Below are 49,284 nucleotides of genomic sequence, written 5' to 3' on the forward strand. Positions count from 1 at the left end.
TTCCGGTGTACTAGGATCTACTTTTGCCAAGGGACGTTCTACTTTTAAAGCGATATTCTCTAATACTTACAACCGGTTCAAATTACTTATCTTAATTTTGCCCACCTTATTTATTAATATAAATCTCCATTCAATATTCCTTCGCTTTAACTTCATTTCACTTGTTCCTCCCTCTCTCCCCACTCTCCTCTGTTTCCCCACAAAAAAGCCTTTGTAAAAGCTGCGATTCCTCGCTGCAGCTTTACAAAGGCTCTCGAATATTTATTGCTGTGTGATTGTGCGGTATAAGAATAAACTGAAGTGCATACGTGATACTTCTACACCCGGTTTGAATGTATTGTCTTCATAACCCGTTGTAATCTCATTTGCCGCTAAAGTGTGAATATAATCATACGCCCAATGCTTTGTGCTTACATCTTTGAATTTGGCAGCAGTTGTACCTGTTAAGCCATATGCTTCAACAAGAATTTTTGACATTTGTGCACGAGTCAAAGGTTTACCTGGCTCGAACTTGCCATAACCTGTACCACTCATAATACCTGCTTGGACAATAGCAGCAACTGCACCATAATATGTGTTGTTCGTTGATAAATCGCTAAATCCAGGGTTCGCAACATCTTTTGTTGATAAACCTAATGCACGCGTTAACAGAACAGCCGCCTGACCACGATTTAAAGCTAATTCCGGTTTAAATGTTCCATCCGGATAACCACTGATTAATTTATTTTCAACTAAATATGATATTTCAGTTTTATATCGATTGTTTACTGAAATATCTTTAAACAATGCCTTTTCTGCTGCCTTTACAACGATTTCCTTAGAAACAGATTTCGTCCCTAATGTTGCCGTTACACGGGCAGTACCTTCTTTACCATTTGATTTGAATACACCCGAACTAAATACTGAACCAATATCTCCATCTATTGACCATTGAATTTGTGAATCATTATAAATTAACGGTTCATTATTTGCCCCAGTAACATTTGCTTTTAACTGAATTGATGCATTTGGTTCAACCGGTCCTGTTATACCTGAAATGGAAAGTCCGGCTGGTGCATCCACTACATTAAAGCTAATCGATTGAACAGCACCTTGATTCGATACAGTTAATCGTTCAGATCCTGGAGAAACTGCTGTATAGCTTAAGCCATTTACTGAAACTGTATTATTTTGTGGCGTAATCGTAAAATCACTTGCATTCATCGGTAGTGGATTGTAATACTCATCCAACACATAATTTGGTGTAAGTTTTACTGTTGCTCCCACTAATAATGTGCCAACTTTATCACGAGTTACTTGGATATGTTTTGGAGCATTTGTTGTTGGTGCTGTACTAATCGCTTCAATGATTGCAGAAACGCGACGTTGTGTGCCTCCAGACGGTGTATTCGCTAATACTACTGTATTACTTCCATATTTACGTATACCCATCGTTGTTGAGCCACCACCATCTAAATTGATGGCACGATCAAATCCAAGACTTACTAAATAATCTGCAAACTGCGTTAATGTCATCCCAGCACTTGAACTAACACGTCCATCTACTGTAATTAAGTGTACCTTCTTCTTGTCTTTACTAATTGCAATCGCTGTACGTGGCGCAGTTTCTCTCGCACGTGAACTTGATTCGTTCATTGTTACATTTTTCTTGCCGTCTAGTACTAGTAATGGACCACTCGCCATCATAAACTGAGCATCCATCCAGCGGTTATCGATTGAGAAATTTACTGAAATTTCATCACCAATCTTAATACCTCTGTATTTATCGCCCCAATTCGAGCCATTAAATGAAAGTACAAAACCGTTACGGGGAATTTTTGCCTTCGCTTCATCATCATAGCCGCGAATTGCTGTTACTTTCCCAGTTAACGTTTGACCGAATTTTGTAGAGCCAATTGTATTCCCGGTTTCCACAATAAATTCCATACCTTTTCCACCATTTGGCGTCATTGAACTATGGTTTTGTGGTGTATAAATAACCGCTTCATTATCTCCGCGCTTTACGTTCAGACCATTTACTTCATTTGTCTCACCATTGTATGTAACGTTAATTTTGCTGTTGTAGTATGCAATTTCACCATTACCATCCTTCGTAATACCGAAAGCAATCGGCTGACTTACATAATTGGAGCTTGAGCTAGATATAACGCTTGGTGTTACGATTGTGTTATATTGAGAAATCAAATATAAAGGATAGCCATCACCCATATTATAGAAGTTGGAATTGATAGCACCAACTACTCTGTTCCCTTCCTTTGAACGATTATTCGCATGTTGCGTTGTCGTCATCAGAGTATTAATAGGGTTTGGTAAACCTAAACCAATTTTAGTAAAAGAATTAGCTAAATCTACTTCTAAGTGATTTACTATATTCGTTTTTGATCCTTTATGTGTATAGTTTGAATATTTTACCCCTGGCGATAGCGGATACGAGTCATTTGTCGATTGTGCTGCACTAGCAAATTGTGGTGTACTGAAAATTAATGCAAACACCATTAACATTGCTAAAATTAAGGATTTTTTTGTTTTCATAATATGTGCTTCCTGTGTAATTTGAAGCAAGTCACCTTCCTCTCTTTTTACCTATATCTTACCTTAACAAATTTTTGCCAAAGAAACTATTAATCTTTTGTTACATTTTACAAAAAATCATACTTTTCAACATAAAATTACATGTTTTAAGAAAAATTAGTAGAAATCAAAAAAGAACTACCTTACAAGAGGTAGTTCCATTCATATTATTCTGCTTTTTGTTTTTCATAATCGCTAAGTTTGAGCATTGGGTACATCGTGCGCGTGCTTGCAAATATACCAAAGAGAATAAAGTAAAAGAGCACATATACTTTTAATTCCCAAATATTATAGAAGAAACCTGCTACACCTGTTGCAAACCATAACCCAAATAAATATTGGCCGAATACAGTTTTGCGTTCCTTCCAGTACATCCATACCATTGCCAATAGGAAGCCTGCAAATAGAAGCACACCTACCGCGCCAGTTTCTGCAATAACTTGGATGTATTGGTTATCAGAGTAGAAGTTCTTACCACCGTAAATATCTGAACGAATTCCGTACTCCTCATAAATTGGTGAATCATATGATAACGTTGCAGAACCACCGAATGTACCAAAGCCCGCACCTGTAATAGGGTAATCTTTTAATACTTCAATTCCCTTTTTAATATAGAACATTCGACCGCTTTCCTGCATTAACTCCAGTGTGTCATCTGAAAATGTTTCAGTGAAGCGGTTACTGATTCCGCCTGAAATTTCATCTGGTGCTACTGTGTTTTCTACACCTAAGTTCTGTAAAAATGTAACGCCCCAGTTGACTGGTAAATAAATTAATACAATGGATACGATCAACGTAACGCCTATCTTCTTCAATAGCTGCCAATTGCGTGCTAATAGCATAAAGAAAAGGACGAATACGAACGCTGCGATCCAAGTACCACGAGATAATGTCAGTAACAGCATACCAAAGAATGCCACTTGCGCGATACGTAGACTCCATTTAAATTCAGTATCTTTATATACCCAACGCAGGAAAAATACCGCGCTGATTGCAAAGAACATGACTAAAGCCAATGAGTTTGGATTGTTAAGCATTCCATATATACGCACAAAGTTAGTAGATGAAAGGATCTTTTGAGTCCAAACTTCTGGCATTAATAATTGGCGCATCGATAATTTTTCGACGATACCTTGCACAAAAATGATGGCACCTGAAAATACAGTCACCCAAGCAAGTTTTACAAGGAAATTTTTCGGCAATTCACTTCGGCTAATAATATAATACAACAAATACATTACGCCGAATGTACGTAATTGGAACACAATCGCTCCAAGTGATACACCGTTTTTATAACCGATAACCGCCCCAAAAATTAAAAAGGCAAAAAAGAAATATTCAAATGGTTTAAAGTGGAACCATGTTTTAAATTTCTTTGTATTCAACAGGAACATTCGTAACAATACTACGATCGTTATTAAATCTCCTATTAGTTTAAGTCCAGGGTTTAGTTCAATAAAAAGTGTACGGAAAATTACGTACGGTACTAAGATCACTAAACTTTGAAATGGCTTAAAAAATGCAAACAGCACAAAGAATATTGCCGTACTAATTTGTGCTATAGCTGGTGGTAGCAGTGTTGCCGCACAAAGTACAATCAGTGCTCCCAAGATTTCGAGCCACTCATTTTTATTCATTTTGACAGAAATGTCCTTCATAGATGTCCCAAACCCTTTCTTATATGTAGTTCCCTATTTAGATGAGTTTTGCTCATGTGGATTAAGACGAACTTAAGTATAATATGGTTACAATTATAATACAATGTTCATACAAAACACATATTAATATTATAGGAATGCCGTTTTAAAAGAATAAAGTTTAATAGAAGCTTGCTGATATATTCGGTATTTTTGTGAAGGCGCCACCACGAGGAGCTTGCGCTATTGTTAAACTAAGTTATTCACCAAATTTCTGATCAATATTCATATTTGCTCATTATCTCCATAAGATGTATATAACACTAGTTTGGAGGTCATAGCATTGCAAAATAATAACCGCAAAAAAAATACTGAAGCAATTCCGGAGAACTCACCAGTCCTTCAGGCAGCTTCACTTGAGGTTATAGCAGGTTTATTAGCTACGCTTTCTGAAGGGATTTCTACGTTTGCGACTGCACTTGCTATACAAGAAGCACAGCAACTGACAATTAATAATACGAACAATAACGTGGATATAAAAGGTATTCAAGAACAGCTAAATTATTTAACTAAAGAAGTAAAAAAAATTTCCAAGGCTTTAAATATATAAAGTTTCTTGTTTCATATGTAAGTCACCAGTTATTTGAATCGTATCCTCCACACTTTGTCTCCAAATCTCCCATTTACTTCTACACACCTTTTATTGTTAAGCTTAATCTCCTTCATTTACCAAGTAGGTTTAGCATATAGCTTCATATTGTTAAATCTACTTCATTTTTCTCTATCACACTTCCGTAAAACCATTTTTTTACAATTATATTACAAACGGATAAAGAATTACTATTTTTCTATTATTCACTCACATAAATTGTTAAAATAACCAATAGGGAAAGGAGCGTGAATATGTGTTTAAAAAAATAATTGGACTAGCACTCGCTTTTGTCGTAGCTTTGTCTTTTACAACACAGTCAACATCTCATGCAAATGATATAAAAGGCCACCAAATGGTGAATGAATTAACATATTGGTCAAATCTAGGTGTTATACGACCTGACAGTAAAGGTAACTATAACCCGAACCGCGCTGTTACGCGTGGCGAATTCGCTTCATATATAACTCGTGCACTTCAGTTACCAGCTTCTTCTACATATACTTTTAAAGATTTAAAAGCTGGCAATGAACTTACACTTGATATTCAGGCTGCTGCAGGGGCAAATATTTTAAGTGGCTATCCGGATGGCACATTCCGTCCAAATGAAAAGATTACACGTCAGCATATGGCAGGCTTTTTACAAAAAGCGCTTCGCTATTCTAACGTGCCGCTTGATGGACAACCTTTAACGTTTAAAGACAATAACAAAATCAGCAACCAATTTAAGCCTGCTGTCGCTACAAATGTTTATTACAATATTATCCGTGGATCACATACAAACAAAGGTGTGTTTTTTGATCCACAAGGAAATGCAACAATCGGTCATGCAGCTGCGTTTTTATTCCGAATGAACAGTACTATTCAAAATTTTGCTGTAAAAGAGGATGACAATAATTCAGATCAAGTTGTAACACCACCTGCTCCAAATCCTAATGTTTATTATGTAGGTAAAATTTCAAAGGGTGTCATTGATAAAAATCCTACTGTTTACTTTAACTATGAGCAAGCAGAAGCAGCGTTAAATAGTTCTGGTTCAAACCTTATATTAAAAGGCGACAAAATTATTAAAATGTCTGCAGGTATTGCTTCTGCAACTGCAACTACCGTAACGGTTTATTCAGATCAAAAATTTACGAAGTCGTTATCATATGCTACGAAAGGGTCTCAATTTAAATACTTTGGAAGCAATGATCAATATGCAATCGTTCAATTAGCTGATACAAAGGGCTATGTGAAAATCGATGAAGTAGCATTAACACCGACAAGCTTAATTAAAGGACAAGATTTCTATTTTGTTGAAGGCGGTTACTTAACACATCGTACGTATAATCATATTTCGCAAAAATATAATTGGGATTATGTTATTAGTGAAGCACCTGCGTTTATGCAGCGTGGCACACAATATTACAGCCAAGATGGTGTAAACTTCTATTCAGATGTATTCTTAACGAAAAAAGTAGGGACACATTATCCTTACTTCCAATTCCAATCAATTCGTCAGCCTTCTAACTATACTGCTGAAGAGTTAGATAATATAATTATGACATTATTATTGGAACGTCAGGCGATTCCAACTTCTCCTCAATACGCCAAAGCACCGATAGAATCTCGTTTAATCGGTATGGGGAAATTGTTGAAACAGGTAGAAGCACAATATAATGTTAATGCTTTATTTATTTTAGCGGCATCAATGCACGAAGGTGATTACGGGGTAAGTAAAAATGCCTTAACGAAAAATAATATTTTCGGTATAAAAGTTTTTGATACTGATCCTACATTAGGTGAAACTTATGCATCACGTGATGATAGTGTAATGGCCTTTATTAATCGCTATGTGAACTTAAATTATGCACCGCAGTCAGGCGGCTATGCAAAAGGAGCAGCACCAGGCAATAAAACGTCGGGTATGAATGTTCACTACGCATCTGATCCTTTCTGGGGCAGTAAGATTGCCGGTCATATGTACCGTATGGACAACCGATTCGGCAAAAAGGATTACAAACAAGCTAAATTAGCGTTTGTGTCATATGAAAACGGTCATTTAGTAAATGTCCGTACAGAACCATCAACAAATTCACCAGTTCACTTCACTTATAAAGCAAAATATGTAGGTGAAACAGGCGTGTTTGGTTACCCAGTTGCAATCGTCGAAGAAACAAAGGGTACAGACGGCTATGTATGGTACAAGATTCTTTCAGATAATAACCCCCCTGCTAAACACGGTTGGGTACGCTCCGATTTAGTTCAGCTTATTCCAGAAAATTAACTTAAAAATCCAGCACCTCGGTTTTAATCGGGGTGCTGGATTTTTTGTATATAAACTGATATTCGCCACTTCACAACCTTTAATAGACAAAAATTAAAAGATAATCGCCATTTACCTTCACTTAATATCCACTTTCAAACACATATTAGACATTTTCAGGGAGATATTCGCCACTTTTATTTTATAATGTCCACTTACCAAATTTAATCGCCACTTCAACATAAAAAAATCCAAGCTCCTTCAAAAAGAAGAAACTTGGATTTTAAAAACTATTTCGTATAATACTCGACAATGCCATTATAAATAGATTGAGCAAAAATTTCGATGTAGTCATCAGATACTAATTTATTGTAATCTTCACTATTTGTTAAGAAACCGAGCTCTACTAATACAGCGGGCATAACTTGTCCTTTAATAACGACATAATCGGCACGCTTCACACCGCGATTATACATTTTAGCATTTTTGACAATTTCATTATTAATAGCTGTTGCTAATGCAAAATCTTCTTTTTCATTTGCATTAGACGTCACACTGTAAAATGTTTCTGTCCCTTTTGCCGTTTCTTTTGAAGCTGCATTTGCATGTAGACTGATGAAAATCTCACCGTTTTCATTTTTCGCATATTTAACACGCTCTTCCAAGCTCGGGAACGTATCACCTATACGAGTCATTTTTACCGTTGCACCGTCTTTTTCAAGCTTTTGCTTAACTAAGTTGGCAACTTTTAAAACGATTTCCTTTTCACGTGCATTCTTTTTAACTGCTCCAGGGTCTTTTCCGCCATGTCCAGGGTCAAGCACGATAATGCGATCCTTCACAGCCGTACCCGTTTGGTTAAGTAGCTGTAAATATGTTTTATTAATATAACCATTAATACCGTTATACGTTATTTCAGCCCAATTTCCTGATAATGAATGTACTTCCACAAGTGTGCCTCGTTTAATTTGACCAAGCGAACGAGATGTACCTAACGCTGACTCCCGAATATGTAATGCATCAACTGTCGCTTTGCCAATTGTATTCGTTAATAGCTGTTGTGGAGGTGTCAGTGGCTTTTCCGGCTGACTATTTTCTGCTCCACCTTCAGCAGGTGGTTCAGGCGTATTTTGTTCCTCTTCCACTACTGTAGTTGGAGGTTCCACTGTCGGATTGTCTTCTACTACAGGTGGTGTCACCACTTCTTCTACCGGCAAAGTATCCTGTGTTTGTGAAATGCGGACATAACCTGGTAATCCATTGACTAATGTGACATACCAATTGCCTACTGTGCCATAAACGGCAATTACTTCTTTATCTGCTATTGAACTTACAATATCTGAACTAACATCACGCTTTTGGTAGACTTGAATATCATTTAGTGCGTAAACATTTTTTTGCACTTTATTTATTAGCTGTCCTGATTCATCAGTAAAATCAACATAATCTTTATAAACATAGGCATAACGCCCCTCATATGAAACTTTCAGCCAACCATCCTGTTGTACTTCAAAAACTTTAAATGGTGTGCCTGTGTTTACTTTTGTTAAAACGTTTGAGGCATTTGCAGTAGAAGCGGATAATCGTACATTCAGATTATCAACCTTAGCTTTAGCAGAAGCAATTGCAGCCGAAGCATCAGGTACGCTAACTCCTTGAACAGGCAAAGGTAAACGATACTGCTCTGACGATGCGCGCGCGATAAATGATGCAAACTGCGAACGTTTTACTGAATCTTTAGGATTATACTTTTCTGCGTCCACTGTAATTCCATTAAAGTAAATAGCCGCTATATATGGATAATAGCTGTATGTCGGACTAATATCTTTAAATGGCACTTCCAGCTTACCTGTTTCGTTAGTATTTAAGTTAAAGGCAATCGCTAAAACTTTACTCATTTCTTCACGTGTTAAAGGTGTATTCGGTGCAAATTTCCCTTTTGATTGCTCTGAGAAAAATCCTAATTTTACTGCACTTTCTACATATCCTGAAAGCTCCGTTCCTATTGTCACATCAGAAAACGAAGAATTTTGTACAGTTAGTGGTTTGTTCTTCGTTGCAACAACGACCATTTTTGCCGCTTGTCCACGCGTTACATGTGCATTTGGCTTGTACAGTGTTTTCCCATTTTCAGTGTACCCCTTGATGACACCTGCATTTACTAAATAAGAAATCTCTCCGTATGCCCCGTTTGTAGAAGGGACATCGGCAAAGCTTGTGCTGGCATTTGCCATATTTAATGGGAACATTGACATGAAGATGATTGTCACCGTCATGATGAAACTGCGCATAGACAATGTATAAATCCTCCCTTCTATTAGATAATTATCATTTTACCAAATAATTCATAAAATTAATATGCAGTAAAGTTAGTAAATTGATATTTTTCTATTTTATAGGAATTAATTAGAGGTGAGTACTTCTACTTTGGAATGAGAGGTTCTACATTTCGAGTGGATGGGTATACTTTCTAATCAAATTTTCTACTTTAGTCAAAATAGTCTTTCTACTCGAGAAGTTCTAATAAAGTACACGCCTTCTATTTTTGTCGCAAACTGTTCCACATTAGCAACAAAAAATTCTACTTACACAGCGTCCTGTTCTACTTTGCTTGCGCATGCTTCCACTTTTCCCATCAAACATTCTACTTCCCACACAATAAAAAGGAAGCACAAACAGTTTCTGTTTGTGCTTCTCATAAGTAGTACTTCCCTGCAAGTTATATCTATTGATATATGTAGAAGTTACTGAATCTTATTATTTAATTATTGTAAACGGTTAATGAAAGCCGTTAAATGTTTAAGCATTACATTGTCGTTCGTACCGAAAGTGCCATCACCTTTACCATTTGTGATGCCGTTTGATGCTAAAATCGAAATGTCGTTATGTGCCCAATGTGATGCTGGGACATCTGTAAACTTTAAATTGTCTGATGCCATTTTTAGATCAAATGCTTTTACTAATACTTTTGCCATTTGAGCACGTGTTAATGGTGAACCTGCATTGAATTTGCCGTTTTCGTCACCTGTGAAAATGCCTAGTTTATAAAGTGCTGTTGCTGCACCTGCATATTTTGAAGATGATTTAATATCCGTAAACGGTGAATTTGTATCAGATGTATCTAAACCTAAAGTTTCTGCCAATTGAATCGCTACTTCACCACGTGAAGCATAAACAGTGAAATCGATTGCTGAGTTCTTTACTTCCTCTTTTTCAATTGAAGATGCTGCTGCAACTACTTTTTCACTTTCGCCAAAGCTTGCTACACGTTTAGCGCCTACATATCTTTTCGCCCAATAAGAAGAAGTTATATTAGCTTCTGTTACGCCTGTGCTTGTACCAGCATGGATAAATTTGTTACCGCCTAATGAAATACCTACGTGAGATACTCCGCCGCTAGTATTGAAAAATACTAAATCGCCTGGTTGTAAATCTGATTTTGAAACGGCTTTCCCTTGTTTATATTGAGCAGCTGCTGTACGGCTTAAATCATATCCTAATTGACTGAACACTAATTTAGTGAAACCAGAACAATCTAACCCACGAGCTGTAGTCCCTCCATAAACGTATGGTACACCGATATATTTAGAAGCTGTTGCTGTTAATTCTGAAGCTGATGATGCTTGTGCTGTATTTGTACCCGTCCCTACACCTGAAAAAATCATGAAAGTTGCAAAGATCGGTAATAAAATTTTCTTTTTCACTTGAATTGAAACTCCCTTCAAATAGGCCTCAAATACTATATTCGAGGTATAACATAACAGAAAACTTGTTTGTTCATGTTTATTTAACCTATTAACAGGGTAACATATAATGTTGTGATGTTATTTTTCACTTGTGTAACAGTTATAGTATTTTTAATATAAAAACAAAAAACACGGAATCCCTGCGTTTAAGCGGGGATTCCGTGTTTTAAATAGAAATTAACTTATCATTAAACTCTCGTTGTAATATTACTGTAATGTAGAACACTAGAATTTACCATATTATTTACTAGAAAAATGCTGAACTACATAATATTTACCATTTTTATCTTTTTCAATACCGATTCCCATATGAGTATACGTACTTTTTAAAATATTTTCCCGATGTTTCGGTGAAGCCATCCATGCAGCAACGGTCGTTTCAGGTGTTTTGAAATTACGGGCTATATTTTCACCATAGCTTGTATATTCATAGTCAAACAATGTTGCCAAATCCCATGGATTCCCGTAAAACTTTGAATAATGTTCGAAGTAGTTACGTTTTACCATGTCCTTTGCCTTTATAATGGCAAGTTGTGTCAACTTCAAATCTTGATTGACTGCTGAATATCCCTCATTTTTACGTTCCTTATTAACTAAATCCAGTATTTTCTTCTCCCATTGCTTATGGTGATTAACTGTATCGATATAGTCTTTCTGTAAAAGGTCATAAACTATTTCTAAGTTTTGGACCTTTTGTCTAAATTCCATACCGCGCTTTGTTAATGCAGCTACATGTGCGCGGGTTACAAATTCATTTGGCTCAAATTTGGTAGCTGTCTTCCCCTTTACAATCTCTACATCCGCCAATGATTCAATATAGTCCTTTGCCCAATAGCCTTTAGGTAAATCTTTGAATTTCGTTTTATTTTTTGAATCAACTTCAACTGCATAGGCAAGGGCAATCATTTTTGAAATATGTGCGCGCTTTAACGGTTCTTCAGGATTAAATTTGCTTTCATTTTGAATGATCCCTAATTCGGCCAATTTAGTAATTTCCTTATAATATAAATGATTGCTTGGTACGTCGCTAAAGTTTGGGACAAAATCAGTTGTCAAATCTATCCCCATAGTTCGCGCTATTATACTAGCCGCTTCTGCACGAGTGGTCATACTATTCGGCTTGAAGGTGCCATCTGCAAATCCTTCCATAAAGCCTTTTCCTGCTAGTTCATAAATTATCGGTGCTGCCCAATAACTACTTTTTACATCAGTAAATTTTGGAGCCGTTTGTGCATAAGACGTTGGAGTTTGCATTTGAAATAGACAAGCAATAATAAACCCCGTTGCTAAAAATCGTTTCAACCCAAAAAAGCCCCCTTAATCTGTCATTTCTTACTATTATACTATGATAAATTTGCAAGCTTCACAATTATTCGCACTGCCATTATCTTTTACTTTCTTACTTTTCTTCCTTAAAGAACAAAAAAATATACCTTTTACGAATAACGCAAAAGGTATTGTAACACTTTTTTATATTATCAATTTTTCAAAAGATTACAAGTAAAAAATTCCATCTATTAAGCTAATTCTCTTACAGTCCTAAATCAAAAATAGCCGCCTGTAGTTTGTTGTAATTTTTCACTAATGCTTTTTGATTTACTGTTAAGCGTTCGTAAGCTGTTTTTGCTGATTTTGCTCTTGAAGCATATGTTCTTAACGTTGAATCCAAATCATCTATTTGCTTTATGACACGTTGTGCTGCCTTTAAATCTCTTTCAGCTTGCTGCAGATCCGAATAGTTTAATACTTGACGCTTCGATCCAGAAGGAAGAGCTTTATATGCAGCCAATGCTTCCGTTACATCTGTTTCGAAGTTACTTGATGTTGAATTTAATGACGCAATAATTGTCGTCACTTTTTGTACTTCAGTCATATCAAGTACGGCCTGCTGTAATTTATAGTAATTTGTAACTTTTAGTTTTTCTTCTTCCGATAATCGGTCATACGCCAGCTTTGCCGCTTCCATATTTCCTTGGAAGTACTTATCATTCGGCTTCAAGCCTGCAATTAATGTGTATACGTGAATGACATTAGATAAATTTGAATACTGGTCCATGTTAGTAACGTATTGCTTTTGTTTGTCATCCAATTTTTTTAAAGCATTATTAACCGTGTTGAATTGACGGCTTAAATCATTTCTTGGATTGCTTAAACCATCAATTGCCTTAATTGCCGCTTCAATCGGCTTAATATACTTCTCTTGCTCTTTTAGTTCGGATTCTAGAGTAACACCTTTTTTGTTTGCAGAATTTAACGATTTAAAGGCTTCGCGCGCTTCTTTTATTTTCGAAATAAATTCATTTGGTGGTACTGTATTCAAAGCTCGAATCATCGCATCTACTTTAGCGCCACCTTCTACATTTAGTTCATGCTCCTGCAATGTCGCTAAATTTGATATTTTTGCCACTAAGTTCGCTGGCAATGCATTAAATAAAGCTCTTGCCGCTTGTGTTTCCTCAACAAATGTTTTGCTTGACGGTTTAATCGAGTTAATCGCATTCATTACTTTAAATATTGAAGTGAAATCGCCTAAAAACTGCTCTGTATTTAATAACAATGCACGCTCAGATATCGACAATTTTTCATAAGCTTTACCAGCCGCATTATATTTTGATATAAAGGTACGCGCATTAGATGGGTCTAAAGCTAAAATATCTGAATCCAATTTTAAAACAGGCTTCACTGCACGTTCGCGAGTTGTTAAATCTTTATAGTTCATAACGAGCTTTTGATCTGATTTTGATAAACTGTCATAACCATTGCGCGCATCGATTAACTTTTGAATATAGTTTTCTGCTGTTGGAATTGCGATATCGATTAAAGCCATTACTTCTTTTGCATTTGAAACACCCAATTCAGCTGTCGCAAGTTTTGTTATATTGTGTACTAACTCTTGCTCTGTTGGTGACAATAAAGCATATTCTGCGCGTATCGCGGCTACATCTATTTCATATGTTTTAGAGCCTACACGTAATTTTTCAATACGGTCAATTAAGTTTGCTGCTTTTAAAATATTTTTCAGCTTTGAATCATAGTTAAATACATCTCTCTTTTGCTTGTCCGTTAAACGATCATAAGCTTTTTGAGCAGCCGAAACCTTATTTGAGTATGAGCGATCTGTGTGAACAGGAAGTTTATTGATTTGCTCAATCACTCGTAAGGACGCTTTATAATCACGCTCTAAGTCTGTTAGCAGCTTTGCATTACTTACATTGCGTTTTGCTGTCGAATCAAGCCCCTTATACAAAGTAGATACTTCTGCTAAATCTGTTATAAATCCTTCCCCAGACTTCGTTTGTAAAGCATCAATTCTTTGCTCAATTGTAGAAGCAGATGTGACTACCGCTTGGAATTCTGTTAGTTTCTGACCATAGTCAGTATGAAGCTTTGTTTTAATGATATCTAAATTCGTTGTTGGATCTGTAGGTACTATATATCCTTTCAATAATTCATCGAATTTATTTTTAGCAGTTGATAATTTTTCTTTGAAATCTTTTGCTGTTGGACGGATTGCATCGATTTCTTGCATTAATTTTGCTATTGGTAATAACTCTTCTAGTTTTGCATAGTTGTAGACAATCGCTTTCATCGGTGCTGTTAATTTATTGTAAGACGTTTCAACTGTAGTTGTTTTACGAGCAAAGTCTTTGGCTTTTACATCAATTGCATCGATTGCCTTAATAGTATCTAGGGCAGACTTGTTTGCTCGCTCTAAATCAGTTAATGTTTTTATATTTTTTACTAAGCGTTTGCCGTTTGATGATAGAGAATTATATGTTTCACGTATTGTAAAAATTTGTTGTAAATCAATAGAAGTCGCATTTTTTAACGTTAGAATATCGGCATCCAATTTAACAGCTAATGCTTGCTCATCTTTTAGTGCTTGTAAGTGAGTCTTCAAAAAACCGTGAAGCTTTTCGATATATTTTGCATCATCTAATGGAATTGCACTTTTAATTGTATCCCAATCGTTCAATGTATTTTGTGCTGTAAGTAAATCATCCGCATATGTTGCGCTTGTTACTTTTAATTTTGCTACCTGATCAGCAATATTAGCAATTGGCATTAACGCTTCGAGACGTGCTCGGTTTGTGATAAGTTTTTGTTCGTTTGTTTCAGGTTTTCCGTGTTCTGCTATAACTTTCGAATATGATGACTCAGCAGAACGTACTTTCGTTACAAAGCTTGTTACACTCGATAACTTCTTCGTATCCGCTAAATTTTTGTCATCCAGATTCAGGAGGATATCTGTTTTAATACCCTCAATTAATTTTATAACGTTTGCTGCAGTTGAAGAAGATTTTTCCCATGAAGTGAGTAATTCCAATGCTTCTTTTAATACATATTTCCGCTCGGTTGGAGATAAATCGTTGTAAGCTTTTCTAGCATCAGTGACAGCCGTTGTTGCATTTTCTACTTTTATAGCAGTAATTTTCCCTTCTACTGCTATTGCTTTTTCTATTGACGTTTGCATTTCTATTATTTTATCAGCATTCGTAATAAAATCTTTTTCAACAGTCGAAAGCTCTTCATAAACCTTCACCACGTTTGGTAAATCCAAGCGTAGTATATCTGAGTTTGCTGCAAGTTTAGATAAACGTGTGATTTCAGTGACTATTTTTAGAGCATTGTTGTAACTCTCCATGTCATCATAGTTGGTAACTAACGCTTTTTGGAGTGCAGACAATTTCTCATATTCCGTAACAATCGCAGTTACTTTTGAGTTAAATGTTGTCACAGTTGGAGGATTTACTTTAATAGCCTCTATTTTATCTTCTACAGATTTGGCTTTTGTAATATCTAATTCTGCATCCTTAATAAACTGCTCGATTCCTACTGTGTCCTTAACTATTTGAATTTTTAAGGTTTCTTTAAACATATCTGTATCCAGTATGTCACCAAATGCTTCTCGTGCAACTTCAACAGCGCTCACATACGTATCCTTTATTAGAATGTCTGCTTGTGAAGCAATAATTATTGGCGTAATTGATTCCTTGATAAAGGAATCGATCTTTTCTACCTCTTCTTTTTTATCATCTAATTTTTCAATCAATTCTCGAGTAACAAATTGTTCAATAAATTTGCCCTCTCCATTACCATCGTAATATTTAAGGGTAGAAAGAAAATCAGTAGAAGTAAGAACAGCTTCAGAGGCTGCCGTACTTAAATCTGTTGATAATTTATTTAATTTATCCTTTAAATCTTGAAGTTCTACTAAAGCTTGATTTGTATCTGAAACTAAATTCTTGTTTTTTGTTGTTAATCTGCCTACTAAATTAGATAAAGATACGGCATCTTTTCTAGCCTCTATAAAACCTTCTAAATACTTAATTTTAGTATCAATTAATTTAACATTAGAATCACCTAAAATAGTTCTTTCGTCATCAGACATCGTATTAAATTTAGTTCTCTCCACTTTAATACCCTGTTCAATCTGTTCAATATTGTCACTTGGTAATCCTTCATTTGCTACCTTAAAACTATTTAATAAATCTTCTGCAGTAATAGAAGCTACAACATTAAATGGTGTTGAAGTTTCACTTGCCTGTACTTCCCCAGCTTGTGCGACGATTGCCGGTGTGATTAGTAGACCTGCCATTAATCCCATTTTCAAATTTTTTTTCATCGTGTAATCCCTTCCTTTTCAGGTATTTCTCCGATACTCGTTCATAATCCTAGTATAACTATCGGCAAATTTTCACATTTTTTTAGTTAATATTGATGGAACGAGGGGGTGAGGAAAAGGGTCTTTTGGTAAGAAATTATAAGATGATATTATATTCGACATTTGGTTTGCTTTATTCGCCAAAGGTACACACTTAATAGTCAACTTGACTTACATATTCGTCAATCCGGCTTTCTTAATCGCCACTCTGCATGATATAATCGTCAATTTACCATTTAATAGACAAATTTAATTTTTATTCGCCACTTCCTCAAGTATAATCGCCACTTTTAGCGAATAACGTCTTCCAGATTTTAATTTATAAACCAAAAAACACCTATCCAATTAAGAATAGGTGTTCCTTCATTATAATGCGTCTGTATATAATTGGCCTGCTGGTAGATAGTCGGACATTCCGATTTCCTCAAGACCATTTTTGATTTTCATCGTATAGCCATATTGATTAACCGATAAATAATTTGCTTTTGAAATAATCATTTCTTCATATAATGGTAATTGCGATGGATCCACATCTTTCCAGTATTTATATGAGTTAATTAAGTCTTCAAGCGTTAAATGTTGATAATCATCGCCTGCAAATTCGCCTTTCGCATTGACACGGTACCAAATATCACCATTTGCACGGATCCATTTATTTTTCTCGATCTGTAATGCACGGCTAACTGCTGTTGCGGCTTCTAAATATTTTGTATCTTGGAATTCCTGATAAGCTAATAATAAAATATTCATTCCACCAAGTAAATGGTTCATGGAAGCATGTGTTGTTACTTGCTGATTAACCGGGAAGTAATCCGAAATATAATAGGCATTGCTATTAATATTTATAACATGTCCTGCCGCTTTACGAGATGCTAAAAGGTCAGCGTAATTGCGTAACGGTTCTTTATAATTAGGGATATTAAACTCTGCACCAGAATTATAATAGAATAACGCAATTTGCTCATTAAAGCGTGTATCAATAAATGGTGCTGTTATATCGTACAAGTTCTTTAAATACGTACTTGTTACTTCTGTCTTCCAATAAGGTGCATCACCTTTAAATTTATCTAAGCTGATAAATGAGTTTTTCACTACGTTCGCAAAATAACGATCGCCTTGTTCTTTAAATAATACAAGGGCTCGATCCTCTTTAACTAGTAGTAGATTACGTCCAAAACCTTGATATGATTTTGGCATTGGCTCTGTTGTTGTAGCCATTTTATTGAATGGACCTTCTGCAGTATACCAGCTGTTACGCTTTTTATAGTTTAGAGCTGTTTCAAGCATCCAACCATTCATATTTTCATCCGTTTTAAATAATCGTTCGTTTGAATCCATATACCACGTATCAACAATATCATTTCCATTTGATGTTAACGTATAGAAGCTAAATAGCTCTTCACCTAACAACGCGTAAGAATATGCCTCATATTCTGATTGCAGGTCACGCATATAGCTTGTACCGCCTGTATCTTTATAGCTTTGTGTCAACTGTTTTGAGCGATAAGCTTGTCCTACCATTCGATCTGTTGCCAGCTTTTCATTCGACATAATCCGCATAAGACCTGTAGGGTATGATGATGAATCATAGCCAAATACATCATTTGCATTTTTCGAAATCGGGAAACGATCATAACGGTATAAACGATAATTCGTTACATTTGACGCTTTATGGAATAAATCCACTGTTAATTTTGAGCTGCCTTTATTAGTTAAAGTAGTAAATACAAAGTCATCACCGTTTTCCAGTGCACGGATTGTCACCTTTACAGTTGCGCCTTGATTGCCGACTGCATAATTATAAATCGTATCTTTCGCAACACCGTAAGTTTCAGTCGTTGTTCCTTTAAATGCAATCGGTGCTGTTGAACGAAGATAAAGAGGATTTGTATCAGATGTTACTTGCACAAAATTCATTTCTGTACGATTGATTTTAAAAGTCTTTGAAACATCCGCTGCTTGTACTGTATATTCATTTTTAGTAATTTTATTAGTTGCAACTAGTGCCCGGTGAAGCATCACAGAAAATGTCACACGATTTACAGTCGCTTTCGGATCATACGTACCGTCTTCACGACCTGTAGTAATACCATGCTGAGCAAGGATTTTTACATTTTCACGATGTGATTCACTAATTTTGTTCCAGTCTTTGAATGTTAATGTTGCTCCAGTATCTTTTAAGTCAAATGCCCGTACTAAAGTAGTTGCCATCTGTTCACGAGTTAATGCATCTGATACACCGAAGCGACCATCCGGTTTACCACCGAAAATACCTGCATTATATGTAGAGAATACCCCTTGTAAAAAACTCGATTTATTACTAACATCCGAAAACTTATTTTGATATTTTGCGTCAGGAAGCTTTAGTGCGCCTTTAAAAAGATTTGCTGCCTGGCCACGGTTAATATTTAAGTTTGGACGGAATTCTGCATCCGGATAACCGCCGATAACACCCATTTCAACAAGTTGCATTACTTCATTTTTTGCCCAAAAGCTATTTGGAACGTCTGCAAGTTTTTGCTTAACCGTTAAATGAGAGCCTGCTTGTTGCGCTTTAGCTGGTTGCTCTGTTGTATTGTTTTGCTCTGTATCTGCTGTTGATTGCTCTGTACTTTCAGAAGCGTCCTGTTCTTCCGTTATTGCTGGTTTTTCAGGTGTTGTTGCTTCAGGCTGAGCCAGTGTAGGACTGTTCAATTGTTCAGGCTGTACTTCAGTGGAACTTGATGTCGCATCTTTTTCAGCCGTCACTGTATCCTGTTGCTCGACAGTATTTTCAACGGAGCTTGTCGTTTGATTTGTAGTAGTTTGTGGAATTTGTACTGTTGGATTTTCAGCTTCGACTGTTCCTTCTACGTTTGCATAAGTTGCACCTGGTAATGCAGTAGAGAAAAATAACAGCGAGGCTAACAGTGCTGATTTAATTTTTGACATTAGAACGAATTCCCTCCTTTTTTTTCAATAACGTTATAAATTATACCGAATATTCCCTGTTATTTCATTGAATAATACAATTTTTAATAGAATAGTAATATTTCATTTAAAGTGTAGCATGAAGGCTAGTATAGTGCGATGGTAATAGTTGAATCTGTTTCTATCTTTTGCTTAGTTTGAAAAGAGCGGTGACTAATAACCGAGGTAATTTCTACTTTTCGAAGTAATGATTCTACTTTCCTCTTTAATGTGTCACCTTTTCTCCGTTAAAGTTCCACTTTGTACACGTAACTTTCTACTTCTCATCAAAGAGTTTCTACTTTTGCCCGGCTTTATTGATAATATTCATCAAAAATACACTTGAGTCTACTTTCTCTCAAGTGTATATTTTCAAAATCTATTCCACACTAATAACCGTTAAGTCATCTGATTTAGCCTCAATTGCGTTATATAAAAATGTTGCCAATTGCCCGCGCGTCAGTTTCATATTCGGGCTAAAAGTAGTGGCTGTCGTACCTTTTGTAATTCCGTAATCTACTAACGTTTGAATATACTGTTTTGTTGCTTCATCAGTAAGTTTATTGACATCCATAAATTTCGTTTTCGTCTGAGTAGATTGTAGTAATTCAAAACCTATTGTTAACATTTTTGCTAACTGAGCACGTGTTAAAGTCGCATTCGGTCTAAATTCATCACCATATCCATTGACGATCCCTACATTTGATAATGCTGTTACTGCATCATAGTATTTGCTTGATGAAGGGACATCTTTGAACAAAGTTTTCTGATCAGCAATTCCCCTTAGCCCTAGCGCATTTGCTAAAAATAGGGCTGCTTCTCCACGCGTCGCCGGTTTTCCCGGTTCATAGGTAGTTGCTGTCGTCCCCGTAATAATTCCATTATTATATAAGTTTAAAATAGCTTTTGCATGTGAATTGGATTCTTTCACATCAGTAAAGGGATTTTTAGTAGACGCTTCAACAGACAATCCCGTTAACGGAATAATTGTAGCAACTATGAGAGCCAGAGTAATAATGGTTGTGTAAAATATTCTTTTCATCTCTATAATTTCCTTTCTATTAAAGCATTAGCGCAATTATACAATACATTTCCCTATAAATGTATATTGTACTTTCTATACTTATCCCGATGTAGTAACAAATTGGCTGGTACAAAAAAGAAAAGAGCCTGGGACAAAACGAAAAATATCCATTTTTCCAAAGAAAAAATGGATATTTTTCTGCTTCTACTAAAATTGATTTCCGTTCCGGGGACGCTTTCCGGGGGCACGGCCTGAGCCTGTAGTCTCAGGCGTCGTGCTATTCCCCCAGGAGTCGCCCCTTCACTCCAATCAATTCATATAGTATCAGCTTTATTCGATTCTCTATAAATATTAATTACTTACTAAAGATGTTGGTATATTAAAAGTATCCACTACCGGATTACCCGCTTCATCTTTTACAGTTCCTATCCCAGCACCTTTTTTAACAGTTACGGTTGTACCTGCTGTAAGGTTATCTGTTAATGTTACTGTTACTTTGTTGCCTGTTGTTGATGAAGCTACTGATGCAATGCCGAGCGCTGTACCTGAAGCATTTTCAACTACAAATGAATCCGTACCCAGTCCGCTTACATTTTCGCTAAATGTCAGTTCAATTTGGTTGGCTGATAGGAATGCTGCTGCATTTAGTACTGGGCGAATATTTTCTTTTAAACTCACTTCTGCTGTTAAATTTGGTTGTGATGCAACTGAATCTTTCGCCTTCACACCACTAATAAGTAAATTACGTGGACCTGTTGACGTTGTTTCATTAGGTGCCAGTGTTAAAGTGACTGTATTTAATGCCCCACTTGATATTTGAGCATGCGTTACTCTAGCATTTGGGATAGAATAATTGCTTGCTATAGCTGCTGTATTCGCGTCAAGATCGTGATTAAACACTAATCTTACTTGATCGTTAGTTAATGTTGGATCTGTCGTTGATGTTGTGACAGCTGGTGTTTCTAATACATTATTATTGTTTGCATAATCTGTTGTACGTTGGAAAGTCACAGCCTTATTTCCAGCATTGACACCATATGCACTTTTCAATTCTGTAAATGATAATGTTACATTATAAGTAGCATTATCGGCATCGCCATCGCCTAATAAATCGTCTAACTTCACACGTAATACTGAACGATTATTATTGTCTCTATATGCAAGGTTTGTTGCTGTTCCGTTGAAGGTATGTGTAACGCCGCCTTTTACGTAGTTACCTGAAGCGGTTACACGTGATGCCGCAACTAAGCTTACATCCTTATTCAAAGTAATATCTAGATATTCGAAGTTTCCATCTCGCGTTACTGTTGTAGCTGTTACTTCCGGTGCAGCACTATCGATTGTGAATGAATGTGTATTGGCAAATGTATTCGTTTCCCCTGAAATATCTGTAATTGTTCTGCCAGGAGCTGTTCCAATATTGTATACGCCATTCAAATCAGATGTAGCAGTAATCGTAAATGATTGATTGTCACCAGGAACCTCATCAATAGCAGTAATAGGATTAATAGAAGTACCTAACCGTAATTCTAAATCTGCAATTGCCGGCTTACGGATGCGTTCTGAAAATGTCAGTTTGAACGTTCTAGGTCCTGTTTGTGAAATGCTTGCAAGCGTTGGCTTCACACCATCAGCTCCACCCATTGTAAAACTAGTAGTTAATGGATTCGGTGAACTAAAATTCCCTGCAATATCGCGTAAACCTGCAAATGTTACAGTAATCGGCGTATTAGCAGCCAGTGGTTGTCCATTTACCATAGCATTTGATAAATCAAAATCTGCATACCAGTTTCCTGTTCCAATGTCTCCAGTAATACCTGTTACATTCGTTCCATTTGCCAGTCTAAATGTAATACTACTATTACTAAATGAACGTAATGGTTCCGAGAATGTGACGCGGACTGTTTTGGCATCTCTATTGACTGTGCTTATCAATGTAGGTGCAACAGTATCTGTTCCGAAGTTGATAATTTCATCATACGGTGTTACCGATGTACCTGCTGTATTTTTTACATCTTTTACTTTTACGACATAGCGACCTGATAATGGTGCGATTCCATTTGTTGAAATGGTTAAGGTACGACCATCCTCACTTAATTGTCCCTGTGTAAATGAGATTGGATTTGAATTATCCACACCCGTTATAGTGATGTAGTTCGCTATTTGTGCTTGTGTTAAGTTAGCTGGGAGATTTACTCTTTGGTTAAATTTAATTTCTACTTGACCGCCATTTAGCGCTTTTGCTGAAGCCACTTTCACTTCTGTCACGGTATACGTAACTTTTGCTGTATAATCTTTCCCATCAATTTTAAACGAAACAGTTGTTTCCTCATTTTCAGGAAGGTTATTTTCCAACGTAACGTTATGCTCAGAATTATCACTTAATGTTACTTTTAATGTATTGGCTCCTGTTACTTCCGCAGTTTTCACTGTCAAGTTTGCTTTGTAAGTTACAGTGGCTGTATATTTTTTTCCTGCAATATCAAAAGTAACGATTGTCTCCTTACCTTCCTCTAGAGTCGTATCCAATTTCACTGTATGAACAGTATCATCTTCAAGCGTAACTCTTAATGTCGAGGCATCTACTACTTCTACTGCTTTGAAATTTGACTCTGGTGCTTCTACTTGCAGCAATTTAAATAAGAATGATGAAAACTGACCGCGTGTAGTGGAGCCTTTTGGATTAAAGTTTGGTACCCCTGTCACATTATAGTAATCCAATACTCTTATGGCTGAGCGAGCCTCTGCTTTCGCTGCATTATAATCGACAACATCTTCTTTGAAATTTTGCTTCTGTACATGACCTACATAGTCAAAACCATTAATGTTTGTATAGGCACGCACTAAAACAACTGCCATATTTTCACGTGTAATAGAATCGTTTGGTAGTAATCTGCCGTTACTTCCATTGAATACACCATTATCTTTCACTAATGCAGCGTACTGTAAAAGCTCATCCTGTGATGTGCTGCGTAAATCGGTAAAACGCATATTTGTTTTATAGTCAGCGGGTACCTTATAACCTTGTGATACTAAGTATTTACCTAATAATTTCACCACGTCTGATCTAGTTAATGTACGATTAGGCTTAAATGTCCCGTCCGGGTATCCTGAAATAATTCCTTGACTGACAAGGGACTCAATGGCTAATTCATGTGTATTTCCTGCTGTATCGGAAAAACTGGCAGCACTTACTGCAGGAACAATTGCTGAGGCAACTAAAGTGGCCGTTGCGGCTGATGCTACAAATTTTCGGTACTTTTTCTTCATAGTAATTAACCTCCTAGTAATCTAACACAGTAAAATTACTGTAATTTTCCTAAAACGCTTACAAAGTATGCGATTCCACTAATTGTTAGAAAATAAACTATTTTTAAATAAGTTAATTCAAAAGTATTATAAAGCAAGAAAAAGAGCATATCTATTGAAATAGATATGCTCCAAATATTAGAAGTTTATATTTTGAGGAACCGTAAACTGTATTGGTGAGAGATTTAATTTATTATTCGAAATGTCACTGATAGTCGATGTTGCTGTTTGCGTAACTTCTACTATTTGATTTGCTGTTAAGGCCTGTGCTAGACGTATGGAAACCTGATTGCTTGACTGTCCTGTCATATATACTTGCGCTATTGGGGCTACAGTTCCATTTACCTTCACTTCAAACGAGTTATTTAATGCATTTTTCACTGCTTCATTAAATGTCAGTGTAATTGTATCAAAGCCCGAAACATTTGTATTTAAATATTGCGGTGCGATATTTTCCTTCAAGTAAACAAGTACTGTTTGCGGATCCATCGACACAATAGAATTTAAAGCCCGTAAGTTACTAACCGTTAAATTTGTACCGCGGTCATAAATAATATCGCCCTCTTTAAGTGTTAAATACACTTTATATGGCTCATTATGATTGACGATTGCTCGCTGAATCGTCACACCGTCTAACGCATAGTTTTGTAGATTTGATGCTGATACACCATCCACATGTGTAGAAAATGTAAGGACAATGGTTTTATTGTCAATACTTGATCCCTGTCTTGCATTATACGCAGTTTCAACACTTAATAAAGAAAGTTTTTCTTCTGTTTGTGCAAAGTCCGCGCCTCGCGTAAAGTTTACTTGGTATGCAGGGTTTACCGCCTGCCCATACTCACTCATCACACCTGTAAATGTAGCGCCTACCGAATATGTGTATCCTGCATTTGTTGTAACTCCCGTTAGCGTACTTAAACGTACACGGACAACTTTATCATTAGTAGCTGATTTTTCCAGCTGTCCTACTAAAGGCGCAGCGAGCGGATACGTATAGCCATTCAAAATATAGCTGCCTGTTAGATTTACTTGAGCGAATGCCGCTGTCTCTACATTTCTGTCAAATGCAAATTCCAAATACTCAATACCTTTATCTTTCACTACATTTGTACTTACAATAGAAGGAACTGTCGTATCCGCTACAAAGTTATATGCCGTTGAAAATACATTCACTTCACCGGACAAATCTGTAATATAACGTCCAGGTGTTGTCGAAATAGTTGTATAGCCATTTAAAGAGCCATTTGTAGTTACAATAAATGATTTGGAATCTTCTTTATCTATAACGACACTTGAAATCCCTGGAGAATACGTATTTTGGACAATTGAAATATCTGCAGGTACGATTGTACGGATCTCTTCTGAGAAAGTCAGCTTAAATTTTTTTGCTCCTAATTGTGTAACATTCACTAAATTCGGTACAACGCCGTCTTTATCCCCTTTTGAGATGTACGTTGTTAATGGATTTGGCGAAGATAAATTATTCGCAATATCAACGATTGTCCCAAATGTAACCGTAATTGAAGTACCTGGTGCCAAAAGCTGACCGCGGGCTGTAGCTGCAGATAAATCATAAATAACTTCCGTTGCATTTTTTTCAATTGTACCCTGAATTCCGGAAACAACTGAGCCATCCGCTAATTTAAACTGTGTAACGCCAATCGGATTTGTAACCGGCTCTGTAAAAATTACTTTTACTTTAGTTGCAGCGACATTTTCCACTTTCAATACTGCTGGAGCTGTTTTATCCGCTACAAATGTCGCAATATCATCATATTTATTGAGCTTTTTCGCTGTTGCTGATTCTATCCCATCAACTACTACACGATAGCGACCTTCCATCCCTGTTGTCGCATTAATTGTTACTGTTAATGTACGCTTATCTTCACTTAGTTGTCCTTTTAATAATTGTACTTGTCCAAGGCGATCAATACCTGTTACTGCTACAAGCTTATTAATAGCCGCTGTATTTAACTCTGTCCCTAGCTTTACCGGCTGATTAAACGCTATAGCAATTTGCCCACCGTTCGGATTTGTAACAGAAGAGATTTTTAAATCCGGTACTTCAAATTTTACCTTTGTCGTAAAACTTTGTTCCCCTACTTCAAAAGTTACTTCAGTTTCAACATTTTCTACTAATGGCGTTTTTAACGTTACAATATAAGCTTTGTCATCTGATAATACAACACGCAGTTTATCCGCTGCCTGTACCTCTACTGTCTTAATCGTTAATACCGGCTTTTCTGGCTCTGGTTGAGGTACTTCTACTAACAACATGTTATATAGGAAAGAAGCAAACTGACCACGCTTTGTCGGGTCTTTCGGGTTATATGTTGATTGTTTCGTGACACCATGATAAGCAAGCGTTTTGATCGACTCCTGATGCTCATCTGATGTACGTGATAAATCACTAATATTTGATCTATATTCCGAATCAAGCATTGGCGTTACATAGTCATATTCATTAATAACTTTAAAAGCACGCACTAAAACAGTTGCCATTTGGTCACGACGCAACTGATCACGGTGCATAAGCGCACCATTACTCCCCTGGAATACACCGACATCCTTTACTAATGCCGCATACTGTAGAAGTTCATCCTGAGATTTTGCCGTTAAGTCGGTAAAGCGCATTTTCGTTTTGTAATCTTCCGGTACCTTATGACCTAATGAAACTAAATATTTCCCTAAAAGCTTTACCACATCTGAACGCGTTAAATTTTGATTAGGCTTAAACGTACCATCCGGATAGCCACCAATGATCCCTTGTTCCGCCAATGAAGTAATCGCATTTTCATGACCGCTTCCTTTAATATCTGAAAATGATGCTGCACTAGCTACTGGAACAATTGCAGTAGATGCTAGAACAACAGCTGTTGCTGATGCTAGAAATCTAGTATTTTTTTTCATATGTAATTCCTCCAATTTTATAAGTTTATAGTTTTATATATGTAATAACTTTATTTGATTATGACTAACTTCAGATATTACTAGATTTGAATTATCCAAATAAACTGTTTGATCTTTATCGATTAAAGCAAACTCTACGACAACTACTTCTTCATATTTCCAATTTTTAAAGAGTGATATTACTTCTTTACAATGAATTTCTAGAACATTCATTTTTGATTGAAAATAACCTTGAACTTCCAGTAAGAGCCCATTTATTTTCAATTGACTAAAAAAATGCATACTAATCCCTCCATAGTAAATATTGTATAGAATTATACTATATTTTACAAATTTTCTCACAAAAAAAAAGCTCCCTCTATTAAAAATAGAGGAAGCCGAAAATCGAAACTGCTAATATTACTTAGCTTTTACTTCGATATTTAATTTTTGAGCGTTAGCGCGTGCGCCTTTATCTGTAACAGATGCGTTACCGATAACTTTTACAGCTACAGTATCTACTAATGAGAAGTTAATTGCATCAGATAAAGTTACACGGATTGTGTTTTCTTTACCAGCTACTGGAGTTGCATTTGCTAATGTAGTACGAGAAGCTTGACCATCAACGATTAATGAGAAGTCAGAAGCGAATGTACCGCCGAATTGAACAGCTTCATTATATGTTAATTCGATTGTTTGGTTATCTACGATTACTGCAGAAGTTAATTCTGGAGCTTTTGTATCTTGTACAGCAATTGTTTGCTCATAAGCTTTAACTGTTTTAGTGCCAGCTAAGTTTTGAACGTTTGATACTTTCATTACAGCTGTGTTGTTATCAGCAGTAATTGTACCTTCAGCTAATGTGATTGTCGCTACACGGTTGTTGTCAGAAATTGTAATTGTAGCACCAGTTAATGCTTTACCATCTAATGTGTAGTTAGCTAAATCAGTTGCAGAACCTGCTACTGCGCCACCTTTTACTGCTTCTGGGAAAGTAACTTTAATTGTGTCAGCAGAAGTTGTATCGAATGAGCCTGCAGCCATTACAAATTCAGTTGAAGTTTTAGCAGTACCAAAGTCAAATGTCATGTTGAATGCATCTGATTTGTTAGCAGCTAAAGCTAAATCAGTTACTAAGTCTTTGTTGAATGTTACAGCTAGTTTACCTTCAACTAATACTGGAGTAGCAAATTTGAATGATACTTTCTTAGAACCTTTTTCAACTGAACCAGTTAAAGAGTTTAATGTAGAATCTACTTTACCTTCAGCGTTAACAACAGTTGCAATTGTACCGAAGTTAATACCAGATTTAGCAGCTAATGCTTCGTTGAATTCTACAACGATTTCTTCTACTTTACCATCTTCATCAACAATGATGTCATAGCCAGTTGCTACTGGTTTAACAGCGTCTTTTGTTAATGTAACAGATTTTGTAGTAGCAGCAAATTTGTTACCTAAAGCATCAGTCATTGTACCGCCTAATACTACAGTGAAAGTACGTGAATCTTTGTTAGCAAAGATTGTGTTGTCGTCTAATTCTACTAAGAATTGTTTGTTGTCAGATTTTTCTACAACTGTTGCAGTATCACTTGTTACAGCACCTAATAATTCGTCTTTAACAATACCGTTAACTAATGCAGCTTTTACAGAATCAACGTTCATTGCTTTGTCGAAAGTTACTAAAATAGCGTTGTCGCCAGCAGCTTCGATTGTTGCTGTTGGAGCTACAGTATCTACAGTTACTTCAAATGCTTTTGAAGCTTTAACTGATTTGTTACCAGCAGTATCTACTACATTGAATAATTCAACAGTGTGAGATTTACCAGCTTCAACTGTAACGCCTTCTAAAGTAACAGTTTTGCCTTCAACAGTAATTTTGTTAGAAGCTACATCAGTACCATTGATTTTCGCAGCACCGATTGAAGCTTTTTCAGATAAAGTTACTACTACAGTTTCTGTAGCTTTACCTTTTGTTACAGCTTTAACTGAAACGATTGATGGAGCTACTTCATCTTTGTAAGTTACTACAGATACGTATTTAGCAGTTTTTACTAAACGATCTTTAGCAGTACGGATAGGTTCTACTACTACAGCAGCATCTTTAACATTAATTGCTGATTGAGAAGTTAATGTTAATGTTTTACCGTCTTCAGATAAATTAGCTGTATCTAAAGTTGTACCTTGGATAGATACTTTGTTGTTAATATCAGATTTTAATACTGCTTCGCTGAATTTAACTTCAACAGTTACGCCGTCAACGATGTTAACTGACATTACTTTTGGAGCTTCAACTTTGAAAGTTACTGTAGCAGTATATTCTTTACCGTCGATTGTGAAAGTTACTTTAGTTGCTTCGTTAGCTTCTAAAGCTTTTTCTAATGCAACTACATGAGTAGAATCATCAGATAAAGTAACGTTTAAAGTTTTAGCATCTACTGCTACTGCTTCTTTAACAGTTAACTCAACAGAAGTGTTGATTGTTTTGTTTAAGAATGATGCGAATTGGCCACGAGTTACTGTATTTTTAGGGTTGAAGTTTTCAACTACAGAAATACCTAAGTCACGTAATGATTGGATAGCTTCACGAGCTTCTGCTTTAGCAGTAGCTAAGTCAGCAACTTTAACGTCTTCGATTTTAGTAGCTAATTCTACTAAAGAAGTTTCGTTGATTGCTTTGAAAGCGCGGTCTAAAACTAGAGCCATATTTTCACGAGTGATTTTGCCACCTGCATTTAATGCACCGTTAGAACCGTTGAATACGCCAGTGTCAGCTACTAATGCAGCATACTTTACTAATTCTTGGTCTTTAGCATCTACAGCTACGTCAGTGAAACGAGCTTTAGTTGCGAAGTCAGCTGGGATTTCAAAACCTTGTTTTTCTACCCATTTACCTAACATTTTAACAACTTGGCCACGAGTTAATTCTTGACCAGGCTTGAATGTACCATCTTCAAATCCTTTAATGATACCCGCTTCAACTAATGCTTCAATGTTTACAGCGTGTGAGTTAGTTTCAGCAACGTCCTTGAATGATGCAGCAGAAGCTACAGGAACGATTGCAGATGCTACTAGAGTAGCTGTAGCAGCAGCTGCTACGAATTTAGTATATTTCTTTGGTTGGTTAGCCATAGAATGATTTCCTCCAATAAAAACAAATTTTTATCATTTACTTACTTTGTGTCTCGTATATTACGATAACATTTTTAAGTATATTAGTAAGAAAATTTAATGTCAATGCTATTTTGTTAAATATCAACAAAACCTTACAAACACTGTTAAATTCAATGTTTAATTATCTGAACTTTCTAGTATTATTATTTACCAATAATTATTTTACATGGGAATAATTAGTTTTATAATATAATATCTATCCCTTTAAAATTTCGTTCCACATTATATTATTGACATTTTTTTGACTTTATAAAGTATTTAATTGGTAAAACTGGTATATATGTTTCCTATTAAAAAGCGAAAAAGCCGCCTCTATGTAAGAGACCGCTTCACCATAAAACAAACCATTAACTTTTAATTTTTCTTTTGTAAAATAAATATGCCCCACCAAATACGCTTAATACTAATGCTAATACAATTAGAATCATACTCCATGATACAGCGTTTTCTTCCTTAGTCATCTCCGCATTTACTCCCTTAGTAGCTGCTGATGCAATGAGCGGTTCTTCAGTTTGATCTACCTCAACTTCCCCTGCATTTTGCTGCTCAGCGATTAAGCTTTGCAATAGCGGTAATGTATTTTCATAAACTTGATACTTTTTAGTATCGATTAAATCAAGATTTGAAATAGTATCAATATATACCCATTCCATTCCGGATTTAAATGGAAGGCGCTTGAACACGACATAACCTTCCTGCAATTGTTCACCTGCAATTAACATTTGTTCGTTTGATTCTGTTACGGTTACATCAATAGGCATTTGATAATCAGCAAATCCAAGTACATCATATGCATTTTCGAACTGATCTACACTTAATAACTGTCGGTAAACATATGTGTCAGATGGTCCCTCATCCCCCTCTACAGGAAACTGGTACACCTTTTCATTGAGAAATCTATCCTTATCCAAAGCCAATGCATTAAATTCATCGGTATTAATAGTTGCTCCATAAAAATCCCCAATAATATTTTCGATTAGTGACCGATCAATATATTGTATATTTGGCTGTAGAGAGTCCACGTTACCTTTAGTGAATTGGCTAGCTCCATAACCTGGCAAACCATATTTCATTCCTTCTTCTACATTTTTTATCATTGTATATGCATTGCGCGAAACAGCCTTTTCATAAGGCATTTCTAGGAATACTGATTGGGCAAGCTTTAATTTCAGCGTTTCTATTTCTCCGGATAGCATTTCGGTCTTCTTCAATGAAGTCGCATTAGATGCTAAATTCAGCAATTCATTTTTTGCCCGGTTTAAATCAAACGTATATTTATCCGAAAGCGATGCTGAATTATAATCATCACTGTAGATTATTTTTGTACCCTTAGCCTTTTCGTACTTCGCAAAAAATTCCTTATACTCTTTTTCTGAAACTTCCACTGTTTTAACACCATTTGATAAGTGGAATTTTTCTAAATAGACCGTTTCATCATATTCATTCTTTTTTTCTCCGCCATAGAAATCTTTTGAGGTTACCTGTTCATGTGTAAAGGTAAGCTCTGAAAGTTTTCCATTGCTTGATTGCACGACAAAATAAGTATGCATATATGTATTAGCAACTATTTCGTATGAACTTTCCCCTTCACTAGCTTCATAATAATCCGTTTTTGCCTGATCATTTAATTCCGATAATTTAAGTTTCTTTTCGGAGTTTGTCTGTGCATGATGAAATAAATAATAATCTGTCGTATCTTTCAATACGGTTAAACCATGTTTTAAGTTTTTTTGATATATGACTGAATTGCCACTGTATATCTTTTCAATATATTGTCCTTTTGAAGGATCCGCATCAACAATGATATATAAATCTTCTATACCATCTTGTGTAAAATCATTCACTAATGCATAAACGAGATTCTCTGTCCCCTCAAGCAATTTATAATATATCGAGTAAATGGAAAGTAAGTCTTCTGCAAATGGCGTTATGGCTTCATTCCGCACCCAGCCAATCCGACCATTATATTCAACTTTCGCCCAACTATCCTCCTGACGTATTAGCTTCACTCGACCGCCCTGTTTCAATACCGCTACCTTCATACCATCCGGATTTGCTGTAGCTGTCATGTTGGTCCCTTGCTCAGCAGAAATAATGGCAAACTTCACTTCCTCTGCACCTACATCGCCTGCAAACCCAATCCCACTGAATAAAACTATAATAAATAGCATAAAGCTTTTTTTCATTAAAATTTACCACTCATTCCTTTAATATCCTTACGAAGTAATTTTAACAAAAATAGGGTTACTAAATGTGGATAATTTATGTTTATTTATAAATCGGCAGTGATAATTGCCTACAGGTATAATTTTGTATATACATATTAATTCATTTTCTTAACTAGAAAGTCTTATAATGGATTTAGCCCTCTAGGGACTGTAAATAAATGTGTTATTTCCTTTAACTTAGGGTACTTATCATATGTTATTAAAATTATTGAGGTGAATTTATGTACGAGTTCAAATTTTGGCAGCAGCTTTCTCACCCCTCACAACTAATACATAACCTGGAAAGCAGCGAAGATCATAAACTTAAAGGGTATTTAACAAGTGTTTGGGTAATTTTTGGCTTTACGTTACTTTTCTTTATTGTACGTAACTTTTGGGGGATGAACACTGCGGATGTAACCGCTCTACTTGTAAATGGTGAAGGTCATTTATATAGTTTTGCCCGCATGATGTCTTTATTTGGGGCCATTTTAGCAGGCGTTTTATTTTTTGTTTTCCATTATTATGTCATTACATACGTGATTTACTTACTTACGAAAATTCCTTTTCGTTGGATTCAAAAGGTACAACTTTATACGTTATTTTTCATTGTACTTGAGAAAGCTCTGACAATCATCATTTTTGCAGTTGCAGGTTTTTCCACTCCATTCACATTGTTCTCATTAGCTCCGGCTATGGCATACGTGTATTATCAAGAATATTTATTGTTTTTCCTAAACCAATTAACAATCGCAACAATCATTACAGTATGGATACAATACATATTTTTATCGAATTGGGTTGAGCGTCCAAAAGCATTGGTTATAAAATTAATATTGATTCAAGTTATATTTGCATTGTTTGTTGCGTTATATAGCATTCTTCCTGTTTTAACTTGGATTGAAGGGTGGCTTGGTCTGTAATGCTTATTACAAAAAAAGTAAAATTCTTTAGTATACTCGCCCTGTTCATTGTATCGATCAATGGCTATTTACTATTAAAGGACAACGATATTATTTTAAAGAAATACTATATTAATAATGTGCAATTTGCCGTAGCGGAAAATCATGAAAAAGTTTTTGAAACCGAGGCAGTAGTATCATCTAAATATGAACATTTCATCGCAGCACCTGTCCAGTCTATTAGCGAAGTGCTAGTATCAGAAGGGCAAAGCATTAGTGCACTGAGTGAACTCGCGATTTATAAGCCCGAAGAAGCCGAACGTGAAGTAGCGCGACTTCAAACTGACCGGGAAGCTTATGCAAATGAATTAGCTGAATTAGAGAGAATTGTTTCCGATTTACAGTATGAAAGCGGTAGTTCTACACCAAGTACAGCTACAGATTCAACAACACTTGGTGATAATGAAAACTGGAATATTAATTTAACACTAGAGCTTGGAATCGAGCAGAATACACCAACTGCAGAAGGCATCGCAGTTATTCAGCGCTCCATTGCAGAAACCGAGCGCCAGCTTAGTATATTAGATAGTATGATTTCCCAATTAAGCAGTAATAACTCTCTTACCTCTCCAGTTGACGGTGTTGTAAAAGAAATTGTACTCGAGGGCGATTCTATAACCTTTAAAATTCAGTCACAAGAAAAGAAAGTTGTGGCCTATGTAACATATAAAGACTGGCAGGAAATCGAAATTGGACAATCTGCTACAATTTCTTTTGATGGTAAGGAAGAGACTAACGTTGAAGGTCATATATTGGAAAAGCAGCAAATCCCAGCACGGAATTCAATAGCATTTGACGAAATGATCAAAAAGAAAAAGATCAATCGTGATGAGACGGTCTATGAAGTTAGTATTGAACCTACTGATTTGTTATTAGAAAAGCCTATAGGTACTCTAGCTACAGCAAAAATTACAACAATAGAAGCTAATGATAGTTTCCAAGTACGAGATCATTGGCTTGTCCGATATAAGGGGGACAATACAGAAAATCTGATCTATGCAGTTGGGGACGATGGAAGAACGAAGCTTGAGCCTGTCGATGTCATATTTAAGCATAAAGCAGAAATCAAGCAAAAGGATTTTATGTATGAAGAATCGGTTGAGGAAAACTCTGAAGAGACTAAGATACCTGCTGAACCGCGTATTCAAACTGTTCAACTAAAAGATCCAGACGAAAAAGAAGATGAGCCTACTAATCACGATTTGGAAGATACAGCCGTCTTCACAGCACCTATTGCTTCAAATCAGATTTTTATAGACGGAGATGAAAAAAACCTGTTTGCTCCGACATTCAGACCATATCCATTGCAGAAATTTGACTGGGACTATGTAGATGTCACGTGGAGAGAAACGTTATGGTATTTAATAAAATAGCGAGTGTTTGAGAATAAAGCAAGCGGGTAAAGTCAGAAATAAATAATGACTCCCGCTCTTTTTTGTAAACATAACCACTCACGAAAATAAATAGAAATAAAAAGGAGTAGAAACGAATGACAAAAAGAATGACAAAAACTTTCCTGGCCGCTACTTTCTTCGCTTCTGCATTATTCATAGCCAGCGATGACGCTTCTGCCAAAAAGACATTTTATGATGTAGAAAATAGCCGAAATTCCCACACAGAAGCTATTCAATATTTAAATAACCTTAACGTTTATGACTATAAATCCGGCAATCAGTTTAACTTTAGCCGCCCGGTTTCACGAGCAGAAGCATCGAAAATTCTTCATACAATATTATCAAATGATTCAAATTTAGCTATTCCGAAAATACGCTCTTATAATAATCAATTAAAGGATTTAATAAATTCAACCACTTTCTCTAAAGAAATTATTTGGGCATATGAAGCAGGTATTTTTGACGGCGATGAATACGGCAACTTCAATCCCGATCAGGCAGTAAAACGTTCACATCTATCAAAAATTTTAGTAGAAAGCTTTAAACTAAAAGGAAAAGATACTTATAGTTTTAGAGATGTTTCAAAATCTAGCTGGTATTACGACTATGTCAATATTTTGGCAAGTCTCGGTATTACAACAGGTAATGAATCGAATCGTTTTTTACCGAACAATAATGTAACGAGTGCGCAAATGGCTACTTTTTTATATCGTACACTAAACTATAAAAATACTGGACAAGTAGGTGGAAACACCCCTCCCCCACCAGCTGCCGAAAAACCTGATACAGCCACAACAACTTACAATAGTGAATATGACTTTGCCTGGAAACAGACTGGCAAAAATATAGATTTCGAGCTAGAGGGCGTTGATAACAATAAAATTGTCGCACGATATATGACGAAAGAAGGAAAAAGCTTCTTCGGTGCTCAGGATTTAAAAATAGGAACCGCTACTGCAACGCAAGTAAAGGCAAAATACGGAACAAAAAATGCATCAGTACTTCGCGGAAACGTTAATTATAATACCGCATCGTCCAATGAATACAATTTCTATTTGATTGATGATTATTATGTGACATTTTTCTATGATTTGCATAAAAAGAATGTAATCCGTTCGATTTTATATGTACACAAAGATTATGAAGTGAAAAAGGATGGCTTCTACGGAAATATTTCCGATACGCAAAAGCATTCCGAGCAACTAATGGTCGAGCTCATGAACCAAGCACGTGCTGCTGAAGGCGTTCAGCCATTAACCCATTCACCGCAATGGGCCGCCATTGCCCGAAAACATAGTAAGGATATGATTGATAACAATTATTTCTCCCATACGAGTCTTTCAGGGGCCTCTCCTTATGACCGCATGCTTAGCGGTGGGATGAGTAAAGCTGAGCTTAGAACATGGGGCGAAAATATTTCATATGGCCACTATAATGTAATTTATGCACATGAAGGCTTTATGAACAGTAAAGGACATCGTGACAACCTGTTACAATCTCGTTTCAACAATGCGATTGTAGGCTTGGAGTATAGTAGTAAGAAGGCACCTTACTTTACGATTAATTTTTATTAGATAATAAGTAATGAAAACACATTTCGCCTCACGAAAGCGAAATGTGTTTTCATTGTTCAAGTGCTGATTCATTAACTAAGGAATTAGTCCATCCACCAGTCAAATTGTTCATACCACTTTAATAGATTTTCATCATGCGCATACATTATTTTCTCTAATGGAAAAAGCTCTTCATGTATTTCACGCATTAGTAATTTTATATCGATTTTGTTGTTAGAGTGATAATACAATTCAGTTAATGCTAAGAGAATATGTTTATATTCATCATATAAAGGAATCGTATAAAGAGCTATATCAAGAGAATCAGCTGGTTTTATTTGAGGTAATCTTGACCATAGTTCAATTATTAATGAGTTAATAATATCCGTTTCATGTGGAATTGAGCTTCTCAAGTAATTGGTTGTTTTATGAAAAATATAATTATAAAGTTGAACAGCGTCATTATTTCTTTCCTTAGCTACTAACCATTCAGAAGCCATAGCCCCAACCATATATAAGTGAATTATTTGCTTATCCTTTTTATAAGTTGCATTCTTTGGTATACCCCACCCCTCTGAAATATGATTTATCCGATTTACTGCAAGTTTCAAACTTTCCAATGGTATATCGTGTTGTGCTAATATTCCTGCTGAAAGCCATAAAAATTGATAATCATCTAAATCCTTTTGAAGATTATAAGACCAAAAGAGTTCATCGTTCTCGATCATGGTTAAATATGCTTCCCAAAGCTTCTTGCTATTTTTCGAATCAGGTACCTCAAAGTGCAGTAGCATTCCGACTAAAAGAGAAGTGTGTGTTTGTTTACTAATAAAAAACTCAATAGAATCATTCAAATGGGTTGATAGATGCTCTATACAGGCCTTCCTTATATCTAAATTTTTTTTCTGTAGAGGAAGAGTTTCTATTTGAATACTACTAAGTATAATTTGTACAATTTCAGTGAGTAATTCATTATTTATAACCGACAACTCTTTTAAAAATTGCTGAATATTTATTTCTTCGTTAGTTTCAAAATATTCATTTATTAATAATGTTGCGAGCAATTTTATTTCTTCTTTACTTTTTTCACGATGATTAAGTCGGGAATACTCGAAAAGAATGATTAAACCCTCTTTCAAATCCTCAAATTGATTTCTTAATTGTACTGATTCATTTGATTTAAGGTCAGAGTATGTTTCAACTTCCAGTCCTAAAGAATTTAAAACACGTAAAGCCATTGACGCTGATAACTTCGACCAGAACTCAACTGGATAATTCATCAGATATTTACTTCTCTCACTCTTTTTTTGTATCTATCCCGTTGATTATTACTGTTATGGAATTGCCAGTCTTCTGAAATCATATAAATCCTCCAAGCATAAATAATCTATTTATTTGACTCATCACCATAAAACGGAGTTGCTTTTCCAATAAATTTTCACTTGATTGGTGGGCTACGGTAAGACAGCGCTAAAGCCACGTGATACATGTCTTTATCACTGCCTTTATTGCCGTTTGCGAGGCCCACCAATCCCCAAATTTTGCCCTCGTTATAAAGTGTAGTAAAAAATACCTAATTAAGCCGCTTGCGCTATCACGAGGCGGTATTTTGTCATCCCAAACTTACGTTAATGAATCATTCGATTTACTTTTAATTTAATTTTTACCACAATATTATTTTGTCCTCATAAATTAACTGCTTATACGTATCAAATAATTTCACATTAACTTCTTTTACTATGTATGGTAATTTAATATGCATCTTATTTTCTAGAATCACTCTTTTTATTCGAAAGCCTTGACCAGAAATGCGAATATCCGTAATTTCAATTTCCCCGTCAATAATTGTTTTTCCCATTCTTTCGTAAAATGAGAGAATAACTGATGCTTCTTTTGGAATTCCTATTATTTTTATCATCCTTAAGTAGGGGTTTGGAAGTGCCATTAGCATTGCACCAAAGTATTCTTTATAAATAGACAAATTAAAACCGAGGTATTTTTCAGTCAAAGTATCTACCTTAAAAATGTCTTGCGCATTTAATTGACTTGATATTATTTGTTTGTCATCAAGAGTTGCCCATACCCGAAATGCAACAGATCTTTTCGGTAATATATATTCCAAATGCGTGCTTGGATATTTTGTTACTTTTGTTAAAATAGGACTTATTTTTTCAATTGAATCTATTGTTAAATTATCTTGTGAATTACTTGGAGATCTTTGCGAAATTTTAGGATTAAGAAAATAGGTCAACCCATCTTCCGGGTTATTTTTAAACTCTCTACTCATATAAAGTGTTCGATGTTGATCAAGTTTAAAATATACAAAGGGTACACTTTCCCCATTTTTTCTCATTGATTCAATTGGAAGTGAGTATTGCTGTTCAAATGGACAAAGTTCTACAATAGAGAAGACATTATAGTATTTATCTTCTATTCGATGATGCATCCATAATGTTGTTATTTCTGTTCTTGAATATTCTTGAATCAACGATTTTATATGTAAACCCATAACAATCCTCCCCTATATTTCTAGTATTCACTTTGCGCCATTGCATTATTTTAGCATCTATTTACCTATTTAAATTAAATGTCCACTATAATAGACTTTTTTATTATTTAAATAAAAAAAGTAGAATTTCTCACCATTGTTAATGGATAGAAATTCTACTTTTCAAGAATTATTTTTTTGTTATCTGAAAGGCAATCTCTAAGTTTTTATTCGTCTTCTTTTCAACTTGAAAATTTAATTTTTCTAAAAGTGCAATACACTGCTTTTGTTTATTACTCATATTGAAATATCCTAAATATGTTATAACCTTTTCTAAATCTTCTGTAGCTCGCTTTTTATTTGTAACTATTTCAAGAACTTCACGGAAATATATCCGCATCGTTTGAAAGTACATATCATTTTGCAACACTTCCTCCATTTCCTCATACTCTTTATAATATTTTACAGCCACTGGGAAATTCGATTCTAGTATATTTTTATTAATAATATTTAAAAGAAGCATTGCGTATTCATTCCGGTATCTTCTTAATATACGGAAGTTTGTTATTATGTCTTTACTACGCTTAAACACAATATCAATCAAATCTTGTGAGAAGTAATTAATTGAATTGGAAAATAACATAATTTCATAATAACCCCATGAATCACAATTCATTAAATAATTACTTAATTGTTCGAAATCTTCGGATGGTGATTCGTTTTTTAGTATACGCAGCATATTTTCTACCATAATTTTATAATGGTAATACTTAATATTATTTGTTCTCTTATACTCTTCGCTTAATTTATTTATTAACAATATTAATCCTTCGATATCTTTTTTGTAATATACAGAAGCGATATCGGTAAACAAATGAAATTCAACACTTTCTTTTTGTGTATGAAGAACATAAAACTCGTCTAGTGAAATATTTAAACGATCCAATAAGATGAAAAACTTGCTTACCGTTGTATCACTCTCACCTTTCTCAAAATTGCTGCGAGCTTGGCGAGATAAAAGGTCCGTATAAAGCGATTGAGAAGGTATTTTTTTGGCTAGTCTTAATCGCTTGATTGTCTCACCAATATTATTCATTTCCATCCCTTTACACCTCTTGTCTAACAATTATTTACAATAATTATACCATAAAATTAAATACTACAATATAATATAATTGCAAATATATGGTATTAAAGGATAAACATTTAGGAAATAGAAAAAACCAGTTTCTTTTCCTGAATTTCTAGGAAGATACTGGTTTTCTGAATTAAATTCTAGTCTTTTAAATCACTATTTTAACCGTTTCAATAATTGTTCTTTTTCTTTACCATTCGGCAACTCACGTACTATTTTCATTGCTAAATTACGATTTGTCTCTGATTTTTTCTTCTCATAATTTGCGACACGTGTTTTTGCTTTTGCCATATTATTATTTACGGTTTTTTTAATTTTCAATTCGAGCTTTGAACGTTCCTTATCATCAAATACAGCTTTTATGGAATTTTCAGCATTTATATAATTTTTCAATGTCTGTTTTTTCTCATATGCAGAAATTTTAGCTGTTGCTTGCTTTACTGCAGTTTGTACTTGCTTCTTCATTTTTTCCATTAGCTCAGATTTGACAGACGAATCCGGTAAGCTATTAATTGAAAATAGAGCATAATCATAATGTTTTTTGGTTGGTTGCTTTTCATATTGTGCTAAGCCATCAATCGCTTTTTTGGCAAACTGTTGCAACCCCTCATTTAATGCCGCTTCAAGCTCCTGCTTCGGCTTTAGCGAAGGCAACTTTTTTAATTCGGTCTCCGCTTTTTTATAATTATAATTTGTTTTATTTCTGTTAAATACATTTACAGCATTAGTAGCCGGCTCAAATAATCTAGCAATAGTAGCGTCTAGTTGCTTTTGCTTGTGGAGCTTTATATCAACTGACACTACTCCTTCTAAAAGGCCGATTAATTGATTATATTTCTGCTCAGTAGGAGTTCTAACAAAGTCCGCTAATATTTGATCGATTTGCGAAATGATTGTTTGTTGCGATTTATTCCAGTCATTTTTTAATGCTAACTTTTCTATTGTATTAGGCATTGTTTCGATTTTACTTATCGTAGATGTTGCCGATAAGTCACTATTTAACATCTCACTCATCATCATACTATTTGGCATTTTAAATTTCGGTAGCCCATACCCATATAATGAATCATATCCAACTTCCCCTAAATCTTCTGCAATATAACGTAACCCATCACGTAATTCTGTCGCTGTTGCATAAGGATATTGCTCCATTAACAGTGCAAGCACCCCTGTAATATGAGGTGTTGCCATTGAAGTTCCGTTATATGTTGCATATTGCCCATTTAAATATGTACTGTAAATCTCTTCACCTGGGGCAGCAAAGTCATTTGTATTCCCTGTCCCACTAAATGAAGAACGTTTGAATTGTCGATTAATCGAGGCTACAGATATTACTTCATCATGACGCGCCGGGTAATTAATTGTATTTCCCGTTCCGCTGTCATTCCCTTCATTACCGCTTGCAGCTACAATCATAATGCCGTGGTCAGCCGCCTTTTTTACTCCTTCATGAAGAGATTTTGCATATTCTAAATCACCAAAACTTAAATTAATGATATGCATCTTGTTTTCAATTGCCCAGTCAATTGCTTTTAAGACATCGGCTACATCGCCTTTGCCATCTTTTCCAATTGCTTTTAAAGCATAAACTTCAGCATTTGGTGCAATTCCAGCTACACCAATTCCATTGTGCTTCCCAACAATAATACCCGCAACATGAGTACCATGCCCGTGATCATCCTCATAACTATTTCCGACAAAGGAAGCCCCTCCTACAACTGTAAGGTCTGAATGGTTTGCAACTCCAGAATCGATAATTGCTATCTTTACCCCTTTACCAGTAAACCCAGCATTCCACCCATTCTGGACATCCATCGCTTTTAAATTCCAACGTTCCAATTCAGTAGATGATATGTTTGCTACTTTAAACTGATTTTGAATAGAAAAGGATTTATTTTCTTCATAAAATACAATATGTTTATCACTTATTAATTCTTGTAATACATCTTTAGAAATATTAATTTCCAGCAAAGGAAGCTGACTATATTCCTTAACGACCGAATCCGATTGTTGTATAATGAACTTCTTATCATGCTCTTTTTCATATTTTACAATAATATTTGTTTGTTGGTCCGAAGCAGCTTCCCCACTAGAGAACGGTGTTAATATCATCATTCCTAAAAGCATAATAATTCCTAAAAAAACTTTCTTCATACTTTCCACCTCTTACTTAATAAGTATAGATTACCTATATATAACGTACCATATTCATCAAAAAAACCCAGCCTCTACTTTATAACTTTTAGAGACTGGGAACTATATTAATATTTTAATCTTTTATTAAGATTGATAACCACTACTTAAATTCAATATCCTCTGCTGAAGCTCCCTTTGTATACGTAATGTTCGCTCCTTCAGGTAAATTACGGATTTCTTTTATATTTTTTCCTTCAATAATAATTTTTCCTATTGGCGTTCCTTTAAAATCAATAATTGCCTTCCCTTTTTTCGGACTGATCGTGACTGTTTTGTCCGCAAAACCTTCTCCGTGGAATTCTGCATATTGACTAAATACTGCAACTCCATTTTTAATATCCGTATTCTTCCCTAAAGTGAGAGAAATACTTGGACGATTCATGATTAACTTACCTGTTTTGTAGTTTTGATAGCTATAGATATCTTCAGGTACGATTGGTGCTGGTGTCTCTTCTTTTCCTGCCTTTAAGTCTATTTGCACTAATACTGGATCATGGTCAGATGCACGACCCTGCGCTTCTGTGAAGTTCGCATTAATATGAATCAAATCAATCTCTGTTTTATCAGCAAGATTATTCGATACTAAAATATGATCCAGCACTTGATTGTTCCCTTGGAAGTAGTAAGTGAAACGATCTTCCTCCGGTGCTTTATCCACCATATTTGTTAAAATATCACCCTTTAATGTTTCAAGTGCCGGTGTGAATTCAAAGTCATTCATATCACCTGCTACGACAACATTTAAATCTGGATCTTTTGCAAGCCCTTCATTGATAAAATCATTGATTGCCTGTGCAAGCTCAAGGCGTTCCGGTACAGACCCTAGAACTGGTGGCTGTGTTGGTCCCCAAAGTGAATCATCGCCACCTTTAGAGTTTAAATGTGCTCCAATAACGATAATTCGTTCTTCTTGGAATTCAAATTCTGCTGCAATTGGTTTACGTGTATCTTCAAATTTTGATGGATCGACAAAACCTGGATTCAATGTCAGGCTTCCATCTGCTGTCCATGAGTTTGCTTGATTACCCGTTCCTTTTACACCTTCCACAAGTGATACACGTGTTGGGTTGTATAAGTAACCTACACGGATATTGCCGCCTGGTGCACCGCCAACTGTGTTGTTAATTGGCGTAACGTCAGTCCAATCATAAGAAGGACCACCTGCAGCTATAATTGCGTTAATTAAACGCATATAACTTTCCGATGCATCTGCATTGCCTGAATCAATTTGACCATCATTATCTTGTACTTCCACTAATGTGATAATATCTGGTGACTTCATATTATGCACAAAGCTTGAGGCAATTTTTCTTACTTTTTCATCTGGCGTATTGGCACTATTATTCGAGAAATTCTCGATATTATAAGCTGCGACATTCAGCTTGTCTGCTACTGGCTCGAGATGTGTTACTTCTTGCTGAATATTTGCCTTTGTTACTTCCGGGAATATTTTATTCGTATTCAGTCGGTAGCCATCCGAGAAATTTTCTACAAATCCAATCAGTTCTTCATTAAAACGATCGCCTGATTCATAATTTTTACCTGCTACCCCTTCAAGCATAATTTTCTCCGGGTTGTAATCATCGGCAGCAATATTTAAACCACCATTTACGTTAAATGTGTTATTTGTTGTACTTGGTACGACGATCGGAGAATCATTATTGTAGATTGGTCCAATTACTCTCGCGTCAGGGAATGATACACGCATGTACTCGATTGATTCCCAGAAATCAATCCCGTCTTCCTGTGGATCAAAAATTGCAAAACTATCATTGTCGATAATTTTGTTCGGAGGGAATAAATCCTCTCCTATTACAAGAGGTTCTGGCATTACTGTATTACCTGTTTTTGTAATTATTGTTGCTGAAATTTGCGTATCTTTTAAACGCGTATTTCCACCTACTTCAATTACATCTCCTGAAACTTCCACAATGTCTCCAACTGCCACATTATGTGCTGATTTATTTACTTTAATCGCTGTTGACTTTACGCCATCGAAAGCCGACTCATCTTCTTGCATAATAAAGCTAGATGAATCAATAACAAAAGTTATGACCCCTTCTACATCATTTACGGAAAAACCTAGATACGGGGATGTATGACCCGCCCCTTGAATATCACTAATTGTGGCATTCTCAATATCAATAATTTCGTAAACAAACGTTGCAATGGCACTGTTTGTTAAGCCTTCTTTCACTGCAATCGCTTTAATCGTCATCGGATTATTAACGGTAATTTCACCTGTGTACTTTGTACTTGCTGTAGTTGGCGTTGAGCCATCCACTGTGTAATAAATTGTTGCACCTTCTGTAATTGTAGAAAGCGTTACATTCGTACCCGCTGTTACTCCCCCAATATGAGAAGCTTGAATGTCCTGAACTTTTGTTGTATCTTCAATAATTTGAATCGGAAGAAGCTGATGATTTGTAAATTGCCCAACGATTCCCGTAATTTCACCGTACGTTTTACCTGTAACCAAACCTGAATTTCTTGTTTTATCATAAATAGCGAATGTACCAGCCGTGTCTGTTCCTGTGAAATTTTGGCCTGATCCAGTAATCGCTACATTTTTTATCGTTACAAGTTTTGATTCATTTTCTTCTGCAATGCCTGCACTTGTCACAATATGTGGCTGTGGTACTGCCGATAAAATTGGTGTGCCTACGAGCTTAATATTAGTTAATTGTTTTAATCCACTGTACTCGGCCACTTTGCCTTGAACCGTTACAAGGTCTCCCACCTTAGCAGAAAGACTATCAACAGGGTAAATTGCAATAGCTGCCCCATCTTCATCTTGAATATGGGCAGTAGCTGTTTCGAGCTTTGCTGTCACAATACCTGATACAGTTACTACTTCCCCGATTGCAGCTTTACGTGCATCACCAATAGAAATAATTTCTACATCTGGAGGATCGGTTGGCTCAACAGGCTCAGTTGGATTATCTCCCACAAAACTTATGGCAGATAAAGATTTTATACCTGCATGGTTGCCAAAGTATTTTTCCAACGAGCCAGTTAATTTAATTTTAGCCCCTAAATTACTTGGGTTCGATTTTAAACCAAATTCTGCTCTAAATGTAGAAGGTGAAGATGGTAATTGAATATAAAGCATCTTCGCCACATCGGTTTCACCAGGTGTTTGTGCTATCGCAATATTCGTATCGCTTTCTGCTTCTACCACATAAGATGTTTCACTTTTGGCAAACCCTACTATATAACCCTCTACTGTAACATTTGGCTTAACAGCTGTTGCATCAAACAAACTGATAGCTTCATCAACACCAATGGCCTCTGTCGTTTCCGCATTAACAACTGCCAGATGAGGTAAAATCATCGATATAACAAGTAAAAATGATAATGCAATTTTAGAAATGAAATGATTAAATCCTGTTTTTTTCATTCTTTAAGCTCCTTATCTTGTTTTATAGTTTGCTAAAAACTCTTCATATTACTACAAAGGTTACATATCCTCTCCTTTATTACACTATTCTTATAAATTACTATAGTTAACGAATATATTTTAACAGGAAAATGTTAAATAAATTGTAAGTTAATATGAATTTTTAGAATTATAATAAAAATATATATTTGATACTATTATCCTTCTAAATAATGCATTACTTAATACCTTCTATTAGCTTAAAAATTTATGTAATTTGAACGGTCAGCTTTATCGAGCAAATTGACAATGTAAATTTTATTGTAAATTAATAAAATTTCTATAATCGGTTAATCTATAGAGTGAAAAGGTGAAGTCATATTCATGATTGGCTTTTTCAAAACTTAATGAAGGTTGAGGTATCAAATATGAGCAAAAATTCTAACAAAATTATTGTTAAGAAGGCACGTACTGTAAATAAGTTACAAGTAAATCAGCAGCTACGTCAAAAGTTCCTGCATGAAGAATTTGGTTCTGAATTACATCCCGATTCAGCAAATCCTCTTGCAGAAAAGCAAAGATCTACTGAAGAAAATCAACCTGTCAGTGAACGCACAGCTTGGAACTAGTTTATATTTGAATACATTCAACACATTAACGAGATGGAATCAAGGTGTATGTGCCTTGGTTTCTTTTCTTTGTGTAGAGGCGGATGCTCAGAAGCGGTTTCTACATACCCCTTGAAATCTTCTATATTTTTGGCGATTTAGTCTACTTTTCCTTTTATACTTTCTACTTCTTTTAATGAAAGGTTAACTTTATTCAGAAAATGTTCTACTTTTATTAGAAAAGCCACTTTTGGGTAATTACTAATTAAAAAGTGAGCACTAAACATTCCATACATATCAGATGAACTTACTAGATATTTATGTTAAAGTAAAATTTATACAGAGATAGTCTAAAAATAGTAGTGAAAAGGAGCTTGAGAAAATGAGAACTATTCCATATTTAGTAGATGGCGACTGGTTAGAAGAACGTTTAAAAGATCCTAACTTGCGCTTAATCGATGCCTCTACTTTTTTAAAAATTCCAGAAGGCCAAGGTTTCCCAGAATTATGGTCTGGTTTTGAAGCCTATCAAGAAGAACACATCCCGGGAGCTGCTTATGCTGATTTACTGAAAGATTTCACTAATCATGAAGGGGCGGCACCATTTACAATTGCAACCCGAGAACAATTTCTAAAAGCAGTGGAACCATTAGGAATTACCGATGAAACATATGTAGTAATCTATGACCGTGGACCATTAGTAAATGTTGATATATTAGCATCCGATTGGTCTGCACGCTTACGCTGGCAGTTAAAATATGAAGGCTTCGATAATGTAGCTGTGCTAGACGGTGGTTTCCGTAAATGGAAGCTAGACGGACGCCCTACAGAATCCGGTATTTCAGAATATGTACCTGCACCATTTTCTGGAGAACGCCGTGAACAGTTAATTGTCACAAAAGAAGATGTAAAAGCTGCTTTAGGTGATGAAAACATAATATTAATCAATAGTTTGTCAGAGGCAGATTTCCGTGGCGAAACAACGACATACCCGCGTCCTGGTCATATCCCTGGAAGCAAGCATGCCTTTTTCGGGGCTCATTCTAATCCGGAAACTCGTTTACTTAATGATGATGCTACATTACAAGCAACTTTTGAAAAGTTAGGCGCACTTGATCCAAACAAAAAAGTCATTACTTACTGTGGTGGCGGAATAGCCGCGACATGGAATGCATTATTGTTGAATAAATTGGGGCAAGAAAATGTGGCTGTTTATGATGGGTCTTTGAATGAATGGGCTAGTGATGAGAGTTGTCCGTTGGTGACGGGGTAAGTGAGACAATTAGTCTGTAAAATGGATTTGTGTGAAATTGAACCGTAAAAACCCCATTAAATAAAATCATGGGCTACACTAAGTTGAAGGATAAAATAAAGACTTGTAAACTTAGACTATAACATTAAGGGAGCGCTTATTATGCCACGAAAGTCGAGAATTTACAGCACTGATTATATCGTTTTTTCATACCTTCGATAAATCTATAACTATCTGGATATTTAAAATTCCTAGTAATAACGTTTGTTTTAATACTTTTAAAGCGAACTCTTTTTCCTTTTTATGGATTACTCAAACTTTTGATGAGAAGGGGTTAAACACTTCTATTTATCCACTGTTTTATATTTTTTAACCCATCGCTCCACTTCTTTTACTTTGAAGTTGAACTTTTAAACTATTACCACCTGGCTATCATCACTATTTAAGTAAGATTTAACTCCTTTTAATTTGAATTCAGAATTAGTTTTTCTGGTTCTAAGTCAAATGTTGGGGTGAAATCATTTCTAAACCGATTTCATCCCACATGACCACCCATATTTTTATACTTTAAATTTAATAAAATCTTGGCCTTAAAGTGATCGAAACGTCTGAATCCATACGCATTCCGTTTCATCACTTTTGTTTTGTTGTTAATGCCCTCCAGAAAACCATTGGAATAGCCAAATGTAAAGCTATTCAAGATTTCTGTCTGCCAATTTTTAAATGTCTGAATTGCACGTTTAAATGCAGGAATTCCTGATTCTTCAACTTGTTTGTAGAACTGAAGGAGTCCCTCTTTAATCTTTGATACATCGGGTTCTTTTTTGGCCTGATCAAACCATTCACAGTAGGCTTGTTTTAGTTGATACGCTACTTTTAATAAAGGAGACATCTCTGTATAGCGGGTTAAGTAAAATTGATCCGTTTCTTTCAGCTTTTCTGGACGTTTATAGAGCACATGCCGCATTCTTTTACACTTTTTCCGGTCGTATTCGTGCCAGTCCTTTTGAACTTCTCGACGAACCGAATCTAACGTCCAATAAATAGAACGACAATAATGAAAGCGATCTGCCACAATGACCGGTCTTCCTAAAGACTGACGGACCGCTGATTTAAAGGAAGGGCTCATATCCATCACAACGATTTCCACTTCACTTCCGTAGCGCTTTAAATAATCTTTAATGGTTTCTTTCCGGCGATTTGGCAAAATATCGATTGGTTCTTTGGTTTCGGCATTGGCAATAATCAATTGATATTTTCCTGCGTCGGTATCGCCTTTATATTCATCAATCGCAATCGCTTTTGGCAATTGAACACCATGCACCATTTCTTTATGGGCCATTTTCTTAAAGCGACGAATCACGGTTGTGCTCGAGGTACCTGTAACCTCCGCTGCTTCTTTAAATGTCTTCGCTTTAATCGCGCGAATGCTTAACGCTTGATTCGCTTCTTTGGTAAAACGTTGATACCGCTCAATAAAGGATGCTTTTTCAGCGAAGCGCTTTCCACAATCGCATGCATAACGACGACGCTTATAAAAGATGACGGTCATTCGCTCAAACCATTTTAGGTGCTTAATTTTTTGAATCCGGTAATCGTGCACTTTCGTAGTCCATTGTTGGCAGGCTGGACATTGATGCGCCTGACGAGGTAGTTCAATCGAAATTGCCATCCCCATCTCTAACTCTTCAATTTTTGTAATTTCTACATCTTTTAATCCTGGAATATTCATGTTAAAATTCATACAGCACAAATCACCTTTCTATTGCTTGTTTCTCGACAATTCAAGTATATAAAAAAGTGTGATTTTGTGCTTTTTTTATTGTGAAATTGTTTGAATACCCCAACAAATATTATAGAACCGTTTTTCTTAGAAATAGAATCCCCCTCTAAGTAACCTTTTAACTACAGGTTACTTAGAGAGGGAAATATTATAATCTAATTTCGAGCTTTTTTATATTTGTTCATGATAGTATTTTAACAATAATTTGCTCAATGCTCACCAAAGGAAGGGAAATCTATTAGATAAATTTTACAATCCCACCTTGAATAACAAACGTTTGATTCATGTTTAATGTAGTTGCAAAATGTACACCTCTAGTAGCAACATTATCCAGATTTTTCGTTACGTTTATTGTATAAATAGTAGAATTTTTCGCGCCATCTGTTAACTCTACTTGTAACAGGTTTCCACTTGTTAACGCTGCGATATCTACCTTATCTAGTGCTTCCTTATTTCCTACTGCACC

27 protein-coding genes are annotated in these 49,284 nt (G+C 35.6%); 7 read left to right on the top strand and 20 right to left on the bottom strand.

Translation table 11 applies throughout. From position 1 onward, the window contains the following. Positions 1-261: 261 nt before the first annotated feature. Entirely contained in the window at positions 262-2,532 is a 2,271-nt protein-coding gene (locus H9635_RS03250; protein WP_191698702.1) for an S-layer homology domain-containing protein, read from the bottom strand. A gap of 206 nt (positions 2,533-2,738) precedes the next feature. Then, on the bottom strand, positions 2,739-4,229 hold the full coding sequence (locus tag H9635_RS03255) for an O-antigen ligase family protein (RefSeq protein WP_191698703.1): 1,491 nt from the start codon (positions 4,227-4,229) through the stop codon (positions 2,739-2,741). Between the two features lie 322 nt (positions 4,230-4,551). Between H9635_RS03255 and H9635_RS03260 the strand changes: the two genes are divergently transcribed. Both H9635_RS03260 and H9635_RS03265 read left to right on the top strand, forming a co-directional pair. Then, positions 4,552-4,818 (top strand): multidrug ABC transporter ATPase, encoded by a 267-nt coding sequence (locus H9635_RS03260; RefSeq protein WP_191698704.1) that lies wholly within the window; start codon positions 4,552-4,554, stop codon positions 4,816-4,818. Between the two features lie 295 nt (positions 4,819-5,113). Then, the gene (locus H9635_RS03265; protein WP_191698705.1) at positions 5,114-7,126 is read left to right on the top strand and encodes an S-layer homology domain-containing protein; all 2,013 of its coding nucleotides are present in this window, start codon (positions 5,114-5,116) and stop codon (positions 7,124-7,126) included. Positions 7,127-7,395: 269 nt separating this feature from the next. On the opposite strand, the gene H9635_RS03270 is transcribed toward H9635_RS03265, so the two are convergent. The 11 genes from H9635_RS03270 to H9635_RS03320 all read right to left on the bottom strand — a co-directional run bounded on the left by H9635_RS03270 (position 7,396) and on the right by H9635_RS03320 (position 32,032). Then, the gene (locus H9635_RS03270) at positions 7,396-9,396 is read right to left on the bottom strand and encodes an N-acetylmuramoyl-L-alanine amidase (protein ID WP_225231099.1); all 2,001 of its coding nucleotides are present in this window, start codon (positions 9,394-9,396) and stop codon (positions 7,396-7,398) included. Between the two features lie 474 nt (positions 9,397-9,870). Continuing rightward, positions 9,871-10,809, bottom strand: coding sequence for a C40 family peptidase (locus H9635_RS03275; RefSeq protein WP_191698707.1), 939 nt, complete (start codon positions 10,807-10,809; stop codon positions 9,871-9,873). Positions 10,810-11,091: 282 nt separating this feature from the next. Further along, entirely contained in the window at positions 11,092-12,153 is a 1,062-nt protein-coding gene (locus H9635_RS03280; RefSeq protein WP_191698708.1) for a CAP and S-layer homology domain-containing protein, read from the bottom strand. A gap of 229 nt (positions 12,154-12,382) precedes the next feature. Beyond that, positions 12,383-16,477 (bottom strand): hypothetical protein, encoded by a 4,095-nt coding sequence (locus tag H9635_RS03285; RefSeq protein ID WP_191698709.1) that lies wholly within the window; start codon positions 16,475-16,477, stop codon positions 12,383-12,385. Between the two features lie 405 nt (positions 16,478-16,882). Continuing rightward, a complete protein-coding gene (locus H9635_RS03290) occupies positions 16,883-19,447 on the bottom strand; it encodes an S-layer homology domain-containing protein (RefSeq protein ID WP_191698710.1) in 2,565 nt (854 codons plus the stop codon). Positions 19,448-19,844: 397 nt separating this feature from the next. Beyond that, a complete protein-coding gene (locus H9635_RS03295) occupies positions 19,845-20,507 on the bottom strand; it encodes an S-layer homology domain-containing protein (protein WP_191698711.1) in 663 nt (220 codons plus the stop codon). 333 nt (positions 20,508-20,840) lie between these two features. Next, a complete protein-coding gene (locus H9635_RS03300; protein WP_191698712.1) occupies positions 20,841-23,759 on the bottom strand; it encodes an S-layer homology domain-containing protein in 2,919 nt (972 codons plus the stop codon). Between the two features lie 177 nt (positions 23,760-23,936). Then, on the bottom strand, positions 23,937-26,711 hold the full coding sequence (locus H9635_RS03305; RefSeq protein WP_191698713.1) for an S-layer homology domain-containing protein: 2,775 nt from the start codon (positions 26,709-26,711) through the stop codon (positions 23,937-23,939). Positions 26,712-26,744: 33 nt separating this feature from the next. Beyond that, positions 26,745-26,993 (bottom strand): hypothetical protein, encoded by a 249-nt coding sequence (locus H9635_RS03310; RefSeq protein WP_191698714.1) that lies wholly within the window; start codon positions 26,991-26,993, stop codon positions 26,745-26,747. 117 nt (positions 26,994-27,110) lie between these two features. Continuing rightward, the gene (locus tag H9635_RS03315) at positions 27,111-29,819 is read right to left on the bottom strand and encodes an S-layer homology domain-containing protein (protein WP_191698715.1); all 2,709 of its coding nucleotides are present in this window, start codon (positions 29,817-29,819) and stop codon (positions 27,111-27,113) included. A gap of 389 nt (positions 29,820-30,208) precedes the next feature. After that, positions 30,209-32,032, bottom strand: a complete 1,824-nt coding sequence (locus tag H9635_RS03320) for an SH3 domain-containing protein (protein WP_191698716.1) — start codon at positions 32,030-32,032, stop codon at positions 30,209-30,211. Positions 32,033-32,310: 278 nt separating this feature from the next. Here H9635_RS03320 and H9635_RS03325 point away from each other — a divergent pair, with 278 nt between their 5' ends. From H9635_RS03325 to H9635_RS03335, 3 genes are all read left to right on the top strand, one after another. After that, positions 32,311-32,991 carry an amino acid transporter gene (locus H9635_RS03325; protein WP_191698717.1) on the top strand — a complete coding sequence of 227 codons (681 nt, stop codon included), beginning with the start codon at positions 32,311-32,313 and terminating at the stop codon, positions 32,989-32,991. Further along, entirely contained in the window at positions 32,991-34,403 is a 1,413-nt protein-coding gene (locus H9635_RS03330; RefSeq protein WP_191698718.1) for an efflux RND transporter periplasmic adaptor subunit, read from the top strand. Before H9635_RS03325 ends, H9635_RS03330 begins: the two co-directional genes overlap by 1 nt. A 116-nt stretch (positions 34,404-34,519) precedes the next feature. Further along, a complete protein-coding gene (locus H9635_RS03335) occupies positions 34,520-35,998 on the top strand; it encodes an S-layer homology domain-containing protein (protein ID WP_191698719.1) in 1,479 nt (492 codons plus the stop codon). Between the two features lie 83 nt (positions 35,999-36,081). Here the strand turns inward: H9635_RS03335 and H9635_RS03340 are convergent, their stop codons facing one another. The 5 genes from H9635_RS03340 to H9635_RS03360 form a co-directional block, all read right to left on the bottom strand. Then, positions 36,082-37,215, bottom strand: a complete 1,134-nt coding sequence (locus H9635_RS03340; protein ID WP_191698720.1) for a hypothetical protein — start codon at positions 37,213-37,215, stop codon at positions 36,082-36,084. Between the two features lie 425 nt (positions 37,216-37,640). Then, complete coding sequence (locus H9635_RS03345; RefSeq protein ID WP_191698721.1) at positions 37,641-38,486, bottom strand: hypothetical protein; 846 nt, start codon at positions 38,484-38,486, stop codon at positions 37,641-37,643. Positions 38,487-38,655: 169 nt separating this feature from the next. Next, positions 38,656-39,561 carry a helix-turn-helix domain-containing protein gene (locus tag H9635_RS03350; RefSeq protein WP_191698722.1) on the bottom strand — a complete coding sequence of 302 codons (906 nt, stop codon included), beginning with the start codon at positions 39,559-39,561 and terminating at the stop codon, positions 38,656-38,658. 195 nt (positions 39,562-39,756) lie between these two features. After that, positions 39,757-41,754: a S8 family peptidase gene (locus tag H9635_RS03355; RefSeq protein ID WP_191698723.1), complete on the bottom strand. Its 1,998-nt coding sequence runs from the start codon at positions 41,752-41,754 to the stop codon at positions 39,757-39,759. A 142-nt stretch (positions 41,755-41,896) separates the two neighbouring features. Further along, entirely contained in the window at positions 41,897-45,196 is a 3,300-nt protein-coding gene (locus H9635_RS03360; RefSeq protein WP_191698724.1) for a DUF6359 domain-containing protein, read from the bottom strand. Between the two features lie 407 nt (positions 45,197-45,603). Here H9635_RS03360 and H9635_RS03365 point away from each other — a divergent pair, with 407 nt between their 5' ends. Further along, positions 45,604-45,804 (top strand): hypothetical protein, encoded by a 201-nt coding sequence (locus H9635_RS03365; RefSeq protein WP_191698725.1) that lies wholly within the window; start codon positions 45,604-45,606, stop codon positions 45,802-45,804. 361 nt (positions 45,805-46,165) lie between these two features. Next, a complete protein-coding gene (locus tag H9635_RS03370; RefSeq protein ID WP_191698726.1) occupies positions 46,166-47,056 on the top strand; it encodes a sulfurtransferase in 891 nt (296 codons plus the stop codon). Between the two features lie 514 nt (positions 47,057-47,570). On the opposite strand, the gene H9635_RS03375 is transcribed toward H9635_RS03370, so the two are convergent. Next, entirely contained in the window at positions 47,571-48,779 is a 1,209-nt protein-coding gene (locus tag H9635_RS03375) for an ISL3 family transposase (RefSeq protein ID WP_191698727.1), read from the bottom strand. A 277-nt stretch (positions 48,780-49,056) separates the two neighbouring features. Continuing rightward, the coding region (locus H9635_RS03380) for a hypothetical protein (protein WP_191698728.1) at positions 49,057-49,284 on the bottom strand (228 nt) is incomplete at its 5' end.

The organism is Solibacillus faecavium, from assembly GCF_014836905.1.
Taxonomy (GTDB): domain Bacteria; phylum Bacillota; class Bacilli; order Bacillales_A; family Planococcaceae; genus Solibacillus; species Solibacillus faecavium.

Coding starts and splice junctions, on each gene's coding strand:
- H9635_RS03270 (WP_225231099.1), bottom strand. CDS start 9,396: ATGCGCAGTTTCATCATGACGGTGACAATCATCTTCATGTCAATGTTC.
- H9635_RS03360 (WP_191698724.1), bottom strand. CDS start 45,196: ATGAAAAAAACAGGATTTAATCATTTCATTTCTAAAATTGCATTATCA.
- H9635_RS03250 (WP_191698702.1), bottom strand. CDS start 2,532: ATGAAAACAAAAAAATCCTTAATTTTAGCAATGTTAATGGTGTTTGCA.
- H9635_RS03295 (WP_191698711.1), bottom strand. CDS start 20,507: ATGAAAAGAATATTTTACACAACCATTATTACTCTGGCTCTCATAGTT.
- H9635_RS03375 (WP_191698727.1), bottom strand. CDS start 48,779: ATGAATTTTAACATGAATATTCCAGGATTAAAAGATGTAGAAATTACA.
- H9635_RS03300 (WP_191698712.1), bottom strand. CDS start 23,759: ATGAAGAAAAAGTACCGAAAATTTGTAGCATCAGCCGCAACGGCCACT.
- H9635_RS03285 (WP_191698709.1), bottom strand. CDS start 16,477: ATGAAAAAAAATTTGAAAATGGGATTAATGGCAGGTCTACTAATCACA.
- H9635_RS03345 (WP_191698721.1), bottom strand. CDS start 38,486: ATGGGTTTACATATAAAATCGTTGATTCAAGAATATTCAAGAACAGAA.
- H9635_RS03305 (WP_191698713.1), bottom strand. CDS start 26,711: ATGAAAAAAAATACTAGATTTCTAGCATCAGCAACAGCTGTTGTTCTA.
- H9635_RS03355 (WP_191698723.1), bottom strand. CDS start 41,754: ATGAAGAAAGTTTTTTTAGGAATTATTATGCTTTTAGGAATGATGATA.
- H9635_RS03315 (WP_191698715.1), bottom strand. CDS start 29,819: ATGGCTAACCAACCAAAGAAATATACTAAATTCGTAGCAGCTGCTGCT.
- H9635_RS03335 (WP_191698719.1), top strand. CDS start 34,520: ATGACAAAAAGAATGACAAAAACTTTCCTGGCCGCTACTTTCTTCGCT.
- H9635_RS03255 (WP_191698703.1), bottom strand. CDS start 4,229: ATGAAGGACATTTCTGTCAAAATGAATAAAAATGAGTGGCTCGAAATC.
- H9635_RS03340 (WP_191698720.1), bottom strand. CDS start 37,215: ATGGCTTTACGTGTTTTAAATTCTTTAGGACTGGAAGTTGAAACATAC.
- H9635_RS03330 (WP_191698718.1), top strand. CDS start 32,991: ATGCTTATTACAAAAAAAGTAAAATTCTTTAGTATACTCGCCCTGTTC.
- H9635_RS03350 (WP_191698722.1), bottom strand. CDS start 39,561: ATGAATAATATTGGTGAGACAATCAAGCGATTAAGACTAGCCAAAAAA.
- H9635_RS03290 (WP_191698710.1), bottom strand. CDS start 19,447: ATGTCAAAAATTAAATCAGCACTGTTAGCCTCGCTGTTATTTTTCTCT.
- H9635_RS03325 (WP_191698717.1), top strand. CDS start 32,311: ATGTACGAGTTCAAATTTTGGCAGCAGCTTTCTCACCCCTCACAACTA.
- H9635_RS03370 (WP_191698726.1), top strand. CDS start 46,166: ATGAGAACTATTCCATATTTAGTAGATGGCGACTGGTTAGAAGAACGT.
- H9635_RS03320 (WP_191698716.1), bottom strand. CDS start 32,032: ATGCTATTTATTATAGTTTTATTCAGTGGGATTGGGTTTGCAGGCGAT.
- H9635_RS03310 (WP_191698714.1), bottom strand. CDS start 26,993: ATGCATTTTTTTAGTCAATTGAAAATAAATGGGCTCTTACTGGAAGTT.
- H9635_RS03365 (WP_191698725.1), top strand. CDS start 45,604: ATGAGCAAAAATTCTAACAAAATTATTGTTAAGAAGGCACGTACTGTA.